55 protein-coding genes, 1 pseudogene and 1 riboswitch (1 of these 57 running past the window's edge) are annotated in these 57,671 nt (G+C 38.5%); of the genes and pseudogenes, 47 read left to right on the top strand and 9 right to left on the bottom strand.

What is annotated here, in order from left to right:
- Positions 1–334: 334 nt before the first annotated feature.
- The 5 genes and pseudogenes from MUB24_RS04310 to MUB24_RS04330 form a co-directional block, all read left to right on the top strand.
- A pseudogene (locus MUB24_RS04310) lies at positions 335–706 on the top strand (Tn3 family transposase); the annotation flags it as partial.
- Positions 707–818: 112 nt separating this feature from the next.
- Complete coding sequence (locus tag MUB24_RS04315; RefSeq protein ID WP_244701730.1) at positions 819–1,682, top strand: helix-turn-helix transcriptional regulator; 864 nt, start codon at positions 819–821, stop codon at positions 1,680–1,682.
- Positions 1,683–1,844: 162 nt separating this feature from the next.
- Entirely contained in the window at positions 1,845–3,164 is a 1,320-nt protein-coding gene (locus MUB24_RS04320) for an ABC transporter substrate-binding protein (RefSeq protein WP_244701734.1), read from the top strand.
- Between the two features lie 462 nt (positions 3,165–3,626).
- Entirely contained in the window at positions 3,627–4,517 is an 891-nt protein-coding gene (locus MUB24_RS04325; protein ID WP_244701737.1) for an RpnC/YadD family protein, read from the top strand.
- A gap of 84 nt (positions 4,518–4,601) precedes the next feature.
- Positions 4,602–4,841: a hypothetical protein gene (locus MUB24_RS04330; protein ID WP_244701740.1), complete on the top strand. Its 240-nt coding sequence runs from the start codon at positions 4,602–4,604 to the stop codon at positions 4,839–4,841.
- A gap of 315 nt (positions 4,842–5,156) precedes the next feature.
- Here MUB24_RS04330 and MUB24_RS04335 read toward each other — a convergent pair whose 3' ends face one another.
- Positions 5,157–5,480: a hypothetical protein gene (locus MUB24_RS04335; protein WP_244701743.1), complete on the bottom strand. Its 324-nt coding sequence runs from the start codon at positions 5,478–5,480 to the stop codon at positions 5,157–5,159.
- Positions 5,481–6,280: 800 nt separating this feature from the next.
- On the opposite strand from MUB24_RS04335, the gene MUB24_RS04340 reads away from it, so the two are divergent.
- The 4 genes from MUB24_RS04340 to MUB24_RS04355 all read left to right on the top strand — a co-directional run bounded on the left by MUB24_RS04340 (position 6,281) and on the right by MUB24_RS04355 (position 8,610).
- Positions 6,281–6,616, top strand: a complete 336-nt coding sequence (locus MUB24_RS04340; RefSeq protein ID WP_244701746.1) for a type 2 periplasmic-binding domain-containing protein — start codon at positions 6,281–6,283, stop codon at positions 6,614–6,616.
- A gap of 506 nt (positions 6,617–7,122) precedes the next feature.
- Entirely contained in the window at positions 7,123–7,578 is a 456-nt protein-coding gene (locus tag MUB24_RS04345; protein WP_244701749.1) for a DUF2269 family protein, read from the top strand.
- Positions 7,579–7,685: 107 nt separating this feature from the next.
- Positions 7,686–7,886: a YjfB family protein gene (locus MUB24_RS04350; RefSeq protein ID WP_244701751.1), complete on the top strand. Its 201-nt coding sequence runs from the start codon at positions 7,686–7,688 to the stop codon at positions 7,884–7,886.
- A 376-nt stretch (positions 7,887–8,262) separates the two neighbouring features.
- Complete coding sequence (locus tag MUB24_RS04355) at positions 8,263–8,610, top strand: hypothetical protein (protein WP_244701753.1); 348 nt, start codon at positions 8,263–8,265, stop codon at positions 8,608–8,610.
- A gap of 170 nt (positions 8,611–8,780) precedes the next feature.
- Here the strand turns inward: MUB24_RS04355 and MUB24_RS04360 are convergent, their stop codons facing one another.
- Entirely contained in the window at positions 8,781–8,978 is a 198-nt protein-coding gene (locus MUB24_RS04360) for a hypothetical protein (RefSeq protein ID WP_244701755.1), read from the bottom strand.
- A 274-nt stretch (positions 8,979–9,252) separates the two neighbouring features.
- On the opposite strand from MUB24_RS04360, the gene MUB24_RS04365 reads away from it, so the two are divergent.
- The gene (locus MUB24_RS04365) at positions 9,253–9,750 is read left to right on the top strand and encodes a PTS sugar transporter subunit IIA (protein WP_244701757.1); all 498 of its coding nucleotides are present in this window, start codon (positions 9,253–9,255) and stop codon (positions 9,748–9,750) included.
- A gap of 161 nt (positions 9,751–9,911) precedes the next feature.
- Positions 9,912–11,462, top strand: a complete 1,551-nt coding sequence (locus MUB24_RS04370) for a plasmid pRiA4b ORF-3 family protein (protein ID WP_244701759.1) — start codon at positions 9,912–9,914, stop codon at positions 11,460–11,462.
- A gap of 32 nt (positions 11,463–11,494) precedes the next feature.
- On the opposite strand, the gene MUB24_RS04375 is transcribed toward MUB24_RS04370, so the two are convergent.
- Both MUB24_RS04375 and MUB24_RS04380 read right to left on the bottom strand, forming a co-directional pair.
- A complete protein-coding gene (locus MUB24_RS04375) occupies positions 11,495–11,959 on the bottom strand; it encodes an NUDIX hydrolase (RefSeq protein ID WP_244701761.1) in 465 nt (154 codons plus the stop codon).
- 306 nt (positions 11,960–12,265) lie between these two features.
- Positions 12,266–13,291 (bottom strand): substrate-binding domain-containing protein, encoded by a 1,026-nt coding sequence (locus MUB24_RS04380; protein ID WP_244701764.1) that lies wholly within the window; start codon positions 13,289–13,291, stop codon positions 12,266–12,268.
- 305 nt (positions 13,292–13,596) lie between these two features.
- Between MUB24_RS04380 and MUB24_RS04385 the strand changes: the two genes are divergently transcribed.
- The 7 genes from MUB24_RS04385 (at position 13,597) to MUB24_RS04415 (ending at position 24,295) form a co-directional block, all read left to right on the top strand.
- Entirely contained in the window at positions 13,597–15,393 is a 1,797-nt protein-coding gene (locus tag MUB24_RS04385; RefSeq protein WP_244701766.1) for a sensor histidine kinase, read from the top strand.
- Positions 15,394–16,947: a response regulator transcription factor gene (locus MUB24_RS04390; protein ID WP_244701768.1), complete on the top strand. Its 1,554-nt coding sequence runs from the start codon at positions 15,394–15,396 to the stop codon at positions 16,945–16,947.
- A 151-nt stretch (positions 16,948–17,098) separates the two neighbouring features.
- Positions 17,099–18,070, top strand: coding sequence for an ABC transporter permease (locus MUB24_RS04395; RefSeq protein WP_244701770.1), 972 nt, complete (start codon positions 17,099–17,101; stop codon positions 18,068–18,070).
- A 13-nt stretch (positions 18,071–18,083) separates the two neighbouring features.
- The gene (locus MUB24_RS04400; protein ID WP_244701772.1) at positions 18,084–18,998 is read left to right on the top strand and encodes a carbohydrate ABC transporter permease; all 915 of its coding nucleotides are present in this window, start codon (positions 18,084–18,086) and stop codon (positions 18,996–18,998) included.
- A gap of 66 nt (positions 18,999–19,064) precedes the next feature.
- Positions 19,065–20,747, top strand: a complete 1,683-nt coding sequence (locus tag MUB24_RS04405) for an ABC transporter substrate-binding protein (RefSeq protein WP_244701774.1) — start codon at positions 19,065–19,067, stop codon at positions 20,745–20,747.
- 83 nt (positions 20,748–20,830) lie between these two features.
- Positions 20,831–23,374, top strand: coding sequence for a beta-mannosidase (locus MUB24_RS04410; RefSeq protein ID WP_244701776.1), 2,544 nt, complete (start codon positions 20,831–20,833; stop codon positions 23,372–23,374).
- Between the two features lie 147 nt (positions 23,375–23,521).
- The gene (locus MUB24_RS04415) at positions 23,522–24,295 is read left to right on the top strand and encodes a hypothetical protein (RefSeq protein ID WP_244701778.1); all 774 of its coding nucleotides are present in this window, start codon (positions 23,522–23,524) and stop codon (positions 24,293–24,295) included.
- A gap of 404 nt (positions 24,296–24,699) precedes the next feature.
- On the opposite strand, the gene MUB24_RS04420 is transcribed toward MUB24_RS04415, so the two are convergent.
- Positions 24,700–25,629, bottom strand: coding sequence for an aldo/keto reductase (locus MUB24_RS04420; protein WP_244701781.1), 930 nt, complete (start codon positions 25,627–25,629; stop codon positions 24,700–24,702).
- Positions 25,630–26,026: 397 nt separating this feature from the next.
- Here MUB24_RS04420 and MUB24_RS04425 point away from each other — a divergent pair, with 397 nt between their 5' ends.
- The 3 genes from MUB24_RS04425 to MUB24_RS04435 all read left to right on the top strand — a co-directional run bounded on the left by MUB24_RS04425 (position 26,027) and on the right by MUB24_RS04435 (position 27,315).
- Positions 26,027–26,545, top strand: coding sequence for a diguanylate cyclase domain-containing protein (locus MUB24_RS04425; protein ID WP_244701785.1), 519 nt, complete (start codon positions 26,027–26,029; stop codon positions 26,543–26,545).
- 231 nt (positions 26,546–26,776) lie between these two features.
- Entirely contained in the window at positions 26,777–27,148 is a 372-nt protein-coding gene (locus MUB24_RS04430) for an EAL domain-containing protein (RefSeq protein WP_244701788.1), read from the top strand.
- A gap of 11 nt (positions 27,149–27,159) precedes the next feature.
- Positions 27,160–27,315 (top strand): hypothetical protein, encoded by a 156-nt coding sequence (locus tag MUB24_RS04435; RefSeq protein WP_244701791.1) that lies wholly within the window; start codon positions 27,160–27,162, stop codon positions 27,313–27,315.
- Between the two features lie 318 nt (positions 27,316–27,633).
- On the opposite strand, the gene MUB24_RS04440 is transcribed toward MUB24_RS04435, so the two are convergent.
- The gene (locus MUB24_RS04440; RefSeq protein ID WP_244701794.1) at positions 27,634–27,888 is read right to left on the bottom strand and encodes a hypothetical protein; all 255 of its coding nucleotides are present in this window, start codon (positions 27,886–27,888) and stop codon (positions 27,634–27,636) included.
- A gap of 308 nt (positions 27,889–28,196) precedes the next feature.
- Between MUB24_RS04440 and flaG the strand changes: the two genes are divergently transcribed.
- From flaG to MUB24_RS04545, 21 genes are all read left to right on the top strand, one after another.
- Positions 28,197–28,568 carry a flagellar protein FlaG gene (flaG, locus tag MUB24_RS04445; protein WP_244701796.1) on the top strand — a complete coding sequence of 124 codons (372 nt, stop codon included), beginning with the start codon at positions 28,197–28,199 and terminating at the stop codon, positions 28,566–28,568.
- Positions 28,569–28,589: 21 nt separating this feature from the next.
- Positions 28,590–30,602: a flagellar filament capping protein FliD gene (gene fliD / locus MUB24_RS04450; protein WP_244701799.1), complete on the top strand. Its 2,013-nt coding sequence runs from the start codon at positions 28,590–28,592 to the stop codon at positions 30,600–30,602.
- 45 nt (positions 30,603–30,647) lie between these two features.
- A complete protein-coding gene (gene fliS, locus MUB24_RS04455; RefSeq protein ID WP_244701801.1) occupies positions 30,648–31,052 on the top strand; it encodes a flagellar export chaperone FliS in 405 nt (134 codons plus the stop codon).
- A complete protein-coding gene (gene fliT, locus MUB24_RS04460) occupies positions 31,052–31,402 on the top strand; it encodes a flagellar protein FliT (protein ID WP_244701803.1) in 351 nt (116 codons plus the stop codon). The genes fliS and fliT overlap by 1 nt, the downstream gene beginning before the upstream one ends.
- A 187-nt stretch (positions 31,403–31,589) precedes the next feature.
- Positions 31,590–32,141, top strand: coding sequence for a ribosome hibernation-promoting factor, HPF/YfiA family (hpf, locus tag MUB24_RS04465; RefSeq protein ID WP_244701805.1), 552 nt, complete (start codon positions 31,590–31,592; stop codon positions 32,139–32,141).
- Positions 32,142–32,367: 226 nt separating this feature from the next.
- Entirely contained in the window at positions 32,368–32,943 is a 576-nt protein-coding gene (locus MUB24_RS04470; protein WP_244702073.1) for a chromate transporter, read from the top strand.
- Entirely contained in the window at positions 32,940–33,467 is a 528-nt protein-coding gene (locus MUB24_RS04475) for a chromate transporter (RefSeq protein ID WP_244701807.1), read from the top strand. The genes MUB24_RS04470 and MUB24_RS04475 overlap by 4 nt, the downstream gene beginning before the upstream one ends.
- 165 nt (positions 33,468–33,632) lie before the next feature.
- Positions 33,633–36,143: a preprotein translocase subunit SecA gene (gene secA / locus MUB24_RS04480; RefSeq protein WP_244701809.1), complete on the top strand. Its 2,511-nt coding sequence runs from the start codon at positions 33,633–33,635 to the stop codon at positions 36,141–36,143.
- Positions 36,144–36,248: 105 nt separating this feature from the next.
- A protein-coding gene (prfB, locus tag MUB24_RS04485; protein ID WP_244701811.1) for a peptide chain release factor 2 occupies positions 36,249–37,347 on the top strand; the annotation gives its coding sequence in 2 pieces (ribosomal slippage) (positions 36,249–36,320 and positions 36,322–37,347; 1,098 coding nt in all).
- Between the two features lie 263 nt (positions 37,348–37,610).
- On the top strand, positions 37,611–37,964 hold the full coding sequence (gene cccB / locus MUB24_RS04490; protein ID WP_244701813.1) for a cytochrome c551: 354 nt from the start codon (positions 37,611–37,613) through the stop codon (positions 37,962–37,964).
- A 440-nt stretch (positions 37,965–38,404) separates the two neighbouring features.
- On the top strand, positions 38,405–39,091 hold the full coding sequence (gene ftsE / locus MUB24_RS04495) for a cell division ATP-binding protein FtsE (RefSeq protein WP_244701814.1): 687 nt from the start codon (positions 38,405–38,407) through the stop codon (positions 39,089–39,091).
- The gene (gene ftsX, locus MUB24_RS04500; RefSeq protein ID WP_244701816.1) at positions 39,081–39,971 is read left to right on the top strand and encodes a permease-like cell division protein FtsX; all 891 of its coding nucleotides are present in this window, start codon (positions 39,081–39,083) and stop codon (positions 39,969–39,971) included. Before ftsE ends, ftsX begins: the two co-directional genes overlap by 11 nt.
- A 64-nt stretch (positions 39,972–40,035) precedes the next feature.
- A complete protein-coding gene (locus MUB24_RS04505; RefSeq protein WP_244701818.1) occupies positions 40,036–41,364 on the top strand; it encodes a murein hydrolase activator EnvC family protein in 1,329 nt (442 codons plus the stop codon).
- 199 nt (positions 41,365–41,563) lie between these two features.
- A complete protein-coding gene (cls, locus tag MUB24_RS04510) occupies positions 41,564–43,018 on the top strand; it encodes a cardiolipin synthase (protein WP_244701820.1) in 1,455 nt (484 codons plus the stop codon).
- Positions 43,019–43,246: 228 nt separating this feature from the next.
- The gene (locus MUB24_RS04515; RefSeq protein ID WP_244701822.1) at positions 43,247–43,858 is read left to right on the top strand and encodes a TlpA disulfide reductase family protein; all 612 of its coding nucleotides are present in this window, start codon (positions 43,247–43,249) and stop codon (positions 43,856–43,858) included.
- Between the two features lie 97 nt (positions 43,859–43,955).
- Positions 43,956–44,066, top strand: a riboswitch (SAM riboswitch).
- A 112-nt stretch (positions 44,067–44,178) separates the two neighbouring features.
- Positions 44,179–45,498: an O-acetylhomoserine aminocarboxypropyltransferase/cysteine synthase family protein gene (locus MUB24_RS04520; RefSeq protein ID WP_396426695.1), complete on the top strand. Its 1,320-nt coding sequence runs from the start codon at positions 44,179–44,181 to the stop codon at positions 45,496–45,498.
- A gap of 205 nt (positions 45,499–45,703) precedes the next feature.
- The gene (locus MUB24_RS04525) at positions 45,704–46,681 is read left to right on the top strand and encodes a homoserine dehydrogenase (RefSeq protein ID WP_244701825.1); all 978 of its coding nucleotides are present in this window, start codon (positions 45,704–45,706) and stop codon (positions 46,679–46,681) included.
- Positions 46,682–46,755: 74 nt separating this feature from the next.
- Positions 46,756–48,198: a S41 family peptidase gene (locus tag MUB24_RS04530; protein ID WP_244701827.1), complete on the top strand. Its 1,443-nt coding sequence runs from the start codon at positions 46,756–46,758 to the stop codon at positions 48,196–48,198.
- 143 nt (positions 48,199–48,341) lie between these two features.
- Entirely contained in the window at positions 48,342–49,553 is a 1,212-nt protein-coding gene (locus MUB24_RS04535; protein WP_244701829.1) for a PDZ domain-containing protein, read from the top strand.
- A gap of 101 nt (positions 49,554–49,654) precedes the next feature.
- Positions 49,655–50,320: a DsbA family protein gene (locus tag MUB24_RS04540; RefSeq protein WP_244701832.1), complete on the top strand. Its 666-nt coding sequence runs from the start codon at positions 49,655–49,657 to the stop codon at positions 50,318–50,320.
- 1 nt (position 50,321) lies between these two features.
- Complete coding sequence (locus tag MUB24_RS04545) at positions 50,322–50,750, top strand: disulfide oxidoreductase (RefSeq protein ID WP_244701834.1); 429 nt, start codon at positions 50,322–50,324, stop codon at positions 50,748–50,750.
- 39 nt (positions 50,751–50,789) lie between these two features.
- Here the strand turns inward: MUB24_RS04545 and MUB24_RS04550 are convergent, their stop codons facing one another.
- Both MUB24_RS04550 and MUB24_RS04555 read right to left on the bottom strand, forming a co-directional pair.
- Positions 50,790–50,972 carry a hypothetical protein gene (locus MUB24_RS04550; RefSeq protein WP_244701837.1) on the bottom strand — a complete coding sequence of 61 codons (183 nt, stop codon included), beginning with the start codon at positions 50,970–50,972 and terminating at the stop codon, positions 50,790–50,792.
- Positions 50,973–51,266: 294 nt separating this feature from the next.
- Complete coding sequence (locus tag MUB24_RS04555; protein WP_244701839.1) at positions 51,267–51,512, bottom strand: hypothetical protein; 246 nt, start codon at positions 51,510–51,512, stop codon at positions 51,267–51,269.
- A 173-nt stretch (positions 51,513–51,685) separates the two neighbouring features.
- Here MUB24_RS04555 and MUB24_RS04560 point away from each other — a divergent pair, with 173 nt between their 5' ends.
- Positions 51,686–51,919 carry a hypothetical protein gene (locus tag MUB24_RS04560; protein ID WP_244701842.1) on the top strand — a complete coding sequence of 78 codons (234 nt, stop codon included), beginning with the start codon at positions 51,686–51,688 and terminating at the stop codon, positions 51,917–51,919.
- Between the two features lie 61 nt (positions 51,920–51,980).
- Here the strand turns inward: MUB24_RS04560 and MUB24_RS04565 are convergent, their stop codons facing one another.
- Positions 51,981–52,223, bottom strand: coding sequence for a ferredoxin family protein (locus tag MUB24_RS04565; protein WP_244701845.1), 243 nt, complete (start codon positions 52,221–52,223; stop codon positions 51,981–51,983).
- 248 nt (positions 52,224–52,471) lie between these two features.
- Between MUB24_RS04565 and MUB24_RS04570 the strand changes: the two genes are divergently transcribed.
- The 4 genes from MUB24_RS04570 to pnpS all read left to right on the top strand — a co-directional run.
- Positions 52,472–52,795, top strand: coding sequence for an ArsR/SmtB family transcription factor (locus tag MUB24_RS04570; protein WP_244701848.1), 324 nt, complete (start codon positions 52,472–52,474; stop codon positions 52,793–52,795).
- A 22-nt stretch (positions 52,796–52,817) separates the two neighbouring features.
- Positions 52,818–54,908 carry a heavy metal translocating P-type ATPase gene (locus MUB24_RS04575; protein ID WP_244701851.1) on the top strand — a complete coding sequence of 697 codons (2,091 nt, stop codon included), beginning with the start codon at positions 52,818–52,820 and terminating at the stop codon, positions 54,906–54,908.
- A gap of 322 nt (positions 54,909–55,230) precedes the next feature.
- A complete protein-coding gene (locus MUB24_RS04580) occupies positions 55,231–55,929 on the top strand; it encodes a response regulator transcription factor (protein WP_244701853.1) in 699 nt (232 codons plus the stop codon).
- Positions 55,929–57,671 carry the 5' portion of a two-component system histidine kinase PnpS gene (gene pnpS / locus MUB24_RS04585; protein WP_244701855.1) on the top strand. Its footprint extends 39 nt past the window's final position, so the window shows 1,743 of its 1,782 coding nt (coding positions 1–1,743); the start codon lies at positions 55,929–55,931; its stop codon lies beyond the right edge, outside the window. Before MUB24_RS04580 ends, pnpS begins: the two co-directional genes overlap by 1 nt.

Below are 57,671 nucleotides of genomic sequence, written 5' to 3' on the forward strand. Positions count from 1 at the left end.
TTGCCGTGAAAATTCCAAGAGAGACGAGAGAGGCCATCGCCAGGGCCGTTAGTCTGATCTCTAAAGGTGAATAAAGCTGATATGAATTTCGCAACGTGAGAATGAGATGCAAGTGAGAGACGTTTTTTCTTATTGAACAAACGGGGATCGCATGTTGAATAAGAATCTCTCTGAAAAACGACATAAATAATCAAAATAATGAGTATTTATTTGGTTTCTGTCTAGGGACTCTTGTCCATTCCACCACAAAATCCGAAGACCCAAGTTTTTTAAATAAGATTGAGTTCGTATCCATCTTTTCTTTAATTTCGTTTAACAAATGACTTGGAGCATTATTTTGAATTACATTTCGGATGAATCATTAAGAAGAAAAATACAAAGAGGATTGAATAAAGGAGAAGCCATGAATGGATTAGCAAGAGCTATTTTCTTTGGAAAACAAGGTGAGCTTAGGGAAAGAACCATACAGCATCAATTACAAAGGGCCAGTGCTTTAAATATAATCATCAATGCCATCAGTATCTGGAATACCTTACATCTAACAAAAGCAGTTGAATATCAAAAACAGTCTGTTAGTTTTAATGAAGATTTGTTACACCATATGTCGCCTCTAGGTTGGGAACATATTAATTTGCTAGGAGAATACCATTTTAATTCAGAGAAAATAGTCTCGTTAGATTCTTTAAGACCATTGAAACTTTCTTAACGTTGTTAAAAATGGGGGAATCGTCCCGAAAATGCGCTTAACGTTGTAAATCCGCATTTTCCTGACAGTACCCCTAATGGAAGTTTTCAACAAAGAAAAGGGGGTTAGTAGATTGAAACATCGCTGGTTCCGTTTTGATTATAAGAAAGATAAGCATCATTCCATGGATTATCATTCCCATCGTGAATTTGAAATTTTTTATTTTCATGAAGGAAAAGCGAAAATTATTATTCAACATCGTATTTTCGACTTACAACCTGGCGATATTGTATTGCTAAATGGATTAACGCCTCATCATACATGTACGATGCCACCACATCCTTATGTACGAACAACGGTAGAATTTTTACCAGAATTTATTGCCTTGATATTAAAATCTATGAAATTGATCGAATTATTTGATGTATTTTTAGCGTTGAATAATTCGATTATTCGAATGAAAGACCAAACAGATTTAGTATATTTTAAGGATTGTATTGCAAGGCTAAATCATTTGATAAGCCGTAGAGATAACAATCAAATCAATTATTCACTTGTTGAAGGGCAAGTGAAAAATATTATTATCGATCTTTTATTTGAGATCAATCATTTAGCTCAATCCCCGCTTGCTGAAATTATATCTAACAAAAGTGAAAAGGATACATTAATGGAAAAAATGTTAGACTGGATTATGAAAAATCATATGAAACAGTTAACATTGGATCAAATGTCCAAAGAGTTCCATATATCTAAACGGCATATTACCCAGCTATTTAGAGATATTCTAGGAATGACTGTTATGGAATATGTCATGCGTTGCCGAATTGATCATGCAAAAATTTTGCTTGAAATAAAACCAAATAAACAAATATCTGATATTGCACTAGAAGTTGGGTTTAAAAATAGTGCCCATTTTAGTCGATACTTCAGTGAAAAAACGGGAGTACCACCATCTCGGTTCAGACGTGAAAGAATCGCGGCACATCATAATAACTGATACCTATCTAATAAATACATATTAAATCACTTCCTTTAGAGACAAATGCTTGCTGTATTCTCTCCTTTACAGATAAGAAACCTTCAGAATATTATAATATAATATTAACAACGCTGAACATACAAAAGGTCGGCAAAAAAACTAAAAGGGGGAGAATAACAGTTGATTAGAAAGCGCTTACTGCTTATTCTAGGTCTTTTATTAAGTATGATGCTATTAGTTGCATGTTCGGATTCGTCAGAAAAAGGAAGCACGAATAACACAGAGAATGCGAGTGAGTATATTTCTTCAAATGGTGGAAATAACGCAGAAGATGAAACAAAAGAAGAAATCACGATGCGTTTCTGGTATCCAGGTGAGCCTGAAGCAGTTGAAAAACGTTTAAAAGAAGTGTTCCCACATATTACATTTGAATGGGAAAATATCCAAGTAGTCAACGCGTATAAGGAAACAATTGAAGAGGAAATTTCGAAAAAGAAACTTCCAGATATTATGGTCTTAACAGACTACAGTTTAAGTGTTTTAAAAGGATATGACATGCTGTTTGATTTAACACCGTTCATTGAAAAGCACGAACTAGATATGAGTGATTGGCCAGAATATCGCATAAAAGCGATGCATGCCCATAAACCTGATGATAATGGAATTTATTCCTTACCTGGTCAGTTAACATACCACGGATTGGCATACAATAAAGAAGTGTTCGATAAGTTCGGTGTACCCTATCCGACAGACGATATGACATGGGAAGAAGTCATTGATCTTGCACGTAAAGTAACAGGTGAGCGAGATGGAGTACAGTACCGCGGATTAGACATAGCGTTAGATCCGCAAATGGTAGGGATGCTTGATGATTGGCTTGTAGATGCAGATGATGAAGTACATTTTGAAAACCGTGAGGATGTAAAAAGAGTACTCTCTTTAATAGAAGAAGTTGCGTCTATTTCTGGGAATATCCCAGATAATGGAAAAGAAGATTTCTTTGATCCGTGGAGCTACGGCATTTATAATGAGCGAAATGTTGCGATGGCCCTTCATGCACGTTATATTGCTAAAGGGTTAGCAGAGTCGGCTGAGGAAAGTGATATGGACTTTGACTTTGTCAGTTGGCCCCTTTTAGATAAAGATCATCCAAATCAACCATATACTGACGGTACTTTCTATGCGATTTCACCATATTCCGAATATCCTGATGAGGCATTTAAAGTGATTGAATATTTAATTTCAGACGAATGGATTAAGGATAGCGACCCACTTGATTATAATATGGAAATTCTTAAAGACAAGAATATGGAAGCATTTACGCGGCATCCATTAAATGTTCCTGACGGCAGAGCTTCTGAGCATCAAGTTACAGGTAGATGGTTATTTGGTAAAACTGCAAATAGAATTATTTACGAAGGTATTGATATAAATTCCGCGATTCGAGAGGCTCAAGAAGAAGCTGAAACGATGATTAAAGAGGCAAAAGGTTCCGATTAGAAAATAAATGTAAGTGAAAGCAATGGCGTATTTTGAGCCATTGCTTTTTCCAAATCTGTACCTCATGCTGATAGAAATGTCCGCGTTCAATGCAGTAGCCACCTGGATTTGTCGAATCAGGAGCGGTCGCTTGGTGATTTCTATTATGGGTTATTAGAGAAAGATCCTATTAATCGACTAGGACGCCCAGAGGAAATTACTCATGCGATTATCTTTTGAGCTGAAAACGAATGGTACAAGGACAACCGTGATGGTTGATGGTGAATGAAAAAGTAAAAATAAATTAAGCATGAAAAAATCATCCCGGGTAATTGAAAATCTTGGGATGATTTTTTTCTGAAATAAAAAATTCCTTTCGCTATTGTTTTAAAAAACACTTGTTCTTATTGTGCAAATATGCTACTCTATACTTAGACCCTCACCATTGAAATGACACCACTACATAATAAAGGTTGTGGTACCATGACTGTCCTCTCCATTGTAAAAGAAAAACCCTCCCCTTATACAAAACATGACCAACTGTTCAAACAACTGATTCACACATTTTTTAAAGATTTTTTAGAAGTGTTTTTTCCAGAGGTGCATGAAAATATTGATTTTCATGCCATTCGCCCGTTATCGGAAGAGGTGTACACCGATTTGATTGAAGGAAGGACACGGCGTCTTGATATCGTTGTCGAAACGAAGTTGAAGGGAACGGATGTAGTGATCATTGTCCACGTTGAGCCACAAAGTTCTGCTCAAACGTATTTTCATGAACGAATGTATCAATATTTCAGTTTACTCTACAACAAGTATCGGAAGCCTATTATCCCCATCGCCGTTTTGACTTACCCAGAAAACTGGGAAAAGAAAAAATACACCATGGCCTTTCCCTTTTTTCATGTATTGACGTTTAACTATCTCACGTTGCATTTACGGAAGCAAAACTGGCGCAAATTTGTTCATTCAAATAACCCGGTAGCGGCTGCATTAATCAGCAAAATGGGCTATACAGACAATGAGAGAATACAAGTGAAATTTGAATTTTTGAAAATGATGACAAAAATGAAACTGGATCCGGCCAAACAACGACTAGTATACGGCTTTTTTGAAACGTATCTAAAATTAGATGTTGAAGAGGAGGAAAAGCTAATGGAGGAAATCCAAAAATTACCAGATGCCGAAAAAATTATGGAATTGCCTATTTCGTATGAAGAAAGAGGGAAGATAATTGGTAGACAGGAAGGAAAAGTGGAAGGGAAACAAGAAGTTGCATTACAAATGCTAAAAAAAGACCTTCCTCTTGATTTAATCGTTGAGGTTACCCAGTTAGATCGACGAGAGATTGAAAGGCTCCGGAAGCTGGTTTAAATCCTATCTCCTTTTTATTTTCTCCATTTGGGACTCGTTGTTGCAATCAAGGGGCTTGTATTTAACCAGCTAAATATAATAAGTTTGATTACCGAAATTGAGAATTATTATGAAACAACCGACTTTGCTTTATTAGTAACGTACCATTTGGATCTAAGTTATTTAAATGGAAAAAGTGAAGAGGAGTATGGAGGTTGGACGATTGGATACAAAATGCCCAATCATTCTGATATTCTCATTGCCATTTTGAAGGAGAGGATATTTTTGCACCTTAGGCTGGAAAAAAAACGTTCGATTCTAAAGGTGAACAATACAGTGCCTTAACGGAGGAAATATACGTAGACGCATGTGGGGTGAAAGGCATCGGCGAGACCCCGCAGTGCGAATGAGGATCAAGGGCTAAGTACGCGCCGTCCTGGCGGCAGGCTCACAGCGCAACGTTCTGTTGCTTCGCCTGCACTAGTACGTCCTTGTACGTCGCAACGCCTTTGTGACCTACATCCTGTAGGACTGAGGAGGCTCACCAGCTGCCCGCTGAAAGCGAGGTATGTTTCGGGATTGGTTTATATGCACCAACCATAGTCTCTAGTTAATTAGGAATTTACTTTGATAGAAACACTCCTTAACTAGTCATGATAGCTATTGCTCTACACTCTCCTTGGTAACGGAAATGCCAAATTTGCTTAATTCCTTATGGATCATTTGGCTATCCGCTAAACCTTGTTGGTAAGCATATTCTGCCATCAAACCCTCTGCAAAGTCCCAAGCCATTTCCAATTCATCAAGAAGTTCTCTTTGTGTATCGGTAGTTAGGGCTTCGCTTAATTGTGCAGAAATCTCTTTCCTTTTCAAAACAGCCGAATCGTACTCTGGATCTTCTTTAGCTTTCTTCCAAGCAACTTGAAAAACACGTTCCTCGATAATTTTGGTAAAAGCTTTTTGTACAACAGATTTCTTAATCATAATCATCCTCCTCGTTTTTTACCCTTGCCGATAGGAGGACATCCCTTGTATAATAAAGGAGCAACCTCTTCGGAGGGTGTGTTTTCTAGGGAGTCGAGTCTCTTGTCGGGGATACGACTTCCTTCTCATTTTGCCTTATCTTTCAAAGAGACGATCAATCTTTAAGCGATATACCTAATTTGCGCTATTTTGACTTTTAATGCTTTACGGAGTTCTTTACAAGTTCTATTTGTAAGGGTTTTCCTTTCCGGATAATCACCTCCTCTTCACTAAATGTAGTATATTTACTATTATTTCCAGCCAAGTAGTATTTTCAAAAAAAAGGACCACTATTATTTGTAGTCTTTAACCCATTAACCCAATAATCATTTTTTATTCCCGTAAATTGATTCATAACTTCAAGTGATGATTCGACTATTGTACAGAGTTCATTTCGGGAATGTAAATTAAATTCAAACTTAATGAATTTGTTACTAGAATACACGTTTGGTGTAATAGAAGATCTAAATCTATTTTTTTAGTTCTGTCAGCAGCGCTGCCTGAGTGGAATAAGGGGAGTGAGTAGACGATGAATAAATGACCATTTGTATTATAGCTTATTTGGTAAAATATTGAAACTCGCTTAGACGGTCATTTTATTTGAGGTGTAAATGATAAAAATGAGGTGAAATTTATGTCTGATTATCTGACTTTTTGAGAGAGAAACAAAATGAATATGTTCAAGATCAAGTAGATTGGAATAAGGTTAAAGTGGAATGGATTCAGCAATTAAAAGAATTTATGAATGATATAAAAAGTATTTGATCTATCCACTTGATGATCTGATTGCGAAAAGTGATTTTAACCTGGAGGATCTTAATTTAGTTTCGTTTGCTCATTCTTATGATCCAGAAGGAAGATTGATAGGGCTGCCAGATGGTGTAGGATTTAAAGCTTTATTTTATAATAAGGATATTTTTGATTTGTTTGGAGTGGAGTATCCTACTGGTGAGATTACTTGGGATGAGGGAATGGAACTTGCGAAACAAATGACTGGAGAAAGAAACGGTCAAGAGTATACGGGATTGGTTTTTGATGAACCGAAAATCCCGTTAGAACAATGGGCAGTTAGAGCAATAAAGATAGATTGGGCATGACCCATTTCTTATAATGTGATCTAAATCACATTCATTCATCCATTGTTAGGATATGATAAAATATAAGTGTACGAAGAGGGATAAAAGTGACAGAACCCCGTTTATAGATATTATATAGTCAAATTGGTGCGGGGATGGTTGGAAGATTGGTTCATTCCTTTTATCCGAAGGTTTATTCTAATCTAATTATTAGTCCGCTCTTTCAAGGAGATATGGAGGATATTTACTCATGCAGTTTCTTGAGGGTCCTCCCTTATATAGCTAAGTATATGGACAACCTTCATGCGATGACGTCTTCCCTTGAAATGACACCGATTCGTGCAGGGAATTGGTTGAAATATATATAAGAGGCCTTTGATGAGGTGGGATTGAGCGACGATCCAGCAGGGGAGTTTTTCTTCCTGCGTTTGGCGCAGGTTGCTGCGATTATGGTGAATAGTGAAGAAGAAAAGGATTCCCAAGTCTGAAAAGGGAATCCTATTATTTAGGGGAAATGGGGTATATAATTGAATACTTTTTATACAATACTTGTGTTTATTCACATCTTTTCTGCCATTCTTGGCATGGGCCCTGGCTTTGTATTGAGTATGATACCAAAATCCGCCCAAACCATGACAGAACTGCGTCATGCGTATAAAATTAAGCATCACCTACATATTTTAGTGATGATTGGCGGGACATTACTTCTGATTACTGGCTTATTAATGGGAATGATTCATCCGTATCTTTTTCGAATGGGCTGGTATCTAGTAAGCTTATTCTTATTTTTTGTGGCGCTAGCGATGGGGCCGTTCGTCTTAAAGCCTTTATCCATTCCGGTAAAAGAAACGGTGAACCATCATCAGGGAGAAGAAATTCCAAAAGAATATACACGATTATCGAAAAGACTTGGTATATATGAGAATGTAGAAAATTTCCTTTTTCTAATAATCATCGCCTTAATGATTCTAAAACCATTTTAAAAAATGGTTTTAGAATGACACAACTTCCATACCTAAACAAATCTTCCTCTATGTCGATATAGTTAATTGAACCATATTTTCGTTAAGAAGAACGGGGAGGAATGATCTTGGATATCGCAGGGCTCTCAATGGCACTGAATCAGGTACAGCTTCAGCAACAGGCCTCCATTCTAGTCACAAAGAAAGTGATGGAAATGACTGGGGAACAAGGGGAGGCAATAAAGACATTACTGGAATCTGCTCATATTTCTGCGATTCAGCATGCGGCCCAGCCTCATTTAGGCAGCCATATTGATCTCACACGCTAAAGTCTCTTATAGTAGCAGCTCTTTTAGGCATAACGATAGAACACCTGGGGAAGAAGTCCTTCTTTTTCTCGGTTTCTATGTTTATGTCTTTTTTTAATGAACAAAAACCCATTTTAAAAACTTATTTGCGGACCGGTTTAATCAGGAGCGAATTTAACTGATTTGATGAAAAGGATCTAAATACGGTTGAAAAATCATTTTCCCTATCGTATGATATATATTGTTCGTTATTGGAAAAATATGTATAAAAATATGCTTTTGAAAATATGTCACATTTTTTATGTGAAAAAGTATACAATTTTACGTTTGAAACGAGGTAATGGTCGTCACTATGATGATTGTTTGATTATTACATGAATAGAGTGGGGTGTAAGAATTGTCGCTAAGAGAGCTTTCAAGGTATGATGTCTTATTATCACAATTTCAAGTTGGAGATTTAGCAATCGCCCAGACAAAACAACAATCATTGGATAGACTCTTTCATTATATATATGAACATACAGATCTTTTATATTTATCCTTTATGCGTAAGGAAATACTAATCAATTACTTACAATATCATGCATTGGATCAATTTCAAACGCTCTCCTTTAACGAGGTTATGAAAGATATTAAGTTTTTTATTCGTTTTTTAAAAAATAATAAAGAAATTAACTGTCATATAGACTTGGACCTTAGCTTGCTTCATGAGGACTTATGGAAATCCATTTTGAAAACAAATTAGGTACAAACCATTTTGACCTCAACAAAGTTAATGTAGAATTACTATTCTGATAAACGTCATATGAAGCCATAGGACATTCATAAAGGTTGAAAGCTTCGCAATCTTGTGAAGAAAATGACAAGGTTGAAAATTTTCGCAATCTCAGAAAAGGAACGGAGCAAGTTCTATAATCATTTCATAAAGATCCATAGTAGCGGTTCCATTATCACAGTCCCTAAATAGTTGACAGCAACTGGTATACTTGGTTGCTGCATAAATTTACTTGGTTTTAAGAGGATGTTCAAAAAGTCCGGTAAAAAGACATAAGCGAATTTCTTCGTTGGCTTGCTTTTCCGCTGCTCATTAACTACATACGTTCCGCTGCTCAAAGGCTACGCCGCCTCGAACTTTCGACGCACAGGACGTGCTAGTGTCGGCGTTGCTGACAGGACGTCAGCGCCTTTAGCCGACGGGTCCTTTTATCCTCCTTTTTGAACGCGCTCCTTAATGAAGTTGGGACCTTCTTAATTCTCCTATCTCCACCCTTGTTTTCTTTGAATTCCATTAGATTAAAATTCCTTTTTAAGTAGCATATTATTTGGATGGATTGAAAATTGCGGTATAGGAACAATAAAGCAATTGGTAAAGAAGGAGAGCGGGCACATGTTCAAGAATCTATTCAAGAAAGGTTCTAAAGAAAACAGGGAAATCATAGCTCCCGTTGCAGGTGAGGTGGTTCCTTTAGCGCAAGTTCCTGATCCTGTTTTTAGCGAAAAAATGATGGGGGACGGGATTGCCATACAACCATCAGATGGAAAAATTGTCTCACCTGTTGATGGAAAAATCATTCTAATTGCAAAAACGAAGCATGCGATTGGTGTGAAAGCGAAAGACGGGGCAGAAATTCTGATCCATGTTGGCTTGGAGACTGTTTCCTTAGAAGGAAAAGGATTTACAATTCTCGTGGAAAATGAGGAAAATGTAGTGGTGGGACAACCTCTTATGGAGGTGGATTGGGATTATATTGGCACCCATGCGAAAAGTAGCGTTACCCCGATTATTATCACGAAAGCGAGTGAAGATGGACCACCGTATCAGCCAATTGGTGAAGGGAGAGCGATTGCAGGGGAAACGGTTATTTTAACCACCGCTGATTTATAAAGTTTGAAAATTTATTTCATGTTGGGCAACTTTTTCCATGGGACCTCTGGTTTTGGATTCGGTACGGGATTTGTTGATTCGTTTTAGTTTCATGCATGACTCCCCTAGAATTTTATCCTAGAATGATTTACACTAAAGGAAAAGCACGATGAGGTGACAACTTGATTTATCAATTTAAAGTACAATTGATTGGATTTCGTCCTCCCATTTGGAGGAGATTACAGGTTGATGCGGATATGACCTTTTCTGATTTTCATCGAGTTTTACAGACGGCATTTGATTGGGAAGATTATCATTTACACACGTATAGGATGACAAGATCTGGGGGTAAAAAAATTGAACCATTTGAAATTGGAACTGTAGATGAGTATGATCTTTTTTCACCTTTATATAAAGAGGAGGAAGCTGTGCTTTCAGACTTCTTTTTGAAGGAGAAGGACCGTGCTGTCTATACCTATGATTTTGGTGATGATTGGAATCATGAAATTGTCTTAGAAAAGGTTTTGGCGCCTGAAAATGGGGTTTCGTATCCTTTATGTGTCAAGGCGATGAGGGAAGCACCAGAAGAAGATAGTCGTGGGATGTATTTGGATGGTGTTTCTCCAGAAGAAACAATGAACACTGCTGATTTGACCCGTTATATTAATGAAGAGTTAGAGCATTTTTTAGAGCCAGAATTCCCTGAACAAAAGGAGCCGGATTTTGATTGGCCCCGTCTTCTAAAGGCTGCAAAGGAATTGAATCAATTAGCTCCATGGAACATACTAGAGAGTGATGATATTTATATTATCGTTGATCCTATTACAGAAGAGCGCTTATTTTGTAGTGTTCTTGGAAAAGCAAGTGAGGTTTATGGTCTCGCTGTTTATATTGGGAAAGAAGGCTTTGAATCCTTACTTCAAATAATGAATCGAAAAACAGAAAGTGAATTTGAACTTTCACAAAAGCAAAGAGCTGTTTTATTATCCTTTGTCAATCGTGATGAGCTAGAAAAAGAGGATTATGAATTAATTAAAGCAGCAGGGATTCCTTTTAGAGGAAAAAACCAGTGGCCAGAATTTCGGAGTTATCTTCCAGGCTATTATCCTTGGATGATTGATCGGGAAGAAGCAAGACTCCTCTTACTCGCAATCGAACAATTTCCCTACTTGTTTCAAGATATAAAAGAAAAGAAACTAATTCCTTCTGGATTACTCGAAGAAGAATGGATAGCTAGGACTCCCCAATTAAGTACAAATGGAGATATAATTTGGAAAACCGACTATGTCACTTCGGCCATTTTAAATTGGGATTTAACAAATAAGGAGGAGTATCCCCTTTACATCTCGGAATTGGATGTAAAAAGAATTTCTAAATACAAAAAGGACAAGTCTGTGGTAGAATTTGATTGCTTTCCAGTCAATATGCCTGTTCAAGAAAAAGCTGGAGATCGCCCTTATTTTCCCAATCTTACGGTTGCGATTGATCAAGAAAGTGGAATGGTCCTGTTTCAGGAAATGCAAAGCGGACAGAATTCTGCAGAACAATGTCAGCTTGCCTTTGTAAAATTTCTGCAAAATCGTCATACCATTCCAACTGAAATTTGGGTATCAGAAACGGTTTATGAGATGCTTTTTCCAATAAAAATTCCTTTTGCTTCCAGTCTTATAGAGGCGGAGGTATTACCAGGGATGCTTGAGTTTAAACATTTGTTAGAACAAATGCAGATGTGAAAATGGAACCGATATCCGGTTCCATTTTCCTTTTAGATAGGCTTCCTTTGCGTAAGATAGGTTTCGATCGCTTTACGGTGACTGCCTACCATTTTATCTGGTAAATGAGAAAGGGGAAAAAAACTCACTTGAAGTGATTCATTATCATGCACATGCGGCTTGCCTTGTTTTATATCCTTTGTCATATAAACAATCGTGACAACAAAAAATTCATCGCCATTCTCCGCCTTTACGAAATAATTTTCCCCAGAAAAAACGGCGATCAATTCTAATTCCCCAATCGTTAAGCCGGTTTCTTCCCACACCTCTCTGTGTGCACATTCCTCAGTTGATTCCGATAATTCCATTAAACCGCCCGGCAACCCCCAAACACCAAATGGATATTTTCGTTGCTGTAAAAGTACCTCATTTTGTCCATTCAGAATAATCACAATTGACCCTGTGAGTATTAATGGCCTATGCCCCACTAATTTTCGTAAATCTTCGACATATCCCATCTTTTTCATTCCTTTCGGACAATAAAACTTCCTTACTCTTATTATATCGCTTTCAGCTTTTATTTTCTTTAGGTGAATGGTTGATTCTTGATTTAGCCAATGAATGGGGCATTTGCTGAGCCCTCAATTGTTTAATTCCCTAAATAGGGTAACGACCACTTGCTTTGCTGAGTCTTGAATTGTTTAAATCCTTGAATGGGGTAACAGCCACTTGCTTCGCTGAGCCCTTAAATCGTTTTATCCCGTGAAGGAGGTGCTTATGGGTAGACTTTATCCGTATCATGATAAATTTAGAAATCGGCTGAATCATATTTCTTGTTTATTTTTCAGAAGCTGTACGGAATTTCTGTAAACGATTTTGCCTTTAATTTGAACTCTTCCGTAATTTCTTTGCTCTCCTTTTATCTTTTCATGGATGAAGGTCACCGCTGTTTTTGCCATTTCTTCGATATTGACTTCTACTGTTGTGAGACCCGGTTCTGTGATTGTGGCAAAAATATCATTATCAAAGCCAACAATAGAGAAATCGGTTGGTATTTGGTAACCCAAACTTTTTAATTTTCCAACCAATAGATGAGCAACTTGATCACAGTTACAGACAAAGGCTGTTGGGAGCCTGCCTTCTGGAAGTTCAATTTCCGTAAGGGTTCCATGCTCATCTCGGTCGCTTAAAATAAAATCTTGCTCTAATTTTATCCCATGCTCTAATAACGATTTGTAATACCCGAGAAAGCGATCTTGGATACTACTTGTTGAGTAAATATTGCCAACAAAAGCGATTTCGCGGTGGCCATTATGAAAGAGATAGTTCGTTATTTCATAAGCACCGTAAAAGTTGTCTGTCGTGACGGCAGCAATGTCGGAATGTTCATCATAAAAATCCATAAAAACAATCGGTAGTTCTATCGTTTTTAACCTTTTTATATATGGCTTATGAATTTGGCCAAGAACGATATAGCCATCAATTTTTTGCTCCATATAAGTCCTAGGCAAGGTCTGATTTTCTTCATCTTTTGTTGATAAAATATGTAAAATGCCATAATAGCCTGCGTCTTCAAGAGCTTTGGAGATAGATTGGTAAAAGTACATATAAAACGATTGTACGACATTCGTATAACGTTCAGGAATAATCACACCAATATTGTGTGAAAGGCCATCTCTAATCGATCTTGCAGCTGTATTAAAACGATAGCCCATTTCCTTAGCAATTTCTTTAATTCTGTCCTTCAGTTCATCACTTACGCCTTCCTTATCATTTAATGCTTTTGATATCGTGACACTACTCACACCAATCTTTTCAGCAATTTCCTTCATGGTTACATTATTTTTCATTTTGCATCCCTTTCCCCTGTTTGGTATACCCTTCTTCAAGCAAATCACAAGTATTTGCTTATATATTTTTTTTGCCAAAAAAAAGCCTTTGTTTATCGATAACTTTATATATTCATAATATCAATGTTTATATTATAGCGTAAATTCCAGTGTTATGAAGAAAAATTAGCATAAAAGTAACTTTGTTATTACTTTTTTGGAGATAGTATATTAAACTGGATATACAAGATTTAAAAAGGGGCATTGGATTGCGAACAAAATAGATTGGGAAATCTCTCACGATTGGGTAAGGGATGAACATTTGAATGAAAATGAATGGATTATCGATTAAGAAAAAGCTGACTGACATGAAATTACAAAATAAATTATTTTTATCTTTTGTTTTGGTCGTTTTTGTTCCTGTTATGATTGTAGGCGCTTTTTTAACGAATGAGCTACGACAATTTGCGCTTGATGATGCTGTGAAACAGGAAACTGAGAATATAGAGAGAGTTAAGAAAAGAACAATCGAAGTGTTAAAAGTTCCTTTATACCTATCTAATAATCTCTTTTTTGATCAACGGTTACAACAAATTGTCAATACGAAATTTGAAACCACTTATGATGTTTTTGCTGCCTACCGAGAGTACAACACATTGAATAATTACCGGAGTACGTATTCTCAAGAGATTCAAACGATTCGATTTTATATGGACAATCCAACCTTGTTAAATAACTGGCAAATCATTCCTGCTACTTCACAAGTGATGAATACTAGCTGGTATAAGAATGCGGCGAATGGGAGGCGATTAGCGAGATGGGTGTATATGGAAGACGAGACAAATCAACAGCAAAAGTATATAAGTTTAGTTCGTAAAATTAACTTTATGGATAGTAATACGTATGGTGTGCTAGTCATAAGTGTGAACACGGATACTCTCAATTTAATTCTATCTCAGGAGTCATCTCCCATGATTTTGATAGATGATCAAAATCATGTAATTGCATCGAATCGACCGGAATACACGACAACACAATTAAAAAAAATAATGGATTTACATTCAACTACAGGGAAGAAAGATGGGACCTATCATGGATTAGTAGATGGGGATGATTCCTATATTTTTATGGATGAAATTGCCGTTGAAGATAGTGTGAATCAATTAAGAGTGGTTTCGATTATTTCTAATCAAGCCATTGTAGAAAATGCCAAACGATTTGGGAAAATGGGATTGCTTGTGGTAACGATTAGTGTTTGCATAGCTTTGTGCTTAATTTATTATTTTTCAAAGTTCCTATCTAACCGCTTATTGAAATTAAGTGAACAGATTAATGAAGTGGGAAGGGGAAATTTTGATACTCCAATTTTAATTGAAGGGGAAGATGAGATTGGTCAGTTGTCCAAGCAACTTCAAATCATGGCTATGAATACAAAGCAGCTTCTCCATGAAGTAGAGGAATCGAATAAACAAAAAAGATTATTAGAAAGGAAACAAAATAAAATCAAGTTTAAAATGATGGCCAGTCAAATTAATCCACATTTTTTGTTTAATGCCCTTGAATCGATTCGAATGAGAGCGAATTTGAATGGACAGAGGGACATCGGAAGAATTGTTCAATTACTAGGCAGATTAATGCGTAATAGTATAGAAGTTGGAACAGGTAAAGTAAGACTTAGTCATGAAATCGAAATAGTGAAATGTTATCTCGAAATCCAAAAGTTCCGCTATGAAGAAAGGGTTCATTATGAATTAGCAGTCGACCCAGGGACAATGGAGCAACAGATACCACCACTTATTATCCAGCCTTTGGTAGAAAATGCCATTATTCATGGTATCGAAAATATCGAGAGCGGTGGTCAAGTTCATGTGAAAACGGAAAGGACAACAGCCGGAATCCTTGTTGAAGTGATCGATAATGGAGTGGGGATTAGTGAAAAGAAAATGGATGAAATCAAAACGATGTTGGATGAGAGGGAAGAAAAAGAAGGAATTCGGATCGGTTTACGCAATGTTCATCAAAGACTACTACTTACATACGAGGGAAATTCTGGCCTAATCATTCACAGTGAACAAGGAATGGGGACGAAGATTTCCTTTTTAATACCTATAGGAGGAGTATAGATGTATAAAGTATTGATTGTGGATGATGAACCAGCAATACGACAAGGATTGGCTACACTTATACCGTGGGAGGAATTTGGGTTTGATCTGGTGAATACGGCGGTAAATGGCAGGGATGCCCTTGAAAAGCATCATCAAATGCCCCCTCATTTAATGATTGTTGATATTAAAATGCCAGGTATGTCAGGTATTGAGCTGATGGAAAAAATTCGGAAAATAGATGAAAAGGTACATTTCTTAATTCTAAGTGGGTACGCTGAATTTGATCATGCAAAAAAAGCGATTGCCTTTGGTGTGGATGGTTATTTGTTAAAACCAGTTGTAGAAGAGGAGTTAATGGAATATTTAACAGAGTTAAAGCCGAAATTGGAACATGAAGAAGAATATTTACGACTGCAAACAAAAATAGAAGGAGAGCATCGAAACAAATTGATTCATGCTGTGTTGATGGGGGATCAGAGCGAGGAAATACAAGCATTTATTATGCATCAACTAGATTGGGATCATTACCAAATTTTATTGATGCAAATCGATGCGAGGCAGGAGAGTAACACAGTCATAAATAAGCTTCAAACTCTATTAAAAAAGATGTTTCCTCCAGAAAGGGGGATCGTATTTTCCTTTAGCCCTTATCTAGGGATCTTGCTCCATGTCGATTTTACCAATAAAACGGTCCTTCATCAAAGCCTGCAAGCTGGGGTGGATAAGGAAAACTTTGACTGGATAGCGGCCCTTTCAGAACCGACCGCTGATATAGAAAATCTGCCAGCTGTTTTCCAAGCTGTTTCAAGCCTATTACAAAACCGGTTTTTCTATGAGGAAAATGAACTGCTAACTAGTGATTCAAAGCCCTTTTTTCGGTTAGAGCAAGAGAAAGAATGGAAACGAGAGAAGATCAATCCTTCTAAGGAAGTCGATAAACTACTATACGCCATTGACATCGGGGATCAGCAATCAATCGAAAGAATTTGCGTCGATATCGCTAAAAAGCTGGTCTATTCAGAAGTTGGAGAAGCTGAGATAAAAAGGAGTTTTATTCATCTCCTTTCTACCGTATTCAATAAGCTTATGTATCAATATAAAGACAAGACTGAAATGTTATCAAGTATATTAATTAGAGTAATGGAGATTGAAAAACGGACCACGATCAAGCAATTATTAACATATGTTCATTCATTAGTCATGGAAGTTGTCGAGCAAATGGATGATGGAAATTCGGATATCATTGTAAAAAAAATGATGAATCTTATTGAACGCCATTATGATAAACATATCAAGCTGGACAGTTTGGCAGAAATACTTAATTATAATCGGGCCTATTTAGGTCAATTGTTCAAAGATTATACAGGGGAGTATTTTAATACGTATCTCGATAAAGTGCGAATTGAAAACGGGAAAAGACTGCTATTACAGGATCTGAAAATCTATCAAGTAGCAGAGCGAGTCGGCTATTCTAATGTCGACTATTTTCACGGAAAGTTTAAAAAATATGTAGGAATGACACCAACTGAATATCGAAAAAGTAAAAAACGTAAGCAAGAGAAAAAAAGGTAGACTCATCACCCTGTCAATGGGATGGTCTACCTTTTTTGGAAAAAACCAGCGAAATTCTGACATTATTATATGAAATGAGTCATAATTTTATAGGTATTTTTACCGAGATCAATAAGTTAAAATAAACTTATCGATAAAGGAGGGGGACTAAATGGAGGCGGCAAAAAAGAAACCGCATCCTTTATTGGATGCAAAAAATAAAAAATTAAAAACACGTAGTTTCTGGAAGACCTTTTTCTCCCAAAAAGTGCTGTATATGATGTCACTTCCTTTTGTTTTATGGGTTTTTGTATTTAATTATCTCCCTGTATGGGGATGGACGATGGCGTTTCAAAATTTCAGGCCGGGAAGAGCTTTTTTTGACCAAGAATGGGTAGGATTAAAGCATTTTATTACCTTGTTTAGTGATGAACGCTTTTATTTAACGCTACGGAATACATTGGCGATGAGTTTACTAAGCTTGACGATTGGCTTTGTTGTTCCGATTATTTTTGCCGTGTTACTAAATGAAGTTCGTCATCGCTTATTTAAACGTACTGTGCAAACGGTTACGTATTTACCCCATTTTGTTTCGTGGGTGGTTGTAGCTGGAATTGTGACCAAAATGTTATCAACAGATGGTGGGGTTGTGAATGATCTCCTTTTACATTTTGCCATCATAGATAAGCCCTTTCAATTTATGGCACATGGGTCATGGTTTTGGGGGATCGTAACAGCAGCAGACTTATGGAAAGAAGTGGGTTGGAACGCGATTATCTTTTTAGCGGCCATTGCCGGTCTTGATTCCCAGCTTTATGAAGCAGCGAAAGTAGATGGGGCTGGCAGGTTAAGACAAATTTGGCATCTCACACTACCAGGCATTCGACCAACCATTTTGGTTGTGTTGATTTTAAATATTGGGCATTTAGTCAGCATTGGATTTGAAAAACAAATGCTATTAGGGAATTCTCTCGTTGTGGATTATTCCGAGGTATTAGAATTATATGCGCTTAATTATGGGATTGGATTAGGGCAATTTTCTTACGGTACCGCGCTTGGAATCTTTAATTCAGTTGTAAGTATCTTCCTATTATTCCTTGCAAACGGTATATTTAAGCGTTATTCAAATCAGAGTGTGATGTAAGGTGGGAGGATGGATGGCAACGAAAAGAGTGTTAAATAAATCAACGTATAAAGATTATCTATTCGATATTTTGAATTATACCTTTCTAATTATTGTAATGATCGTGACGTTATATCCTTTTTTAAACGTGTTGGCGATTTCTTTAAATGAATCAACGGATACGGTTCGAGGCGGTATTTATATATGGCCACGCGAATTTACATTCAATAATTATCTGGAAATAGCAAAATACGATAACTTAATAACTGGTTTTACAAACTCTGTTCTACGAACGGTCATCGGTACTGTTTTCGGCGTTTTTATTCAAGCAATGGTGGCCTTTACGTTAAGCCGAACTGATTTTCAGGGTAGGAGATTTGTTTCAACTGTTATCGTGTTAACCATGTATTTTTCAGGTGGCTTAATTCCAGGTTATATGCTGATCAGAGATTTACATTTAATGAATACTTTTTGGGTGTATATTTTACCTGGTTTGGTTAGTGCCTTTAATATTATCATTATCCGCTCCTTTATGGATGGTTTGCCGTTTTCACTACAAGAATCGGCGAAAATGGATGGTGCCAATGATTTTACTATTTTTTACAAGATTATCTTACCGCTTTGTAAACCGGTGCTTGCCACAATTGCCTTATTTGTTGCGGTTGGACAATGGAATAACTGGTTTGATAATTACCTGTATAACAGTATGAATGAAAACTTAACTACGTTACAGTATGAGCTGATGAAGATTCTGGAAAACACGACAATGGGTGGGAACGTGGATGCGAATCAGATGCGTCCAAACGCCGCACAACAAGCTCAGATGGTATCCCCAGAATCGATTAAAATGGCGATTACAATGGTAACAGTTATTCCGATTGTTTTAGTTTATCCATTTCTACAAAAATACTTTATTCAAGGTATGACTTTAGGAGCAGTAAAGCAATAATCATTTTGGTAAAAACAGGATGACCTGACCTGTCTATACAATATATATTAAAGGGGAGAAAAAGGGATGAGATCTTTCAAAAAGATTTTTAGTTTGGTTTTTATCGCTGCTTTAATGGTTTTTACGGCAGCATGTTCAAATTCTGAGAAAGGAGCTTCAGGAAAAGAAGATAGCTCATCCGGGGATGATGACAAATCGATTACCCTAACTGTGTTTGATTCCGATGCGAATGCAGATTGGGAAAAAATGGAGAGTCCCATTGGCCAAAAGATTAAAGAAGATACTGGGGTAACACTGAAGCCTGAATTTGATATTGATGGAGGACAACAAAAAATCGCTCTCATGGCAGCTAGTGGAGAATATCCTGATATGATTTTACCGAAGGGTGAAGCTGGAACATTGGTCGATGCTGGTGCATTAATCGATCTTACCGAACTTATTGAAGAGCATGCACCAAATCTAAAGAAAATGATTGGCGATAATATGAATCGATTAAAATGGAGTAAGGATGATCCATCCATTTATATTATTCCAAATGCCGCAGTTGATAATCAAGCGATGTATCCTGGTTACGGGGCACTTGTTCAACATGCGGTTGTAAAAGAATTAGGCTATCCTGAAATGAGAACACTCGAAGATTTGGAAAATGTGCTTCGTGAATATTACAAAAAACATCCTGAAATCGATGGACAACCAACAATCCCACTGACACTACAAACGGATGGTTGGCGGTTCCAAGCTGCAACTCTAAATAGCGGATTTATGATGACGGGTGCTGGGGATGATGGTGAATATTATGTAGATCCAGACACCTATGAAGCAACACTACATTATCGTCGTCCCATTGAAAAGGAAGTGTTCCGTTGGTATAACCATATGAATGACGAAGGATTACTAGATCCAGAATCTTTTGTACAAAAAGATGAACAATTTTTATCCAAACTTTCTACAGGTCGAGCATTAGCAACGATTGCTCCAGACTATATGGTAGGAGAAGCGCAAAATGCTCTACGTGATGCAGGTAAATTTGATAGAATGTATGGAATGTATCCCATCACATTGAGTGAAGAATATAAATCCCATGTTTACCAAAGTCCTGGTTTCCAAGCCGGTTGGGGAATTGGTATTACCGTCGATTGTGAGGACCCTGTTCGTGCGATTAAATTCCTCGATTATCTAGTATCAGAAGAAACACAAGTCATGTTGAACTGGGGTCTTGAAGGGGAACATTATGAGATTGTAGATGGAAAACGTGTCATTCCGGAAGATGTATGGGAGTATCGTAATAATAATAAAGACTTTGCCAAGGAAACAGGAATTGGCTATAACTTCCAACGTTTCGCACCACGCTATGGTGATGGTGTTTTAGACTCAACAGGACAAACCTATACAGTAGCTACGCGTGAACAACAAATCGAAAGTCAAACAGATGTAGAAAAAGAAGTATTAAAAGCTTATGGTGTTGAATTATGGAAAGATCTATATCCACAAATGGATGAGTTTGAAGTTAAACCTTGGGGGGCTGCTTACAATATCCCGATTCCAGGCGGTTCTGCTCTTGAAGTGAAGAATCAAAGAATGTTAGATATCACGTTCAAACGTATCCCCGAGGCTATTCTTGCAGATCCTGATGACTATGATAAGGTATGGGATACATTTATGAAGGATCTAGATAAAGCAGGGGTCGAGGATGCCGAAAAAGAATTTACAAAAATTATCCAAGATACAGTTGAATTGTGGAGTAAATAAGAGATACACTCAGAGGAGGGGTCCAGTTTTAATGGACCCCTTTCCACAATTTTACAAACAACGAAGAATGATGGGGGATCTTTATGGCAATGAAAAAGTTGGTTTTAAGTAAATGGAAGTTTAAGCAGAGTGATCGCCAGGACTGGTTACCAGCGAAAGTTCCTGGTTGTGTTCATACGGATTTATTAAGGAATAAGCAAATCCCCGATCCTTTTTACGGAAAAAATGAGGTGGACTCGCAATGGATTGACAAGCAGGATTGGGAATATCAAACGAGCTTTAATCTACCAGAAGAGGTGTTTGGTCAATCGAATATTGAGCTTGTTTTCGATGGCTTAGATACATATGCCGAGGTCTATTTAAATGAAGAACATCTTCTATCAGCCAATAATATGTTCCGTTCTTGGAAAGTTAATATTAAGTCATTTGTCAGAAAGGAAAACAATCGTTTACAGATTTATTTCCGTTCTCCTATCCAGGAAGATCTCGTTAAATTGGAAAAACTAGGGTATGATTTACCGGCATCAAATGACCATTCAGAAGATGGAGGACTCGGGGATAAAAAGGTTAGTGTTTTTGCTCGAAAGGCCCCCTATCATTATGGTTGGGATTGGGGTCCGAGATTTGTGACAAGTGGTATTTGGAAAGAAGTTCGAATTGAGAGTTGGTCAGAGCTAAGGATTGCAGATCTCTTCATTCAGCAAAAAAAGGTGGATGCGGAGAAGGCTGTACTAACAGCTGTCATAGATATTCAATCGGATCAGCAATGGAATGGAAAATTAAAGCTTACATCTGAGGATTTGCAACTTGATCAAAGTCTAGAATTACAAGCCGGAAAAAATGTGATTGAGGTCGATTTTTCGATTGAACATCCAAAGCTTTGGTGGAGTCGAGGACTTGGGGAGCAAAATTTCTATTCATTCACTGCAAGTTTAATAGAGAAAGAAAAAGTTGTTACAGAGAAATCCATTAGAACAGGTTTACGATCGATTCGATTAGTGAGGGATAAAGATTCATTAGGAACAAGTTTTTATATAGAACTTAATGGTGTGCCTGTGTTTGCAAAGGGTGCTAACCATATTCCAAATGATAGCTTTGAAACAGAGGTCACCTATGAACGGTATCGCCATGAGATTGCAAGTGCTGCGGAAGCGAATATGAATATGCTTCGAGTATGGGGCGGCGGGATCTATGAATATGAAGATTTCTACCATTTATGTGATGAATATGGGATTCTCGTTTGGCAGGATTTTATGTTTGCTTGTAGCATGTACCCTGGTGACGAAGCCTTTCTAGACAATGTTCGAGCAGAGGCAGAGGAGAATGTGAAGCGTCTGAGAAATCACCCTTCTATCGCTTTATGGTGTGGGAATAATGAAATCGATGCAGCTTGGGCCCATTACGATGAAAAGATAGGCTGGGGTTGGAAACAACAATACACTCCTGAAATTCGCGAGGAAATCTGGAGTCACTATGAAGCCATTTTCCATCGTGTTCTTCCTGAAGTGATAGAAGCATATGCACCTGGCGCAGCATATTGGCCATCCTCGCCAATGAATGATTTATCGGGAACCGCAAGCCAGCATTCTAGAAGTACTTCTACAGGCGGTGATATTCATTATTGGGATGTTTGGCATGGATTAAAGCCTTTAGAAGACTATAAACAGTATATTGGCCGGTTTATGAGTGAGTACGGCTTTCAGTCATTTCCAGAATTGAAAACCGTGCAGACATATGCGGAAGAGAAAGATATGGCATTAGAATCAGATGTTATGCTTCACCATCAAAAAAATGATGCAGGCAATCGCCTCATAAAAGAGTATATGGAGATGTATTTTAAAGAACCGCAGGATTTTCCGTCCTTTTTATATATGAGTCATATTTTGCAAGCGGAAGCGATGAAGATGGCGATTGAAGCGCATCGCATGAAGAAACCGTATTGTATGGGCACCTTGTTTTGGCAAATGAATGATTGTTGGCCCGTTGCTTCATGGGCAAGTATGGATTATTACGGACGCTGGAAGGCCGTGCAATATATCGCAAAAAGAAGCTATCAAGATGTCGCTGTGATGATCAATGGAGCAGAGAAAACGGTGGAAGTTCATCTAATTTCCGATATTCTTTCAGAAGTATTAGGTACGCTGACGATTCAGCTATTTGATTTTAAAGGAAATTGCTTATATAAAACGACGAAAGATGTAATCTTAAAAGCTAATGCAGCCCAAACTGAAGCAACTCTACAAGCAGAGGAATTATTAAAAGGGCTTGATGCTAACAAGGTCGTCTTATGTGCAACACTCGAGTCGGAAGGACAGATCATCGATCAGAAGGAATATTATTTTAAACGGATGAAAGAGATTGACCTTTCTCAACCAACAATTACTATAGAAGAAGTAGAGGAAAGTAATGGCACAGAATTTATATTGAATACAGATTTCCTTGCCAAGAATGTTTGGCTTGATGTCGATCAAGAGGGGATTTTCAATGATAATTATTTTGATTTAATTCCAGGTATTCCGAAAAAAGTAAGCTTTTTTGCCCGTTCCAATCAAGATCAACCATTTGTACTGGCCAGTCCTCGTAAAATTATTGTGCAATCAATGGTTGATTTCATTAAACAAGATTAATCCGGCTGAGGTAAGTTTCAGTGAATGCGGGTAGGAATGGAAGAGGCTAACATAATTAAAATAGGAATGAAATTTATAAATTGTTTTTCATAATTCACTCCAAAAAGGGAAAACTATTTATACGACTCAACGACTTGGAGGGGTTTTATGAATAAACAATTTGCACTCATATTCTTAACCTTTGTTGTCTGTTTCTCCTTTTCCATACCAAGTATTGCCGCTGAAAAAGGGAAGGCTATACTGGAATATAAGCATGATGTGACGGGGGACGGAAAACCGGATGAAATTATGGTATATGGGATTCCGTTTAAAGGAGGTTCTCCTTATTACCAAAAAGTCTGGGCAGAGATCATCACCTCTGAAGGTCAAAAGCTGAAAATTGATTATGAGGGCGGCTATGAACCCAAGCTCGATTTTGCGGATTTGAATCATGATGGTGTGAAGGATATTTTATATTCCAGTGCGACTGGAGGAAGTGGTGGCATTTATAATTACGCCTTGCATACAGCCAAAGGGGGAAAGGTAAAAGAAATTCCTCTTCCAACTCCGCTCGCTATTCAAGGATATTTTGACCAAGATTTTGTTGCTGTCATTAAAATTCCAGGTATGAAGAATGCCATTACTCTTGATTTATGGAGCAGAAGAAAGGATTATATCTCGACGGGTCTATACCAGAAAAATGGACAGCTTAATGAACCAACCGAATTAATGATTGATCCTATTGCCTTTTTTGAAGTCATTAAAATCAAGGATAAAGAAGGTTTTGGCCTTAAAGGATATCGGCAAATCAGTGGTGCCTACCATGCAGATCAACTTGGGGTCGTTGAAACAGAATGGTATTTTGAAAATGGAGAGTGGCATCCCGTTCATATCGAATGGAAAGCAACTGATTATAAAAAGAAAGAGAAGAAAAACCGTTGAAATTTTTTCGACGGTTTTTAAGCTTACTAGGCCCAATAAGTGAAGCCATAAAAATTCAGTTGCCAGGGACGAGCAGTCCATGACGCCCGAAGAGTGAGGAAAAAGGGAAAAACGGTCGCCAAGGGGCGTTCATGACGCCCGAAGAGTGAAGAAGATAGGGAAAACGGTCGTCAAGAGGCGTTTATGACGCCCGAAGAGTGAGAGAAACCGGAAAAACGGTCGTCAAGGATCTCAAAGGGTCTGAAAAAATCAAAATTCAACGAAAAAAGAAGCTAATTCCCTACATATATAGGTCGCTAGCTTCTTTTTTCTAACAGCCTAAGCTTCCACGGAAACTCAACTTTCAACTAAGTCTATGGAACAAGGCTTTTTTAGATCCGTAATTTATACACCAACATTCCTAATTATTTCCGTAAATCCAGCCATTGAATTTCCTCTTCGGTTAGCCGGATATCAGCAGCTTCGCGACAGGAAACCATTTCCTGCTTATTCTGTGGTCCGATGATGGCTGCAGTTGGAAAGGCTTGATTCAAGACATAGGCAAGACTTATTTGGATCGTTTCAACGCCTTTTTCTTTGGCTAATTGTTCGGCACGTCGATAACGCTCCCAGTTTTCGTCATTATAAAAAACCCGAACCAAATCTTCATTCGAACGATCCTCTGGTGTGAACCGACCAGTGAAAAATCCACGTGCCTGTGAGGACCAAGAGAAAAGCGGCATCTGACTATTTTCATGCCAAGTCATGATGTCATCATCCACAGAAATACAGCCAGCCCAGTATGGTTCCTTCGCTTTCGCTAGACTAAGATTAGGACTACTAAAACTAAAGCCAATTAAACCATGTTTTTCAGCATAATCATTCGCTTCTTGCAATCGTTCTGCTGACCAATTGGAACCACCAAAAGCACCAATTCGACCTGCCTCTACATGGGCATTCAAAATTTCAAGTATTTCCCCCACTGGAACATTTGGATCATCCCGATGGAGAGCATACAGTTCCACATAATCTGTACGCAATCTTTCTAAGCTAATGTTTAATTCTTTATCAATCGCCTGTTTATTAACTTGTGGCCCCTTCGCATTGGGATGTCCGCCTTTCGTTAAAATAATCACATCATCTCGACGTTTATTTTCTTCCATCCAAATGCCAATCGCCTCTTCGCTTTTTCCGCCAGCATAAATAAAAGCAGTGTCAATCGTATTACCGCCAATCTCGAGATAATTATTCAGTACCTCAGTAACAAGATCTATTTTATCCGGAGCAAAATAATCTGAACCCATAACAAGACTCGATACTTGTTTATCCATTCCTTTTACACGAATACTTTTCATACATGTGCCTCCATTTTTGTTCAATTGCTTTTCGGCTGAATTCAATGCTGCTTTCACAGCTCCCATTCCGCTATAAGATTTCCGTTAAATTTCTTTGAATCGTTTCGATTTTGTCGTCTAAGAAGTAGGGTGTAAACGGCGCCAATTTCTTGTTGCTTAGAAATGTATAAAATTCTAGCTTGTGGATAAATGGTTTTCAAACTTGCAGTTCCCAATCCTCAACGTAATTTTTCCAAAGCTCCAACTCCTTTGCTATTTTTCATGATTAGTATAGCACATCATGTAAGCAGTAACAGTAGATAAATAAGATTATCAAAAAACTATTTTCACTTAGTTGCTTCTTAGTGTAAAGTTTGTCGGAATTTTGCTAAGTACTGTCCACAAAGGACGTGTTTATATGGATTTAAATCAGATGGATCCCGATAATAGTTTGAATAAGTCTGTTAAACCAGATTCCTTCATCGGTTTGCATTCTTATGATGATTTCCTGAAACTGGTGGATAGAAAGGGAAAAGCCTTACGATTAAGCGAAAAAGTTTATCTTATTTACGTTCAGCTAGATCAATTCACGCAGATTCAGGATATCCTCGGAAGCCAATACGCCGAGCTCGTATTAAAAACCATGAGACAACGCTTGCAAAAGGTCATTAAAAGATTAGGATTTGCTTCCTATAATGGCGGGGGATTTTTTTGTCTCTGTCTATTAGATAAGCTGCTAGAAAAAAACATTCATAAAGTAATGGAGGAAATAACTCGAACTCTGGTATCACCAATATATATTCAAGATCAGAAAGTTTATTCCACTTACAGTTATGGAATAAGCTGCTATCCTGAACATGGGGAAAAGGCAAAGGATTGCATGCAAAAAGCAAAGATTGCTTTAAATAGGGAGAAGAATAAGATTATTCGTGATTAAAGCGAATTACAGTCATGAGACGGATCATGAAATGCGAGAAGACTTTTTTACAAGGTAAGAAAGCATAAAAATTGGCTAATGTTTGGATCTAGCTCCAGCGCCTAGCCCCGAGAGGCTCGCAGGATGCGAGTCCATCGGCGTTGCCACAGGACGTGGCGACCTTAGCCGATGTTCCACTAAATAACCTGAGACAATAAAAGTCAAGACCGGACTTTTCTTGTCTCAGAACATTTGCTTGTCGGGGCTGAACAAGGCGCTTGCGCTTTTCTTACGGAACTTGAGAAAAGGACTGGAACAAAAGCAATTCGAGCTAATTACCAACCTCAAGTTGATTCAGTTACGGGGAGAATTACGGGTTTGGAAGGATTAATTCGGTGGAATCACCCAGACAAGGGAATCATACTGCCGGGTTCATTTATAAAGCTTGCAGAGTCGACGGGTCTGATTCTTTCGATTGAGGAATGGGTTATGGAACAAGCGTTTATACAATTAGAGAATTGGCGGAAACAGGGCCAAGAATCACGAACCATCTCTAATAATATTTCGTCCATCCATTTTTTACATCCATCTTTCTTACAGTTTCTGATCTTGCCAAATTGTTGAAATTAAATGTTGTGTGTAAAGGGGTCGAAACAAAAGAACAATGGATAATATTACAACAAATCGGGTGTCCTGTTTTACAAGGATATTATTTTTCTAAACCAATGCGTTATCAAGAGGTTCAGCATTGGTGTAAAAAAACAGAGTCTACATCACATCCGTCTGAATAAAGATCAGACGGACATGTCGTTTTACTTGATTCCCGAAGCCATGTTCTTAAATTGATTCATCAATTTGTTGCGAGATTTCTCATTCCTGAGTAGATAAGCGGCACCAAGGGCAACAGTAGCTATAATCGCTTTACCTTTCATGAAGGTCTCTCCTTTATAATGAATTTTCCTTCCTTCTTGGTATACCCCTTATCCAATAAATTAATCAACCATCAGTTAAAAAGATTCTGTTTGACTCGGGAATGATGGGGGAAATGCAATATTCATCGATAAATTTGACATTTCCCGGGAAATTTTAGCATGATCTGACAAACGTTTTTACCAATAAAAACCGCCATAGGGGTAAATAGGATAGATTGGATAAGGATAAGGATAAGGGCGCAATAAAGAACCTGCTGCTAACCCACCTAAAAATCCACCTAGCAGGGGAGCGCCATATCCAAACGGTCGTCCAATCCATGGCCTATATCCAAACGGTCTACCAAATCCAAAAGGACGGCCAATTAATCGATGATCGTGATCCATGTTACTAGGATAAGAATGAAAATTCGGTTGATATTCAACTTGATTCATACGGGTTACCTCCTGTACTTTTGTTCTTTTTTAAGCCATAAATGAAGTTGAGGGAGTTTGCGACATCTCTAACAAAAATTCACTCATCTTCCTTTGCATCTTATGCTGAACTAGTGTAAAAAGAGCAGCCTCATATGTAAAATAGGCAAATGCCATGCATTCTAGTAAAGATGATCTATAAACAAAAAGGAATTTATGCCGATATTAGCAATAAAGTGAAACTACATTCAATGGGGTGGGCTTTCATCCCCCACTGAATGGGAGTCGATCCGGGATAAATAGACAATAGAGAGAAAGGAAGTAAAGCGATGTCAGGACAAATAGGGACAGGCCTTTCAGCCGCTTCTAATGGAATGATGGCAGGAAAAATGGAAGAAATACAAATGCCGAATGGAAAAATGTTAGAAAAGGTCCGTCCAGAGAATAACCCAACAACTGTGGATACACCATTTACAAAAGCAGATGTAAGCAAGGTCCTGAATGGAATGAACCAATTTTTAAAAGCATCTACGCAAACCCATTTGAAATTTGAATTTCATGATCAATTAAATGAGTATTATGTCACCTTAGTTGATGAAACCACGAATGAAGTAGTAAGAGAAATTCCACCAAAGAAAATACTCGACATGTTTGCAGCAATGACAGAGTATTTGGGATTAATGGTAGATAAAAAAATATAATGGTTGGATGAGGTGAGATGGATGAGAATTGCCGGTTTGGCAAGTGGAATGGATATTGACCAAATGGTGAAAGATTTAATGAGAGCAGAACGCATGCCACTAGATAAATTAAAACAAAAAAAACAAATTTTGGAATGGCAGAGAGATGATTACCGAGCTCTAAATACAAAATTGCTTACTTTTAGAGATAAACTCGCCCAATTAAAATTGACCGCAAACTATCGAGCAAGAACAGTCTCTTCTTCCAATGAGCAATATGTCACAGCCACTGTATCAAGTGGAGCCGCACAGGCATCGTATTCGATTTCGGAAGTGGAGCAACTAGCGACAGCGGCGACGATGGTGAACACTGGGGAAATATCTATAAATGCTACAGCAGGTATTAAGGATCAACTAGGCGAGCAGTTTGAATGGAAAACAGGAGTTGTAGAGTCGCAAACGTTAAATGTCGGAGATTCGATTGATGATTTGAAAATTGATCTTAAAGGAAGCACTTTTCCTGAAAATGAAAGTGAAATTAATATCAAGGTGAATGGACGTGCTATCACTGCAAGAATTTCCGATTCAGATGAGCCGGATGAAAATGAGGTAATCGTAAGAACAAATGGCACCCTTGATTTTGGTTCAAACGTAAAGCCCGTAAAAGGCAATGTTATCAAAGTCGATTATGTTGTAGATAGTAAAATAAATACATTAGAAGTTGGAGAAGATCCTATCACGAATTGGAGCTTGGGGAAAGGGTCTTTAATAAAAGATATAGATGTAAATGGGGACAAGTATATTATTCAACAAGATGAATATGGAAACAATATACTTATTAATGAAGATGATCCCACAAAGATACTTGGGCATATCAATTTGGACACCGGAGTTATTACTTTTAATCAAGCATTTGAATTTGAGGAAGGTACTGAAATAAAAGCCACCTTTACTCAAAACTATGCGACTTTTGGCATTAACACCCATACTTCAAAAGGAGCAGTGAACGAAACCTTCTTCATCACTGGCACGGATACTCTAAACAGTGTTATTCGCAAAGTCAATGAATCCTCGGCAGGCGTGACAATGGTTTATGATTCTTTCACCGATCGAGTGACATTGACACGAAAGGAAACGGGGAAATTTGGTGAGGAAGAGAAGGATATTGAAGTATCAGGGAAATTTATGGAAGATATTTTGAAGTTTAAGGGTTCAAATTTAGATGATGGTCAAAACGCCAAGTTTACCATCAACGGATTAACGACTGAACGCAGCTCCAACACCTTCGACATGAGCGGTGTAACGATTACCTTAAAGCAAACATTCAATCCTGAGAGTGGTCAACAACCAACAACCATCTCAGTCGGAAATGATTCTGAGCAAGTTTTTGAAAATATTAAGGAATTTGTGAACCAATACAATGAGTTAATTAAAGAAATCGGCGATAAGTTAAATGAGGAACGCTTCCGTGACTATAAACCACTTACGGATGATGAGCGTGAAGAGCTTTCAGACAAACAACAAGAAAAATGGGAAGAAATGGCACGCAGTGGTCTGCTAAAAGGGGATATGGTTTTATCCGGTGTTTTATCCAGCATGCGTATGGATATGTACAGCACCGTTGAAACCAATGGGGTTTTTAAACAATTAGCTAGTATCGGTATTAAAACGACGGCCAATTATCTAGAAGGCGGGAAACTGGAGATTGATGAAACGATATTGAAAGCCGCTTTAGAAGAGGATCCAGATTCTATTGAAAATCTATTCCGTGGCAATGATTCTCAAGCTGGAAAAGGAATCATTCATAAGCTTTATGATACAGTCGATGCTTCCATGAAAAAGTTGCAGGAAAAAGCCGGGCGTGCAACATCCACCAATCAACAGTTCACACTTGGACGGGAATTGATCAATGTGGATAAAAGTATTGATCGTTTTGAGGAAAAACTTAAGATGACGGAGAACCGTTATTGGCGCCAATTTACTGCGATGGAAAAAGCGATCCAGCGTGCCAATGAACAATCAATGTATCTCATGCAACAATTTGGCGGTTTTTAGACCTCTTTCCATTCAAATATTTGCTAAATTAGAGGAGTGAAAAAAATGGCGAGTGCGAATCCCTATCAGACCTATCAAAAAAACTCAGTCACAACAGCGGCTCCGGGCGAGTTGACCTTAATGCTTTATAACGGCTGTCTGAAATTTATTTATTTTGCTAAAGATGCCATGGGAAAAAATAATATCGAAGTAAAGAATACGAACATCCAAAAGGCACAAAATATTATTAATGAGCTTATGGTCACTTTAAATATGGAATTGGATCTTTCCAGAAGCATGATGTCTCTCTATGAATACGCCTACCGTCGTTTAATTGAAGCCAATATAAAGAATAATCTCGAAGCCCTTATAGAAGTAGAGGAAATAATCAAAGAATTTCGCGACACGTGGAAACAAGCGATCCAATTGAATCGTCAGCATCAACATGTATCAGGAAGTAGTGGCATTTAATGAACAATGTCAAGAAATGTTTAGCCCTTACAGAACAAATTATTGTGTTAGTGAAAATAACAAACGATGATCAACGTGAACCCATCATTGAAAGAATTGAAGATCTGTTAAGCCAACGTTCGGCTCTTTTCGCAGAGCTTCGGGCCCCTTATACAATGGAAGAACAAAAAATGGGAAAAGAATTACTCGCGCTTGACCAAGAAATGAATGCCGCTTTAAACCATTTTCTAAAAACGATCCAAACAGATATGCAAACTTTAGAACGGAAAAAGAAGTCTGCTGCACATTACTCAAATCCCTATGCAGCAACGGATGGGCTAGATGGTATGTTTTACGATAGACGGCAATAACCCAGGCTTGCATCGCGAGTAATACTTCTTCCACTCCTTCTAGTCAGATTGACCGTTAATCGGTCATTCTGAAGAACTAATTGTTAAAAATATCACAAAATCGACATATTTTTTATATGATCAAGCAGGATTTTATAGGTGTATGTAGAAGTATATATACATAGCATTAATTGAAGGAGGAGTTAATATGCTAAAATACAATATCCGCGGTGAGAACATCAATGTTACGGATGCTATACGTGACTATATTGAGAAGAAAGTAGGTAAGCTGGAAAGATATTTTAATGAAACTCCTGAAGCAAATGCACATATTAATTTAAAAGTAAATCCTAATAAAAAAGCAAAAGTTGAAATTACAATTCCGCTTCCGCAATTAGTTCTTCGTGCTGAAGAAGTCCATGAAGATATGTATGCGGCTGTTGATTTGATTGTTGATAAATTGGAGCGGCAAATTCGTAAGCATAAAACAAAAGTAAATCGTAAATTCAGAGATCAAGGTAGTGCGAAGGAATTTTTCAAAATGAATGGGAATGATCTTCCGAAAAATGAAGAAGAAGATGAATTTCAAATTGTCCGTACAAAACACTTTAATCTAAAACCAATGGACAGTGAAGAAGCTGTATTGCAAATGAATATGCTTGGGCATAACTTCTTTATTTTTACCGATGCTGAGACAGATGGTACAAATATTGTATATCGCCGTAAAGATGGAAAATATGGGTTGATTGAGACGAACTAAGCATGATTTATATGGAGCACGCTGCCTATAGGTAGCGTGCTTTTATCAATGCTTATCTTTTCGAATACCTCATTTTTTGGTATCCTTAAAGAAATCTTTCTAACGTTTAGAAATGGAACGGGGCTTACAGGATGTGGAGTAGAACGACGTAGCGATTGCTGTTGCGACCTTAGCCGTTCATCCCATTCCTAAGCGCTTGCGTTTTTCTAAAGGATGGTGATGTTTGATGAAACAATTCCACTTATTTATTGCCTTTTTTCGTTCGGGCATTCTTGGATTTGGCGGAGGGCCATCAGCCATTCCTCTTGTACAACATGAAGTCGTACGTGTTTATAAATGGATGAGTGATGATGAATTTGCGGATGTGCTTGCGCTTGCTAATGCACTGCCAGGACCGATTAACACAAAAATGGCTGGATATATCGGCTGGCGCATCGGTGGTTTTATCGGGATGATGAATGCTCTTTTTGCTACAGTCGTGCCAACCGTTGTGATGATGGTTGTCTTTCTATTTTTATTAAGTGCGTATAAAGATAAGCCATGGGTAGCGGGAATGTCACAGGCTGTGCTCCCAGTTGCAGGAGTTTTGATGGGAATGCTTACTTGGGAATTCATCGCAAAATCAAAACGATCACTCGGTTGGCTCGGAACCATTCTACTCCTTGTGGGAAGCCTTATAGTGATGCAATCATTAGGCGTTCATCCGGCGATTGTGGTTGCAGTGTTATTAGCTACCGCTCTGTTATCGAAGAAAAAGCAGCAATCTCTCAAAAGAAATGCGGAGGATAAAAGTTTATCATGATTTATTGGAAAATTTTCATCGCTTTTTTTATTCCTGGTATACTTGGTTATGGTGGGGGGCCATCTTCTATTCCATTGATTGAACATGAGGTAGTCGATCGCTATCATTGGTTGTCCGTGCATGAATTTAGCGAAATGTTGGCTTTGGGAAACGCACTGCCAGGACCGATTGCTACTAAAATGGCGGGCTATATTGGCTATCAACAGGGAGGATTGTTGGGATCCTTTATTGCTTTATTCGCAACTGTTGCTCCCTCCTTAATTTTAATGCTTCCCTTATTGGGTCTTCTTTTAAAACATAAGGATTCTCCTAAAGTAAAGAGGATGACACAATTGGTACGTCCTACAATAGCTGTCCTTTTAGGTGTTATGACCTTCGACTTTTTTGCTAGTTCTGTCGAAGGTTCTGGTTATTTTCATACGATGATTATTGGTCTTATTAGTTTGCTTTTACTGAAGAAATGGAAAGTGCATCCGGCATTTGTCATAGCAGGCGCCCTTGTATATGGAGCTATTTTTCTCTAAATTCTCCTCTTGCTTTCCCGTTTGTTGTCAGGGAAATCTGATAGTGTTATGATAGATAATTAGGTAAAAGGTTTTACTTTAACAAATAATTCCAATACCAATGAATGAAATATCTATAGACTTTTGAAAAGTTTTTACTTTAAATAGATAGGGGAGCGTTTGAATATGGTAGCTTTTCTTAATAAAATATTTGATCCCAATAAACGTGATCTTAAACGATTAGAAAAAATGGCTGAGAAAATTGATCAACTGGCACCAGATATGGAAAAATTGTCAGATGAAGAACTTCGCAATAAAACGGATGAATTTAAAGAAAGATACCAAAAGGGTGAATCTTTAGACCATCTATTAGATGAGGCATTTGCTGTTGTCCGAGAAGGCTCCCGTCGTGTGCTTGGCCTTTACCCATATCCTGTTCAACTTATGGGAGGCGTTGCTCTCCATGAAGGAAATATAGCAGAAATGAAAACAGGTGAAGGGAAAACCTTAACAGCGACAATGCCTGTTTATTTAAATGCTCTTACAGGAAAAGGCGTACATGTTGTTACGGTCAACGAATATTTGGCCAGTCGGGATGCGACAGAGATGGGAGAACTCTATCAATTTCTTGGTTTAACGGTCGGACTTAATTTAAACAGTATGTCAAAAGAAGAGAAAAAAGAGGCCTATGCCGCAGATATTACGTATGGAACGAATAATGAGTTTGGCTTCGACTATCTTCGTGACAATATGGTGTTGTATTTGGAACAAAAAGTACAACGTCCCCTTCATTTTGCGGTCATTGATGAGGTTGACTCTATTCTTATTGATGAAGCGCGGACTCCTTTGATCATTTCGGGGCAAGCACAGAAATCAACACAATTATATTTACAAGCAAATGCATTTGCCGGTATGTTAAAAAAAGAAGATGATTACACGTATGATGAAAAAACAAAAGGTGTTCAATTAACGGAAGAAGGAATTAATAAAGCAGAAAGATTCTTTAAAATTGATAATTTATTCGATCTTTCTCATGTTGTGCTTAATCATCATATTAACCAAGCTTTGAAAGCCCATGTTAGCATGCATGCAGATGTTGATTATGTTGTCCAAGAAGGCGAAATTGTCATTGTCGACCAATTCACAGGTCGTTTGATGAAGGGAAGACGTTTTAGTGATGGACTCCACCAAGCGATTGAGGCAAAAGAAGGCGTCGAAATCCAAAGTGAATCGATGACCATGGCAACGATTACCTTCCAAAACTATTTTCGGATGTATGAAAAGTTAGCAGGAATGACAGGAACGGCTAAAACGGAGGAAGAGGAATTCCGTAATATTTACAATATGAGAGTTATTTCTATTCCGACAAATTTGCCTATTATCCGGGAGGATCGTTCGGACTTAATCTACGCTTCAATGGAAGGGAAATTTCGTGCGGTGACCGAGGACATTTATGAACGTCATCAAGCCGGGCAGCCGATACTTGTTGGGACGGTTGCAATTGAAACATCGGAACTTGTCTCTTCTCTTTTAACCAAAAAAGGTGTTAAACATAATGTCTTAAATGCGAAAAACCATGGGAGAGAAGCGGAAATTATTGCAGAAGCTGGGCAGAAGGGCGCTGTCACGATTGCGACAAATATGGCTGGACGCGGAACCGATATAAAACTTGGGGAAGGCGTAAAAGAGCTTGGCGGATTAGCGGTCATTGGAACAGAACGCCATGAATCGCGCCGGATTGATAATCAGCTCCGAGGACGTTCTGGTCGTCAAGGAGATCCTGGAGTAACCCAATTTTATCTTTCAATGGAAGATGAGCTTATGCGTCGATTTGGCTCTGAAAATATGAAATCGATGATGGAAAAATTAGGAATGGATGATACACAGCCAATCCAAAGTAAAATGGTTACCAAGGCAGTCGAGTCTGCGCAAAAACGTGTGGAAGGTAATAACTTTGATGCCCGGAAACAATTACTTCAGTATGATGATGTCCTTCGCCAACAAAGGGAAATCATTTATCAACAACGCGATGATGTGATGAGTTCAGAGAATTTACGTGATATTATCGAAAAAATGATTCAATCTGTCATAGATCGGGCAGTGGCTAGACATACAGCTGAACAGGAAGAAGAGGAATGGAATTTACAGGGATTACTTGATTATTTGAATGCCAATGTTCTAACTGAAGGGGATCTGACTGTTGCTGACTTGCAAAGAAGAGAACCGGAAGAGATGAAAGAATTAATCTTTGATAAAGTGAAACAACATTATGATGAAAAAGAGGAACTTTTAACACCAGAACAAATGCGTGAATTTGAAAAAGTGATTTTACTGCGTTCTGTTGATACAAAATGGATTGACCATATTGATGCAATGGATCAGCTTCGTCAAGGGATACATTTGCGTGCCTATGGACAAATTGACCCGCTAAGAGAGTATCAAAGTGAAGGCTTCGTTATGTTTGAAAACATGATTGAAGCGATTGAGGAAGATACAGCCAAATATGTGATGAAAGCTGAAATACGAAATAATTTAGAACGGGAAGAGGTTGCGAAGGGTCAAGCCGTCAATCCAAAAGAAAGTGAAGGAGAGGTTAAAAGAAAGCCGATTCGAAGAAGTGAAAAAGTCGGTCGTAATGAACCTTGTCCTTGCGGAAGTGGTAAAAAATATAAACACTGTCATGGTAGATTAACTTAAGGGTAAGCTATGCTATATCGTGTTGGAGAAAACTCGTGAGGGACCATCCTTCACGAAGTTTTTCATGTGAATCCGAGATAAATCATATATAAGAGGTGTTCGTTTATGGAATTATTTGAAGTAAGAACGGAGCTTGAAAATACGGCGGAACGCTTAGCCGACTTTAGGGGGTCTCTTTGACTTAGAGGAGAAGGAAACAAGGATCGCTGAATTGGATGAAAGGATGCTTGAGCCTGGTTTTTGGGACGATCAACAAAAGGCTCAAGCAGTCATTAATGAAGCGAATAGTTTAAAAGACCTTGTGAATGAGTATAAGGAACTTGCAGATCTTCATGAAAATCTTGAACTTACCCATGAATTAGTGAAGGAAGAAAGCGATCCTGAGCTTGAAACTGAGCTTGAGACAGAATTAAAAGATCTTATCCAGCGTCTCCATCGTTTCGAGTTACAATTATTATTAAGTGATCCCTATGATAAAAACAATGCCATCATTGAACTTCACCCAGGAGCTGGAGGAACAGAATCTCAAGATTGGTGTTCTATTCTGTTACGAATGTATACACGCTGGGCTGAAAAAAGGGATTTTAAAACAGAAATCCTCTCCTATTTACCAGGGGATGAAGCTGGAATCAAAAGTGTGACGATGTTGATAAAGGGGCATAATGCCTATGGATATTTAAAAGCCGAAAAAGGCGTCCACCGCTTAGTTCGAATCTCTCCGTTTGATTCTTCTGGCCGCCGCCATACATCATTCGTTTCATGTGATGTTATGCCGGAATTTACCGATGAGGTGGAAGTCGATATCAAACAGGAAGATCTCAAAATTGATACGTATCGTTCTAGCGGAGCAGGTGGACAGCATGTGAATACAACAGATTCGGCCGTCCGGATTACCCATTTACCAACAGGTATTGTTGTGACTTGTCAGAACGAAAGATCACAAATTAAAAACCGTGAAAAAGCGATGAATATGTTAAAAGCGAAGCTGTATCAACGTGAGCTCGAAGAAAAAGAAAAGCAACTTGCTGAAATTCGTGGGGAGCAAAAGGAAATTGGTTGGGGCAGTCAAATCCGCTCCTATGTGTTTCATCCTTATTCCATGGTCAAGGATCATCGCACAAATGAAGAAACAGGAAATGTGCAAGCTGTCGTAGATGGGGATATTGATGAATTTATTCATGCTTACTTACGTTCCCGGGTGTAAATGGAAGGCCAACAGGATGTTGGTCACTTAGACGTTGCCGCAGGACGCGGCGTATTTAGTCTAAGATCGTATTCAAACAGAGGGCTGAAAGAGGCTGTAATCTTTCAGCCCTTTATTATTCACAAACTTGTGATAATTACGGGAAGCCTTGATACAGATTACTCTAGCTAAATTCTTCCTATCAGCAACCCATTTTTTATCGTTTAATTAAAGTTCAATATTGGTATACTAAAATAGATCAATCTAAAAAAGGAGTTGTTCCCATGAGGAAAAAATGGATGGGTTTATGTTTAGGACTTATGCTAGCGATTGGTCTTGCTGCATGTGGTACCGGAAATGATGCAAATGATAATAATAATGGTGGAGAAACTGGTGGAGAAACTGGCGGAGAAACTGCGACAAATGACGCGGAAGAAATTGTAAAGAATAATTGTATCTCTTGTCACGGAGACAACCTAGAAGGAAGGAATGGCCCAGCACTTGCTCAAATTGGATCTAAATTATCGAAAGATGAAATATTAGACGTAATCGAAAACGGCAGAGATGGGATGCCGGGTAATATCATTCAAGGCGATGATGCCGAGAAGGTAGCACAATGGTTGTCTGAGAAAAAATAAGAGTTCCAAAACGACAGTGGGAAAAGCTGTCGTTTTTTAAATTTAAAGCTATGACCGTTTAACAGCAATCTTGGACCATTTAGTATCGAGTTTCGACCAATTCCCCCCATCATTCGACCATTAAATGCCGAGTTTCGACCAATTAGCCTCCTCGTTCGACCATTATACATCAAGCTTGCCATGCCCCAGTAAATAACTATCATACTTTAGTCCTATTTATTTCTTCCTTTAGTTAGAAATGCCGAATTATGTAAAAGTTTAGAACAAAAGTTCTAAAAATGAAATATAACTGTAATGTAAAAGCCCCAAAGCTGATGTTATAATGAATTTGTTGTTAGATTTTGTCACGGATTGACGGCAATTTTCTTTTTTTGACAATCGAAAAATGGTTATTTTTACATAAAGTTTGAGGCGAATTTTTTAAAAGGTCGGGTGAGAATATGATTAAAATGCAAGATGTTGTGAAAAAATACCCGAACGGTATTATAGCCGCAAATCGTTTTAATGTTCATATAAAACAAGGCGAATTTATATATATTGTTGGTCCAAGTGGTGCCGGCAAATCCACTTTTATCAAAATGGTGTATAGAGAAGAAAAACCAACTTCAGGAAAAATCATAGTAGATGGCATCGATTTATCCTCGTTGAAAAATAGAAAAGTTCCATTTCTTAGACGAAATATTGGTGTAGTCTTCCAAGATTTTAAATTATTACCTACATTAACTGTTTTTGAAAATGTAGCTTTTGCATTGGAAGTAACTGAACATCGTTCGAGAGATATTAAAAAAAGAGTGATGGATGTTCTATCAATGGTTGGTTTAAAACATAAAATGCGGATGTTGCCCACTGAATTATCAGGTGGGGAACAACAACGTGTTTCTATTGCAAGATCGATTGTCAATAATCCTAAGATGATTATTGCGGATGAACCTACTGGGAATTTAGACCCTGATACAGCGTGGGAAATTATGAGTATTTTGGAGGAGATTAATCTCAACGGCACAACTGTCATTATGGCCACCCATAATAAACAAATTGTGAATACAATTACTCATCGGGTTATTGCGATTGAAAATGGAAGAATTGTCCGTGACGAGCAGCGGGGGGAATACGGCTATGAAAATTAGAACCATCGGTCGCCATCTAAGAGAAAGCTTCAAAAGTCTGCGCCGGAATGGTTGGATGACATTTGCTTCTATTAGCGCTGTAACAGTTACATTGTTGTTGGTTGGTGTGTTTCTTGCCATTATGATGAATATGAACAAATTTGCAACAGACATAGAAAATGATGTGGAAATTCGGGTACATATTGAAATGACTGCAAATCAAGAACAAAAGGATGAATTAGAGAAGAACATCAAAAAAATCCCCCAAGTGGAATCAGTTAAATTTTCCTCTAAGGAGGACGAGCTTAATCATCTCATTCAGACAATGGGCAAAGAATGGAGTCTGATTGGAGATGATGAAAATCCACTCCACGATGTTTTCATTGTCAAAACGAAAAAACCAAGTGAAACGGCAGGAGTGGCCCAAAAAATCCGGGCACTTGATTCGGTTGATTCTGCCAAATATGGGGAGAAAAAGGTTGAAAGGTTATTTAGTTTGTTAGGGACAAGCCGTAATGTCGGCATTGTTTTAGTCATCGGTCTATTGTTTACGGCGATGTTTTTAATCTCTAACACTATTAAAATCACAATCTTTGCAAGAAGACGGGAAATTGAAATTATGAAATTAGTTGGGGCTACGAACTGGTTTATCCGTTGGCCATTTATATTTGAAGGAATTTGGTTGGGAATATTAGGCTCTATTATTCCGATCGCTATTGTGGCAACATCTTATTCTTATGGGTATGACTTTTTAGCAAAGCGGATTCCAGATGATTATTTCATGTCCCCGCTTCCATACACACCATTTGTCTATCAAGTAAGTCTATTGCTCTTACTGATTGGAGTCATAATCGGTGCGTGGGGCAGTTTCATTTCTGTTAGACGCTACTTGAAAGTATGAGGAATACTAGATTATGAAGGTTGGACAGAAGCAGAGATTTAAGGGGAGAAAGGGGGAACGATTCTTGAAAAGAAGTTCTGTATTATCGATGACACTGGCGACAACACTAATTTTTGGGGGAGTATTCTCGTATACGGGGAAAGCGCAAGCCTCTTCAAAGCTCAATGATTTGCAAGAGAAACAATCTGATCTTCATAATAAGAGGTCTATCCTAAATCAATCGATCGATGAAAAGGATGGAGAAATCTCTAATATTATGAATCAACAAAATTTTGTTGAGGACGAGATTGAAAAGCTAGAGAGGCAAATTGCGGATACGGATCAAAAAATCAAAGAAAAGCAGCTGCAGATTGATAACACAAAAGCTGAAATCGAAACATTAAAAGCGGAAATTAAGGACTTGAAAGAACGGATTGAAAAAAGAAACGAAGTCCTTCGTGATCGGGCAAGAAATATTCAGCAAAATGGTGGTTCCGTTCAATACTTGGATGTGTTTTTGGGGGCTGAAAGTTTCGGCGATTTAGTGGATCGTGTTTCTGCTGTAACAACACTTGTTAGTGCAGATAAAAAGATTTTAGATGAACAGAAAGCAGATATGGAGAAACTGGAAGCTGATCAGAAAAAAGTTGAAGAAAAGCTAGAAAGCTTAAATAACATGTTAAAAGATTTAGAAGATTTACAGAATAGCTTAAAAGCACAAAATGAAGAAAAGAAAGAGCTCATGAAGGAATTGGCTGCTCAGAAAAGCCATATCGAAAGTGAAAAGATGTCTCTTGAAGAAGAAGAAGAATTACTAAGAACGCAAGAGGCAACCTTGGAAAAGGCGATTCAACAAGAACAAAATAGGATTGCAGAAGAAGAAAGAAAAGCGAAAGAAGAAGCGGAAAGAAAAGCGAAGGAAGCGGCGGCAGTAACGAATAGCCCGTCAACATCAAATTCGAAATCTAGTGGGTCGGGTGGTTCAACCGAGACAAGTTCAGCGACCCCGCCTGTAAGTTCAGGTACTTTCTCTTGGCCGGCGGTTGGAACAGTTTCCTCTGGTTTTGGTGGAAGATGGGGGGCAACCCATTTTGGGATTGATATCGCTAATCGTACAGCAGTACCAATTGTTGCTGCAGCAGATGGTGTTGTTCATAGATCGTATCATTCTTCTAGTTATGGTAATGTCGTTTTTGTTATCCATCATATTGATGGGCAAACCTATGAAACAGTTTATGCCCATATGAGCAGCCGCAGCGTTTCAGAGGGACAATCTGTCAAGAAAGGCCAGAAACTTGGTGTAATGGGAAATACAGGTCATTCGTTCGGGCAACATTTACATTTTGAAGTCCATGTTGGTTTATGGAATGGAGCAAAATCGAACGCTGTAGATCCATTAGGATATTTAAATTAAGTGTAACAAAGTCGCATCTACGGGATGCGGCTTATTTATTTGTTAAAATCCAAAAAGATTATCCCTAAAAAGGGTGTGTCATTCTTATTTGAATAAAATCATCTTTCATAAGTCTGTGTTTTCATTTCAAGAATATGCTAATATAGGGGAAGAAATGTCTCGTTTAAAAAAAGAAAAAATAATTATTTGAGGAGCTCATATGACTTATACAACGATTACGGCGGCTTTGGTCAGTTTAGCACTTTTATTAAATATTATCTTGGCTGTCTTCGTGGTATTTTTGGAGAGACGAGATCCTGGTTCGACGTGGGCATGGCTCTTGGTGCTATTTTTCATTCCGGTTGCCGGCTTTATTTTATATTTGATTTTCGGTCAGAATTTAAGTCGAAAAAAAATGTTTGAATGGAGTGACCCTAATAAAATTGGCATTATGGAAATTACCAAAAACCAGATTGAAATGCTACAAAAAGGCGAATTTCCCTTCCATGATACGAAAACAGCTCAGTATAAAGATCTAATTTATATGCTACTTGTTAATGACCGCTCTATTCTTACTCAAGACAATCAAGTAGAAATATTTATCGATGGAAATGATAAATTCCGTTCCCTTTTGCATGATATAGACCATGCTCAAGATCATATTCATTTAGAATATTATATTATAAGAAATGATAAGCTTGGGAAAGAGTTATTACAGATGCTCGTCAAAAAGGCGAAAGAGGGCGTAGACGTAAAAATATTATATGATGCAATGGGGTCCAGAAGATTACCAAAAAAGTTTTTCAGACCATTGATTGAAGCTGGTGGGAAAACAAGTGCTTTTTTTCCAGCCGTAATTCCTCACTTAAATTTACAGGTGAACTTTCGTAACCACCGTAAACTTGTCATTATTGATGGGGAAACTGGTTATGTCGGAGGATTTAATATTGGGGATGAGTATCTTGGTCTTAAAAAGAAATTTGGCTATTGGCGAGATACACATCTAAAGATTACGGGTAAAGCTGTTTTTGGAATGCAAACTAGATTTATCCTAGATTGGAATCAGGCTTCCACAGCAAAAATTAAGTATGAGGATCGGCTTTTCCCTGAGATGGGTGCAAAAGGAGAGACAGATGTTCAAATTGTTTCAAGTGGACCAGATTCGGAATGGGAACAAATTAAGTATGGAATACTAAAGATTATTTCTTCAGCTAAAAAATACATTTATATTCAAACTCCCTATTTTATTCCGGATGCGAGTGTGCTTGATGCTCTGAAGATCGCTGCTCTTTCTGGAGTGGATGTAAGATTGATGATTCCAAATAAGCCTGACCATGCTTTTGTCTATTGGGCAACGTACTCCAATGTTGGTGAATTACTAAAAACTGGAGCTAAAGTATATATTTATGATAATGGATTTATACATGCCAAGACTATTATTGCCGATGGAAAAATTGCCACTGTTGGTACAGCGAATACCGACGTCCGCAGCTTTAAGTTGAATTTTGAAGTAAACGCCTTTTTATATGATCAGAAACTTGTGAAACAATTAGTCGATATTTTTCACGATGATATGAATCTCTCTCGTGAATTAAGCTTGGAGGAATATCAAAATCGTCCCCTTTATATTCGTTTTAAAGAGTCATTATCAAGACTTTTATCACCGATTTTGTAAGGGGCTATCTTGATTCTGGAAAGGGTGGATCCATCAATAAAATGGTATACAATTGGTTCATTAACCTTCCCTGCCTCCTGGATTGCCATTATGGGGCATGCGTCCTTACATCTGCAAGCCTCTATGTGTTTAAAAAGAAGCCATTAGCCGAGTGGTTTGGGAATGTAGGCAACTTATGTTTTATTGGCTCTATTCCTAGTTTTGTGCAGAAGAAATGGAGGGTGCTTCATGACTAAAAAAATATTTGGCTTCAGCCTATTAGCCATTTTAGCAGCAATCCTAGTGGTTAATGTTGTCCAAGAGGCTAGCGCGAAAAAAGATAGAGAGAATCAGCAGAAGGAACGTGAGAAACAGATCGAAGCCGCAACTGAAATAAATGTCGACAAGATGTTTTCGGAGGGCTTAACGAAAGGTGATATACCGCCTGATTTTGAATTGGAGGCATTGTCTGGCGAAAAAATCAAGTTGTCTGATCTGAATGGGAAAAAGGTTTTATTGAACTTCTGGGCGACCTGGTGTCCTCCATGCAAGGCAGAAATGCCGCATATGGAAAAATTTTATCAGGAAAAGGCTGAAAAATATGATGTTGAGATGATTGCTGTAAATTTAACTTCGGCTGAAACGGCACGTAAGAAACGGGAAAAAGTTCAAGAATTTATTGATGATTATCAACTAAGTTTCCCTGTTCTATTAGATGAAGAGGGAGTGGTAGGGGATAAATATCAGGTTATATCCATACCTACTAGTTATTTTATTGGTTCGGATGGTCTGCTTCAAAATAAAGTTATCGGTCCCATGGACGAAGAAGTGATGGAAAACCTTGTGAAAAATTTACATTAATCCATGGAAGGGAAAAACAATATTCTTTAAAAATATGGTTGACTTATTAAAGCGTAATCAACTATACTTGGTTTAATAATAAAATTGAATAGTATTATTCTTATCAAGAGCGGCGGAGGGATAGGCCCTGCGATGCCCAGCAACCTTCAGAGGATTATATCTGAAAAGGTGCTAATTCCTACAGACGGGTATGTCTGAGAGATAAGGAGAGGAAATAGACCATCATCCCCCTTATCACAAGGGGGATTTTTTGCGTCCAGCTTTAGTGCTGGAATCCCGCACTTTTGTACTTATCCAATCGTCATACAAAAAATAATACAATGAAGGAGGAGAAGAGATTGACGCAAGAACAATATAAACCAGAAACATTACTATTGCATGGAGGACAGGAACCAGACGAAACAGGGGCCCGTGCTGTACCGATACATAGAACAACTTCCTATGTATTTAAAGATTCAGAGCATGCACAAAAACTATTTGGATTAGAAGAGCCGGGGAATATTTACACTCGTATCATGAATCCAACGGTAGATGTATTTGAGAAAAGAGTCGCCTTACTTGAAGGGGGTACGGCTGCTGTCGGTCTGGCATCTGGAATGGCTGCGATCGCCTTCTCGATCTTGAATATTACTCGTGCAGGCGATGAAATTGTCGCAGCGACTGATCTTTATGGAGGAACGTATAACTTATTTGCTGTGACATTACCCCGATATGGAATTAATGTGACATTTGTGGATCCCAAAGATCCTGAGAATTTCCGCAAGGCGATCACACCAAAAACAAAAGCATTATTTGGAGAGATTATCGGAAATCCGAGTTTGCATATTTTGGATGTGGAGGCCATAGCTGGGATCGCTCATGAAAACGGTATTCCTCTGATTGTTGACAGCACATTTGCGACACCTTATCTCTGCAAGCCGATTGACTGGGGTGCAGACATTGTTGTCCACTCTGCAACGAAGTGGATTGGCGGTCATGGAACGGTCATCGGTGGTGTCGTAGTGGATGCAGGGAAATTCGATTGGAATAACGAGAAATTTCCTGATTTTATTGAACCGGATGAATCTTATCATGGCATTCGTTATGGTATTGATGCTGCTGATGCGGCTTTTGCGACGAAATTACGGGTCCAGTTATTACGTGATTTTGGGCCGTGCTTAAGCCCTGATAATGCTTTTCAATCATTACAGGGACTAGAAACATTACATTTAAGAATTGTCAAACATGTGGAAAATGCGAAAGCTATTGCGGAATTCCTAGAGAATCACGAGACAGTAGAATGGGTATCTTATCCTGGTTTGGAAAATCACCCCTCTTATGAACTCGCGAAAAAATATTTTCCGAAAGGTGCCGGCTCCATTATCGTCTTTGGTATTAAAGGTGGCAGAGATGCTGGAAGACAGACGATCGATCATGTGCAATTATGGTCACATGTAGCGAATGTAGGAGATGCCAAATCATTGATTATTCATCCTGCTTCAACGACTCACCAACAATTAAGTGCAGAAGACTTAAAACGGGTTGGGGTATCTGAAGAATTAATTCGGCTTTCCGTTGGTCTTGAGGCAGTGGAGGATATAAAGGCTGATCTTGGTCAGGCTATCGAAAAGGCAGTAGAATGGGTATCCTTGAAGAAATAATATAGAAGCAAGGAGGCTGGGCGTCACGCGTTTCAGTCTCTTTTTAAAAAATAGAAAATTTGGCTAGTGTCAGATCAAGCTCTAGCGCATAGACCTGAGGGGCTCGCAGGATGTGAGTCCAGCGGCGTGGTGATTGACGTGGCGCTCTTAGCCGTTTTTCCACTTCAAGGCTTGCGCTTTTCGAGAATAGATGGGAGGAGAAGAAATGCCAAAGATTAAAGCGGCTTTATTGGGACTTGGAACAGTTGGAGCCGGAGTTTATGAGGTGATCCAACGGTATCAAGACCAATTAAAAGAGCTTGTTGGAGCAGAAGTAAGCATAGTTGCAATATTAATTCAGGATAAAGATAAGGAACGTGTCATAGCCGATGATATACTCCTTACCAATAATATTCGTGAAATTTTAGCGATTCCTAATCTTGATGTGATTTTTGAATCGATTGTCGGTGCGGAACCGGCTTTTACGTATTTAGAGGATGCGATTAATCAAGGCTGCCATATTATTACAGCTAATAAGGAAATGTTTGCAAAGCATGGGAACATATTACTTCAAAAAGCAAAAGAACAGGATGTGCAGATTGGATTTGAGGCAACGGTAGCAGCGGGTGTTCCGATCATTCGCACGATTCAACAACAACTCCAGTTCAATAAAATCGAAAAAATTCAAGCTTTATTAAATGGCACATCGAATTTTATTTTAACTGAAATGAGGGAGAAGCAGCTTCCTTTTGCAGAAGTATTGGAAACTGCTCAATCTCTCGGGTTTGCGGAGGCTGATCCGACAAACGATGTGGAGGGAATTGATGCCTTTTATAAATTAATGATTTTGAGTCAGCTTGTCTATGGCAGACAGCCACAATGGGAAAGTGTTGAGATAAAGGGGATTGCAAGTATTCCAGACATTCACCATGCAACAGGCCGCTATAAACATATTGCAGAATTGAAAAAAGAGGGAGAGCAAATTCAGGCATTTGTTCAGCCTGTTTTAACAGATAAAACTCACCCGCTTTATCATGTAGAAGGAGTCAACAATGCGGTTGTGCTACACACATCACTTGCTGGAACCATTACGATCCAAGGACCGGGAGCTGGAAGTAAGCCTACAGCTAGTGGTATGATTGAAGACTTTGTTCATATTTTTCAAAAAGACGCTGCTCGTTCTAAAAAATTAGCAAGCTTGTAGTACCCATACGACTGTCATAACTTGTCCTCCCATTACATACTCTTATATAGGCGAAGGCGATGAGGAGGAAGATTATGAAGAGAAGCAGGCTGGTGTTGATCGCTGTTTGTTCCTTTTTTATTGGGGCAGCCGGAGTATATGCTAGTATGGTATGGATTTTTCCGAATTTGCAGGATCAGGAAGAGAAGGTAAAACAAGAGTCAGAGACGATTCAAATACTCCCGGAAATGGCAAAAGTCGCAGAAGCCTATGAATTAATTCAAAAAGCTTATGTGGAAGAAGTGGATTCAAAGCAATTGATTCAGGGTGCGATTCAAGGGATGGTCGGCACTTTAAAGGATCCTTATTCTGTTTATATGGATGAAGAAACCGCTGAGAGATTCAATGAAAGTATGGATTCCAGTTTTAATGGAATTGGAGCACAAATTGCTATTCAAGAAGGCAAGCTTGTGATCATTTCTCCTATCAAAAATTCTCCTGCAGAAAATGCAGGACTGAAAGCAAAGGATCAAATTATTAAGATTGATGGGGACCCCGTTGATGGTTTGGATTTATATGAAGCATCTAGTAAAATTCGGGGTAAAAAGGGAACAACCGTGAAACTTGATATTGTTCGAAATGGTGTATCAGCTCCCATGACTATTGAAATTACAAGAGATGAAGTTCCTATTTTAACTGTCTTTTCCGACATGAAGGAAAGTGGTGGAAAGAACATTGGTTATGTGGAAATAACCTCATTTGCTGAAGGAACAGCAAGGGACTTTTCCAGTGAATTAGAGCAATTAGAAACGAAAGATATCGATGGACTGATCATTGATGTGCGCGGGAATCCTGGTGGAATGCTGAGTAGTGTGCAAGATATACTCGATCAACTTGTGACAGATGAAAAGCCATATGTGCAAATTGAAGAGCGTTCAGGTAAAAAACAAACCTATTATTCAGTGCTGAAACAGAAAAAACCTTATCCGATTACAGTGCTTATGGATGGGGGAAGTGCGTCAGCCTCAGAGATTCTGGTCGCTGCCTTAAATGAAATCAATGGAACAACTCTTGTAGGAACGAAGACCTTCGGCAAGGGAACGGTTCAACAGCCACTCCCATTGGAAGAAGGGGGAAATTTAAAATTAACGATGGCGAAATGGTTGACACCAGATGGAAACTGGATTCACGGGAAAGGAATTGAGCCAACAATTGAAGTGCAGCAGCTTGACTATTTTAATGCCCATCCAATTGAACTCAAGGAAACCTTAAAGCAAAACATGAATGAAGAAAACGTGAAGTTTGCACAGGAGATGTTGAAAGGATTAGGGTTTGCCCCAGGAAGAACAGACGGTTATTTTGATGAACAAACAGAAAGAGCCGTTAAAGCCTTTCAATCCATTGAAAAGCTTCCTGTAACAGGCGAAATTGACGAAAAAACAGCAGCAGCATTAGAGGAAAAAATCATTACCTCTATAAAAGACGAGAAAAATGATATGCAATTACAAGTTGCCCTCAAAACATTATTTAAAAAATAGGTAACGAGTTTAGTAAATAACAAAATATAGGGCTAGGCAATCTGGAAAAAATTCAGGTGTCTAGCCATGTTTTTGTTCTTTTTCTATTAATGTCTGGTAAAATAGAAGATATATTTATGTACCCGGAAAGGATGTGGAGGTATTTGGAATGGTTAGTAGAGATTGCCAAAGGTATAGGGCGGATGATGCTTCATCCTGTTTTCTATTTCTCGATGATTTGGGTCATTTTGGCCGGATATTGGAGAATAAAAAGAGAACGACGTGATTTCCATGTAAGAGTACATAATATTTTCCTAGAGTTCCGGCATTTATTTCCTGTAGGAATAATGACAGGAATGGTTCTTTCGCTCTTCTCCGTTGTTTTAGGGCTGACATTTCCTTTTATCCTGATTGTAATGATCGCAATTGCAACGATTTTATTCACGTTTATGGGAAATGCCCGTTTGCTTTCTCCTGCTTTTACAATTGGAATTCCGTTACTATTGCTCAGTCTTCTTTCCATATTTTCCATTGATTTAAAGGTTATTCATCCTATTGATCATACTGATTTGTTTGGCGCCACTGTTATGCTAGGCTTAATGATGGGGACAGAAGGATTTTTAATGTTAAAAAACGGCTTGAAGGATGTATCTCCTAAATTGCGGACAAGCCGTAGAGGATTAACGGTTGGGGCTCTACAGGCTAAGCGGTTTTGGCTTATTCCTGCATTTCTATTTCTTCCTTCAGGGGTTATGACGATTCCTTTTGATTGGTGGCCCGTGATTCAAGCTGGACATGAAAGCTATTCTTTGGTTTTGCTGCCATTTTTGCTTGGCTTTCAGCAGCAAATTCAAACGGAATTGCCTGAAATAGCCGTAAGACGGATAGGAAAACAGGTATTTACTTTAGGATTAATCGTCCTGATTACAAGTGTAATCTGTGTATTTCTATTGCCTGTCTATGCTGCGATTATCACGTCTGGATTCGCTCTATTGGGGAGAATTTGGATTGCTTATCGACATCGGGTAAGGGAAAATACGACTCCATACTATTTTGCTCCAAGAAATACGGGTGTCATGGTGCTCGATGTATTACCGCATTCTCCGGCTGATAAAATGGGGTTGAAAACGGGTGAAATTATCCATACATGTAATAAAGTGAAGGTAAGTACCCATAAAGAAATGTACCAAGCACTAATAAAGAATAGAGCCTATTGTAAGCTTGAAGTTTTTGACACAAATAATGAAATTCGTATCGTACAAGGAGCTTTATATGAGGGAGACCATCATGAACTTGGAATTCTTTTTATCGAAAAGAGGGAAGGGTCAAGTCCACAAGACAATTTAGGGCCCTTTTATAAGGATTCACAAAGATGACATATCTATTAAGCTAATAACGGTTTACATACCTTCCAGGGGGATGATAGGATAAACAAAAGAAAATTTAGTTTAAGAAAAAATACCTGGAGATGTGTCCTATGAATAACAAAAAGCTAATGATTATTACGATAATAGTGGTCGTTGTGGCAGTCGCCGCAATCGTTATCCTGACCAAAAAGATAAACCAATCGGATCAAGAAAATGTTCAAGTGGAACAACCAAATATTGAAAATCAACCAACATTGGGAATGGAGGATGCTCCTGTTTCAATTGTAGAATTTGGAGATTACAAATGCCCGGGATGTAAAGCTTGGACAGAAAGGGTTTTTCCACAGCTTGAAAAAGATTATATTAAAAACGGTGATGTAAAATTATCTTATGTAAATGTCCTTTTTCATGGAGATGAATCATTCCGAGCGGCGTTAGCTTCTGAATCAGTCTTTAAACAAGATCCTGAGGCATTCTGGGATTTTCACGAAGGGCTTTATCAGGCACAACCGGCTACCCAACAACATGATGAAAAATGGGTCACAACGGAAAAATTATTGGAAATTGCCAAAGAAACGGTCCCAAATATTGATTTGGATCAGCTTGAAAAAGATATTGAAGAACAGGGGACAAAGGCTGAAGTGAGCATTGATGAACAATTGGTGCAGAAACATAACATTGAATCGACTCCATCTGTAATTGTGAACGGTGTGCTAGTGAAAGATCCATTTGACTATGAAGCCATTTCAAATTTAATTGAAAAAGGATTGAAATAGGATGCAAAATACCAAATCAACCTTTCAGGACTATATTCTTTACTTTGCCTGGATTGTATCTCTTATTGCCACACTAGGGAGTCTCTATTTTAGTGAAATCAAAGGTTTTATTCCCTGTGAGTTGTGCTGGTATCAAAGAATTCTGATGTATCCCTTAGTGATCATCATCGGGATTGCCGCTTTTGATCAGAATAAAAAGATTAAAAAATACGTTTTACCTCTTTCAATCATCGGAGGCTGTATTTCTTTTTATCATTATTTAATTCAGAAAGTTCCCGGTTTAGCTCCTGTCAAGCCGTGTGTGGGTGGAGTGTCCTGTAGTGGCCAATATATTAATTGGCTTGGATTTATCACGATTCCGTTTCTAGCGCTTATCGCCTTTATTCTGATCACTGTGCTGATGCTACTGTTACGGCAAAATAATAAATAATATGAAGAGGGTGAATGCATCACATCCACCCTCTCCATACTATTGCTCATCAGGATTCTCTTCGACAACCTCTTCTTCAGCTTCTGCTGATCTCCCCCAAAAGAAACCCCACGGATCCCTTTGAGGACCCCTATCCTTTCGATCCTCATTAATTTCCACATTTTTTGCATGAATCACTAAATTTTCCACATGAATTTCTTTTGGTTTTTTTTCTTGAGACATGTCCTTCCTCCTTTCTAATAAACCGATTCGCTCTATCCTATTCATGTATGGGGGATATGTATAGGCGAAAACATGGGCGAGTTAAAAAATCAAAACAATTGCCCTATATACCTCATAGGGGTATGTTAAAATGACGGAAAATAAAGGGGGTGATTGATTTGGTCGAAATTGCCAATGCTCATTCGTATTTGCAAGAAGAGGATCATTGTACGGTTAAGACAGAGACCTGATATAAAAGAGGTTGTTCTAAAAGAGTCATGAGGATCTTTTAGAACAACCTCTTTTGCTTCAACTTTAGAAGAAAGGTATGAAAGCTAAGGTAGCAATCGCTCCCAATGCAATTCCCCAGCCAAAACCCCAGCCCCAGCCCCAACCATATCCATATCCACCATAATTGGATCTACCTAAAGGGCGGAGATACACTCTATTGGGAGTGACACGGTCGATAATTCCGCGGTGAACCCTCCCCTCCCGAGTTTTAATCATCACAGGTCGGCCAATGCCTCCTCTACAAGCATGATAATATCGATCAACTGACATTTGCTAAGCACCTCCCACATAAGATAATTCCATCCTTTATTACCTTATGTGTAATTCATTTATTTTGAATGGACAAACAACTTAGACATTTTGCGGAAATAATGAACCGTAACGATTAGGATTCTTTGACATAATCTAATTTAAATTAACTTCAAAAAGGGGTGAAAAAAGGAATGACATTTCATTACCAAGATGCTTTAGCGAAAGGAGAAGTCCACGCCGTTAAAAAAGATAGTAGGATGTCTGATGAACTACAAGAGGATGAGGATGAAGAAAAATTTTTGGATAATATCGGGAAAGTCGTTTACAGTGAACAGGTGGAACAAATATTAGCAGAGCAAAGCCTTTTGTTAATGGAATATGCGGATAAAATTGGCTATATTGTTGCACAGGGGCAAAAACGCTAAAGCTGGACGATAGAAAAAAGGTGAACTTTTGCATGTTCACCTTTTTGACATACTTAAAACTTTATTCCGAAGCAGCAAAGAATTCCTTTGCTTTTTCGAAGTATTTTTCATCTTCTGGAAGAATATCTTCCTCGTGGTAGATTGCTTCCACCGGACAAACGGCTTGGCAAGCTCCACAGTCTATACAAAGGTCAGGATCGATAAAAAACATCTCGTCCCCCTCAATAATACAGTCAACAGGGCAAACTTCAACGCATTCCCCGAATTTTTCACCAATACATGGTGCAGTAATAACGTAGGACATATAAAAACCACCTTTATCTTGTATGAGAATATCTCTTGAATTTTATGGAGATCAAAACGCCAATGCAAATTGACACAATACCAATATAGCAAATCTCTTTCCTATTTTCAATTGGACAACCATAACTCCTCTTATGAAAACTAAAAAGAAAGAACTTTTACTGAAAAAAGTTGACAAATATCGTATAAGGAATATAATGGAGTTAATATATGAACACATATACATATAAAGAATGAGGGAGAAAAAATATGGAAAAACAACCAAATCAGCCGTCTATGCATGATGAACTAGATGAGGAAACGCTTTTTATCGTCTCACAAACATTTAAAGCTTTATCTGAACCAACGCGAATTCGCATTTTACATCTTTTATCAGAGCAGGAATGTTCCGTGAATCAAATTGCAGAAAAGTTATCACTTCTACAATCAACCGTCTCTCATCAATTACGATTTTTGAAAAATCTACGCCTTGTCAAATATCGGCGGGAAGGTACCACTTTTTATTATTCGCATGATGATGAACACGTCATGAATGTATTGGAACAAACCATTGATCATGCTAGACATACATAAAAGTAAGAATGAGGTGGGGAAATTGGCGGAATACAAATTGAAAGGACTTTCTTGCGCCAATTGTGCAAAAGAAATGGAAGAGGACATTCAAAAATTGGAAAATGGTCAAGATGCAAAGCTTTTATTTAATTCAAGTAAATTAATCGTTTCTGACCAGATCTCTTTACCGAAAGTGGAAAAAATCTTGGCGGGGGATGGGGCATCACTTGTGAGGGATGAGGCGGATCGCTCTGTTAATGAACATGATCACGCTCATAGTTCTGTTCGCCATTTACTGCTTTTGATTGGGCTATCTGCTCTATTATTTCTGTGTGCGATTGTTGTGGAGCATACAGGAAGTGAATGGATCGCTGTGATTCTATATGTAACGTCAGCCACCCTTAGCGGGTACACAACATTTATAAAAGGTGCAAAAAATATTTTGAAATTAAAATTTAATATCGATACATTGATGACCATCGCCTTAATTGGAGCCTTTGCAATCGGCGAATGGAAGGAAGGGACATTAGTTGCGATCCTGTTCGGGATGAATGAATATTTAGAAGGGCTTGGGATGCAGAAGGCTCGCAAATCGATGGAGACTTTATTAGAGATTGCTCCGAAAGAAGCCATTCGTATTTCCGGGAAAGGAGAAGAGGTTGTTCCAATTTCTGCCTTACAAGTGGGAGATGTGGTCCTCGTCAAATCCGGCTCGAAAATTCCTTCTGATGGGATCGTAATAGAGGGGAAAAGCTCCGTGAATGAAGCGGCGATTACCGGTGAATCCATGCCTGTCGAAAAAGAAGGAGGAGAGTCAGTCTTTGGCGGAAGCCTTAATAATGAAGGGATTTTACGAGTAGAAATAACGAAACCGTATAAAGATTCTTCTTTAGCTAAAATTCTCCATCTTGTCGAGGAAGCGCAGGAGACGAAAACGCCAACCGAAAAATTCATTAATCATTTTGCCAAATATTATACACCAGCGATTATGATCATTGCGGCGATTGTCATGCTTGTGCCGCCACTATTCGGTGGCCATTGGGGAGATTGGTTTTATCAAGGTCTTGCTGTCCTAATTGTTGGCTGTCCTTGTGCGTTAATTATTTCCTCTCCAATCGCCTTAATTTCTGGGATTGCTCGAAATGCTCGCCATGGCATTTTAATAAAAGGAGGAGTGTTTCTAGAGCAATTGGGGAAAATAGACATAATTGCCTTCGATAAAACCGGTACATTAACAAAAGGGGAACCTCATGTCGAGAAAATGGTTATTTACGAGGAGGAGTCCTTTTTACCAATCGCAGGTGCCATTGAGAGAAATTCTTCCCATCCGTTAGCAAAAGCGGTGATGAAAAAAGTGGAGGAATATAATGTGGATATCCCGGTACCTTCTTTCATTGAAACGATTGCGGGGCAAGGGGTGGAGGCCGTCATTAATGGCTTGACATATACCCTAGGGAATGAAAAAAGTATTCCGGCTAGGGCCATAACATCGGCTACCCAAAAGGATGTAGCCGCCTTAAAAAATGAGGGATTTACATTAGTGGCCGTTTCCAATTATGAAAAGGTCTTAGGCCTATTTGGGATTGCGGATGAAATACGCCCGGAAAGTAAAGAAATTGTGGAAGAGCTGCACAAGGCAGGCATTAAGAAAACGACGATGTTAACAGGAGACCACCCAAAAACCGCTGAAAAAGTAGCTGCGGCAATTGGATTAACAGATTATCAAGCTGAATTATTACCAGATCAAAAGGTGGATAAAATTAAGGAATTAACAAACGAAGGAACAACCGCCATGGTCGGGGATGGCATTAATGATGCTCCAGCGCTTGCAACCGCGGATTTAGGGATTGCCATGGGAAAAGGAACCGATAGTGCGATCGAAACAGCGGATGTGGTTCTGATGCAAGATCATTTAGGTAAGCTTCCTTTTGCCATAAAAATTGGAAAAAAAGTAAATACAATTATTAAAGTCAATATTTTCTTGGCTCTTGGCTTAAAATTAATTGCCCTCTTATTAACGATCCCGGGATTACTAACACTATGGATTGCGATTCTTTCCGATATGGGAGCAACTGTGCTTGTTACGTTAATAAGTTTGACAGTTTTGCTCGAAAAACGTACATTAAAATCATAGTGTCAAAATAGAGCTGTCTCCGATTCAACATGAGGCGCTCTTTTTTTAAAGAATAACTAAGATCTAGATCTAGCGCCTAGCCCCGAGAAGAGGCTCGCAGGATGCGAGTCCATCGGCGTGGCATTGACGTGGTGTCCGTAGACGATGTTCCACTAAATAACCCTGAACCTATGAAGAGAAAGATCACCCTCCCTAGTTTCAGGAACATTTGCTTGTCGGGGGCCCACAGGATGCAGGTCAGGACGGCGTTGTTGTCGCGTCTTTAGCCGTTCTTCCCTATTCCAAGGCGCTTACGCTTTTCTTAATAAGGAGGACAGACGGCATGGAAAAAGTGCTTGTGATTGATGATGAGCCTTCCATTGTGACTTTATTACAGTTTAATTTAGAAAAAGCAGGATTTTCTGTTATTACGGCAGGAGATGGAAACAGCGGACTAAAGAAAGCGATGGAAGAGAAGCCAAGCTTAATTATTCTCGATTTAATGCTTCCCGGAATGGATGGCATGGACGTTTGTAAAACCATTCGACAAGAAAAACTGAAAACCCCGATATTAATGCTGACAGCGAAGGATGATGAATTTGATAAAGTCTTGGGACTTGAACTTGGGGCGGATGATTATTTAACAAAGCCATTTAGTCCACGTGAAGTGATTGCGAGAGTAAAGGCGATATTAAGACGGTCACAAATGAATGAGTCTTCCGAAACATCTAAACAAGAGGATGCTCTGAGAATCGGTGATCTTGTGATTTTCCCTGAACAATATGAGGCAGAGCTTTCGGGGAAGAAGCTCGATTTAACACCAAAGGAATTTGAATTGCTGTTATATTTAGCTAACCACCAAGGCAAGGTACTCAATCGTCACCAATTGCTTGACGCTGTTTGGAATTATGAATTTGTGGGGGATTCTCGCATTGTGGATGTTCATATTAGCCATTTACGGGAAAAAATCGAAAAAGATACGAAACAACCACTGTATATTAAGACGGTAAGAGGATTCGGCTATAAGCTGGGGCAGCCGTGATGATTCATAAATTATGGGCCCGGATTACCTTATCCTTTTTAGTTTTGATATCTATATTATTAGTGCTTTCCGGCTTCTTTTTATCAAGAATGATGAAAGATACATATTATGATTTAAAAGAATCGCATTTACTCCAAACAGCAAAATTAGTCTTAAATGTGATTGAAAGAGAGGATCTACTTATCTCTCCTACAGACCTTCAGGAAGAAATGAACCTATTAGCTGAATCGATTCAATCAAGACTGACGATTTTAGATCAAAAAGGAAATGTGTTAGCTGATTCAGAAGATTCTCCTACGGAGATGGAAAATCATGCAAACAGGCCGGAAGTAAAGAAGGTACTTCAAGGACAAGCTTCATCAGGGATATCGATTCGTTATAGTAAAACGCTTGGTTTTCATATGATGTATGTGACAGTCCCCATTATGGAAAAGGATCAGCCACAAGGTGTCATCAGGGTGGCTTATTCTCTTCAGAAAATTGATTTGGCATTACGTAAATTATGGTTAAGCATTAGTATATCCCTACTTTCTGTTTTTCTGCTCACTGGTTTAATTGGAATGAGATTAGCAAAAAGTATTTCCAAACCGATTGAAGAAATGATTGGTGTTTCAGAAAGGTTAAAGGAGAAGGACTTTTCCGCTCGGGTAAATCTACAGCCGAAAGGTGAATTAGGGCAATTAGCCACAGCTATTAATATGCTCGCCTCAAGCCTAAAAACGCAAATGGAAACCATTCAAGAGAATGAGCAGCAGCTCTCAGGTGTATTAACCAATATGACAAGTGGTGTTTTATTAGTCGATATGCAGGGGAGAATTTTATTGGCCAATAAAGCGATGGCGCAATTTATGGGGGAAGAACCACAAGCCTTCATAGGAAAAATGTATATGGACGTTAGTCAAAATTTGGAATTTAATTCCTTGATGAAAGAGTGTTTAAAAACGGGGAAGGAGATAAGAGAGGAAATCACTTTTTATTATCCAAAAGAGCGGATTATGGATGTTCATCTTGCGCCTTATGTCCGTGAAAAGCATGAATTGAAGGGAATGATCGCCGTTCTGCATGATGTGACAGAGGTGCACAGACTGGAAAATATGAGAAGAGATTTCGTTGCGAACGTCTCTCATGAATTAAAGACTCCTGTTACCTCTGTGAAAGGTTTCGCCGAGACCTTATTAGATGGGGCCATGTATGATGAGGAACTCTGTCGCGAATTTCTTAGCATTATTTATCGGGAAAGTGAGCGACTCCATCGATTAATCAGTGAGCTTTTATATTTATCTAGAATCGAACAACATCATATTCCCTTAAAATTAGAACAAATGAATATAACGGAAGCAGTCTGGCATGTAGCCAACACGATTCAAAAGGAAGCCGATAAGAAAAAATTAACCCTTATGCTACCTGAACAGGGCGAAATATGGATCGAGGGGGAGAAGGACAGAATCCAACAAATTGTGTTAAATCTCCTTTCCAATGCGATCGCCTACACACCAGAAGGAGGAAAAATTGTTGTTACATTATGGGAGGAAGCCAATCAAATAAAACTTAGTATAGCTGATACAGGAATTGGAATTCCCTCTTCAGAGCTTCCACGAATATTTGAACGGTTTTATCGCGTAGAAAAGGCTCGCTCCCGTCGCTCCGGAGGAACTGGTCTGGGCCTAGCCATTGTAAAACATTTAATCGAATCCCACCATGGGAAAATTGAAGTAAAAAGTGAAGAGGCAAAAGGAACAACC

The sequence above is a fragment of the Lederbergia sp. NSJ-179 genome, from assembly GCF_022867885.1.
Classification (GTDB): domain Bacteria; phylum Bacillota; class Bacilli; order Bacillales; family Bacillaceae_C; genus Lederbergia.

Excerpts from the sequence above, each read along its gene's own strand:
- MUB24_RS04325 (WP_244701737.1), top strand. The coding sequence starts at position 3,627 with ATGACTGTCCTCTCCATTGTAAAAGAAAAACCCTCCCCTTATACAAAA.
- MUB24_RS04335 (WP_244701743.1), bottom strand. The coding sequence starts at position 5,480 with ATGATTAAGAAATCTGTTGTACAAAAAGCTTTTACCAAAATTATCGAG.
- MUB24_RS04365 (WP_244701757.1), top strand. The coding sequence starts at position 9,253 with ATGTTCAAGAATCTATTCAAGAAAGGTTCTAAAGAAAACAGGGAAATC.
- MUB24_RS04375 (WP_244701761.1), bottom strand. The coding sequence starts at position 11,959 with ATGGGATATGTCGAAGATTTACGAAAATTAGTGGGGCATAGGCCATTA.
- MUB24_RS04380 (WP_244701764.1), bottom strand. The coding sequence starts at position 13,291 with ATGAAAAATAATGTAACCATGAAGGAAATTGCTGAAAAGATTGGTGTG.
- MUB24_RS04385 (WP_244701766.1), top strand. The coding sequence starts at position 13,597 with ATGAAAATGAATGGATTATCGATTAAGAAAAAGCTGACTGACATGAAA.
- MUB24_RS04390 (WP_244701768.1), top strand. The coding sequence starts at position 15,394 with ATGTATAAAGTATTGATTGTGGATGATGAACCAGCAATACGACAAGGA.
- MUB24_RS04395 (WP_244701770.1), top strand. The coding sequence starts at position 17,099 with ATGGAGGCGGCAAAAAAGAAACCGCATCCTTTATTGGATGCAAAAAAT.
- MUB24_RS04400 (WP_244701772.1), top strand. The coding sequence starts at position 18,084 with ATGGCAACGAAAAGAGTGTTAAATAAATCAACGTATAAAGATTATCTA.
- MUB24_RS04405 (WP_244701774.1), top strand. The coding sequence starts at position 19,065 with ATGAGATCTTTCAAAAAGATTTTTAGTTTGGTTTTTATCGCTGCTTTA.
- MUB24_RS04410 (WP_244701776.1), top strand. The coding sequence starts at position 20,831 with ATGGCAATGAAAAAGTTGGTTTTAAGTAAATGGAAGTTTAAGCAGAGT.
- MUB24_RS04415 (WP_244701778.1), top strand. The coding sequence starts at position 23,522 with ATGAATAAACAATTTGCACTCATATTCTTAACCTTTGTTGTCTGTTTC.
- MUB24_RS04420 (WP_244701781.1), bottom strand. The coding sequence starts at position 25,629 with ATGAAAAGTATTCGTGTAAAAGGAATGGATAAACAAGTATCGAGTCTT.
- MUB24_RS04425 (WP_244701785.1), top strand. The coding sequence starts at position 26,027 with ATGGATTTAAATCAGATGGATCCCGATAATAGTTTGAATAAGTCTGTT.
- MUB24_RS04440 (WP_244701794.1), bottom strand. The coding sequence starts at position 27,888 with ATGAATCAAGTTGAATATCAACCGAATTTTCATTCTTATCCTAGTAAC.
- flaG (WP_244701796.1), top strand. The coding sequence starts at position 28,197 with ATGTCAGGACAAATAGGGACAGGCCTTTCAGCCGCTTCTAATGGAATG.
- fliD (WP_244701799.1), top strand. The coding sequence starts at position 28,590 with ATGAGAATTGCCGGTTTGGCAAGTGGAATGGATATTGACCAAATGGTG.
- fliS (WP_244701801.1), top strand. The coding sequence starts at position 30,648 with ATGGCGAGTGCGAATCCCTATCAGACCTATCAAAAAAACTCAGTCACA.
- fliT (WP_244701803.1), top strand. The coding sequence starts at position 31,052 with ATGAACAATGTCAAGAAATGTTTAGCCCTTACAGAACAAATTATTGTG.
- hpf (WP_244701805.1), top strand. The coding sequence starts at position 31,590 with ATGCTAAAATACAATATCCGCGGTGAGAACATCAATGTTACGGATGCT.
- MUB24_RS04470 (WP_244702073.1), top strand. The coding sequence starts at position 32,368 with ATGAAACAATTCCACTTATTTATTGCCTTTTTTCGTTCGGGCATTCTT.
- MUB24_RS04475 (WP_244701807.1), top strand. The coding sequence starts at position 32,940 with ATGATTTATTGGAAAATTTTCATCGCTTTTTTTATTCCTGGTATACTT.
- secA (WP_244701809.1), top strand. The coding sequence starts at position 33,633 with ATGGTAGCTTTTCTTAATAAAATATTTGATCCCAATAAACGTGATCTT.
- cccB (WP_244701813.1), top strand. The coding sequence starts at position 37,611 with ATGAGGAAAAAATGGATGGGTTTATGTTTAGGACTTATGCTAGCGATT.
- ftsE (WP_244701814.1), top strand. The coding sequence starts at position 38,405 with ATGATTAAAATGCAAGATGTTGTGAAAAAATACCCGAACGGTATTATA.
- ftsX (WP_244701816.1), top strand. The coding sequence starts at position 39,081 with ATGAAAATTAGAACCATCGGTCGCCATCTAAGAGAAAGCTTCAAAAGT.
- cls (WP_244701820.1), top strand. The coding sequence starts at position 41,564 with ATGACTTATACAACGATTACGGCGGCTTTGGTCAGTTTAGCACTTTTA.
- MUB24_RS04515 (WP_244701822.1), top strand. The coding sequence starts at position 43,247 with ATGACTAAAAAAATATTTGGCTTCAGCCTATTAGCCATTTTAGCAGCA.
- MUB24_RS04520 (WP_396426695.1), top strand. The coding sequence starts at position 44,179 with ATGAAGGAGGAGAAGAGATTGACGCAAGAACAATATAAACCAGAAACA.
- MUB24_RS04525 (WP_244701825.1), top strand. The coding sequence starts at position 45,704 with ATGCCAAAGATTAAAGCGGCTTTATTGGGACTTGGAACAGTTGGAGCC.
- MUB24_RS04530 (WP_244701827.1), top strand. The coding sequence starts at position 46,756 with ATGAAGAGAAGCAGGCTGGTGTTGATCGCTGTTTGTTCCTTTTTTATT.
- MUB24_RS04540 (WP_244701832.1), top strand. The coding sequence starts at position 49,655 with ATGAATAACAAAAAGCTAATGATTATTACGATAATAGTGGTCGTTGTG.
- MUB24_RS04545 (WP_244701834.1), top strand. The coding sequence starts at position 50,322 with ATGCAAAATACCAAATCAACCTTTCAGGACTATATTCTTTACTTTGCC.
- MUB24_RS04550 (WP_244701837.1), bottom strand. The coding sequence starts at position 50,972 with ATGTCTCAAGAAAAAAAACCAAAAGAAATTCATGTGGAAAATTTAGTG.
- MUB24_RS04555 (WP_244701839.1), bottom strand. The coding sequence starts at position 51,512 with ATGTCAGTTGATCGATATTATCATGCTTGTAGAGGAGGCATTGGCCGA.
- MUB24_RS04560 (WP_244701842.1), top strand. The coding sequence starts at position 51,686 with ATGACATTTCATTACCAAGATGCTTTAGCGAAAGGAGAAGTCCACGCC.
- MUB24_RS04565 (WP_244701845.1), bottom strand. The coding sequence starts at position 52,223 with ATGTCCTACGTTATTACTGCACCATGTATTGGTGAAAAATTCGGGGAA.
- MUB24_RS04570 (WP_244701848.1), top strand. The coding sequence starts at position 52,472 with ATGGAAAAACAACCAAATCAGCCGTCTATGCATGATGAACTAGATGAG.
- MUB24_RS04580 (WP_244701853.1), top strand. The coding sequence starts at position 55,231 with ATGGAAAAAGTGCTTGTGATTGATGATGAGCCTTCCATTGTGACTTTA.